Origin of the sequence: Rhizobium sp. H4 (assembly GCF_003013335.1) — a bacterium.
In the GTDB taxonomy this organism is placed as follows: domain Bacteria; phylum Pseudomonadota; class Alphaproteobacteria; order Rhizobiales; family Rhizobiaceae; genus Rhizobium; species Rhizobium sophoriradicis.
In genome coordinates this window covers 1-54,766 of sequence record NZ_PSOW01000003.1, presented here as the reverse complement: position 1 = coordinate 54,766, position 54,766 = coordinate 1, and the positions used below count along the sequence as shown (strand labels likewise).

General features: G+C 60.9%; 58 protein-coding genes and 1 tRNA gene (1 of these 59 cut by a window edge). 30 read left to right on the top strand and 29 right to left on the bottom strand.

Features of this window, described 5'->3' with window-relative positions; all coding sequences use genetic code 11:
* Window positions 1-512, bottom strand: partial view of a ChrR family anti-sigma-E factor gene (locus tag C4N04_RS05085; protein WP_199852446.1) — the 5' portion only. The gene continues 151 nt to the left of window position 1, outside the view; only the first 512 of its 663 coding nucleotides appear in the window; the start codon lies at window positions 510-512; the stop codon falls past the left edge of the window.
* Window positions 513-735: 223 nt separating this feature from the next.
* Here C4N04_RS05085 and C4N04_RS05080 point away from each other — a divergent pair, with 223 nt between their 5' ends.
* The 5 genes from C4N04_RS05080 to C4N04_RS05060 all read left to right on the top strand — a co-directional run bounded on the left by C4N04_RS05080 (window position 736) and on the right by C4N04_RS05060 (window position 5,305).
* On the top strand, window positions 736-1,773 hold the full coding sequence (locus C4N04_RS05080; protein ID WP_038688438.1) for a cysteine synthase A: 1,038 nt from the start codon (window positions 736-738) through the stop codon (window positions 1,771-1,773).
* Window positions 1,774-1,778: 5 nt separating this feature from the next.
* Window positions 1,779-2,516 (top strand): alanyl-tRNA editing protein, encoded by a 738-nt coding sequence (locus C4N04_RS05075; protein ID WP_106795552.1) that lies wholly within the window; start codon window positions 1,779-1,781, stop codon window positions 2,514-2,516.
* 14 nt (window positions 2,517-2,530) lie between these two features.
* Window positions 2,531-3,400: a 3-mercaptopyruvate sulfurtransferase gene (sseA, locus tag C4N04_RS05070; protein ID WP_106795551.1), complete on the top strand. Its 870-nt coding sequence runs from the start codon at window positions 2,531-2,533 to the stop codon at window positions 3,398-3,400.
* Between the two features lie 5 nt (window positions 3,401-3,405).
* Window positions 3,406-3,966 carry a GNAT family N-acetyltransferase gene (locus C4N04_RS05065; RefSeq protein ID WP_096764078.1) on the top strand — a complete coding sequence of 187 codons (561 nt, stop codon included), beginning with the start codon at window positions 3,406-3,408 and terminating at the stop codon, window positions 3,964-3,966.
* Between the two features lie 163 nt (window positions 3,967-4,129).
* Window positions 4,130-5,305: an MFS transporter gene (locus tag C4N04_RS05060; protein ID WP_106795550.1), complete on the top strand. Its 1,176-nt coding sequence runs from the start codon at window positions 4,130-4,132 to the stop codon at window positions 5,303-5,305.
* A 61-nt stretch (window positions 5,306-5,366) separates the two neighbouring features.
* On the opposite strand, the gene C4N04_RS31770 is transcribed toward C4N04_RS05060, so the two are convergent.
* A complete protein-coding gene (locus C4N04_RS31770; protein ID WP_348628310.1) occupies window positions 5,367-5,600 on the bottom strand; it encodes a hypothetical protein in 234 nt (77 codons plus the stop codon).
* A 28-nt stretch (window positions 5,601-5,628) separates the two neighbouring features.
* Here C4N04_RS31770 and C4N04_RS05055 point away from each other — a divergent pair, with 28 nt between their 5' ends.
* Complete coding sequence (locus C4N04_RS05055) at window positions 5,629-6,138, top strand: DUF1203 domain-containing protein (protein ID WP_010055003.1); 510 nt, start codon at window positions 5,629-5,631, stop codon at window positions 6,136-6,138.
* A gap of 16 nt (window positions 6,139-6,154) precedes the next feature.
* Here C4N04_RS05055 and ald read toward each other — a convergent pair whose 3' ends face one another.
* Window positions 6,155-7,273 carry an alanine dehydrogenase gene (gene ald / locus C4N04_RS05050; protein ID WP_106795549.1) on the bottom strand — a complete coding sequence of 373 codons (1,119 nt, stop codon included), beginning with the start codon at window positions 7,271-7,273 and terminating at the stop codon, window positions 6,155-6,157.
* Between the two features lie 157 nt (window positions 7,274-7,430).
* On the opposite strand from ald, the gene C4N04_RS05045 reads away from it, so the two are divergent.
* From C4N04_RS05045 to C4N04_RS05030, 4 genes are all read left to right on the top strand, one after another.
* Window positions 7,431-7,892, top strand: a complete 462-nt coding sequence (locus C4N04_RS05045; protein ID WP_004672173.1) for an Lrp/AsnC family transcriptional regulator — start codon at window positions 7,431-7,433, stop codon at window positions 7,890-7,892.
* A gap of 72 nt (window positions 7,893-7,964) precedes the next feature.
* On the top strand, window positions 7,965-8,846 hold the full coding sequence (locus C4N04_RS05040; protein WP_106795548.1) for a DMT family transporter: 882 nt from the start codon (window positions 7,965-7,967) through the stop codon (window positions 8,844-8,846).
* Window positions 8,847-8,929: 83 nt separating this feature from the next.
* Window positions 8,930-9,331, top strand: a complete 402-nt coding sequence (locus tag C4N04_RS05035) for a PilZ domain-containing protein (RefSeq protein WP_038688423.1) — start codon at window positions 8,930-8,932, stop codon at window positions 9,329-9,331.
* Between the two features lie 323 nt (window positions 9,332-9,654).
* Window positions 9,655-11,643: a bifunctional 2',3'-cyclic-nucleotide 2'-phosphodiesterase/3'-nucleotidase gene (locus C4N04_RS05030; protein ID WP_106795547.1), complete on the top strand. Its 1,989-nt coding sequence runs from the start codon at window positions 9,655-9,657 to the stop codon at window positions 11,641-11,643.
* A gap of 39 nt (window positions 11,644-11,682) precedes the next feature.
* Here C4N04_RS05030 and C4N04_RS05025 read toward each other — a convergent pair whose 3' ends face one another.
* On the bottom strand, window positions 11,683-12,651 hold the full coding sequence (locus C4N04_RS05025) for a LysR family transcriptional regulator (RefSeq protein ID WP_106795648.1): 969 nt from the start codon (window positions 12,649-12,651) through the stop codon (window positions 11,683-11,685).
* A gap of 139 nt (window positions 12,652-12,790) precedes the next feature.
* On the opposite strand from C4N04_RS05025, the gene C4N04_RS05020 reads away from it, so the two are divergent.
* On the top strand, window positions 12,791-13,405 hold the full coding sequence (locus tag C4N04_RS05020; protein WP_039619307.1) for an FMN-dependent NADH-azoreductase: 615 nt from the start codon (window positions 12,791-12,793) through the stop codon (window positions 13,403-13,405).
* Window positions 13,406-13,559: 154 nt separating this feature from the next.
* On the opposite strand, the gene C4N04_RS05015 is transcribed toward C4N04_RS05020, so the two are convergent.
* From C4N04_RS05015 to C4N04_RS31525, 4 genes are all read right to left on the bottom strand, one after another.
* Window positions 13,560-14,861, bottom strand: a complete 1,302-nt coding sequence (locus C4N04_RS05015) for a GGDEF domain-containing protein (RefSeq protein WP_106795546.1) — start codon at window positions 14,859-14,861, stop codon at window positions 13,560-13,562.
* 243 nt (window positions 14,862-15,104) lie between these two features.
* Window positions 15,105-15,428, bottom strand: a complete 324-nt coding sequence (locus C4N04_RS05010; protein ID WP_096770377.1) for an HlyU family transcriptional regulator — start codon at window positions 15,426-15,428, stop codon at window positions 15,105-15,107.
* Between the two features lie 37 nt (window positions 15,429-15,465).
* Window positions 15,466-16,716, bottom strand: coding sequence for a threonine ammonia-lyase (gene ilvA, locus C4N04_RS05005; protein WP_106795545.1), 1,251 nt, complete (start codon window positions 16,714-16,716; stop codon window positions 15,466-15,468).
* 22 nt (window positions 16,717-16,738) lie between these two features.
* Window positions 16,739-16,948, bottom strand: a complete 210-nt coding sequence (locus C4N04_RS31525) for a hypothetical protein (protein ID WP_158775536.1) — start codon at window positions 16,946-16,948, stop codon at window positions 16,739-16,741.
* On the opposite strand from C4N04_RS31525, the gene C4N04_RS05000 reads away from it, so the two are divergent.
* Window positions 16,935-17,309, top strand: coding sequence for a VanZ family protein (locus C4N04_RS05000; protein ID WP_106795544.1), 375 nt, complete (start codon window positions 16,935-16,937; stop codon window positions 17,307-17,309). The genes C4N04_RS31525 and C4N04_RS05000 overlap by 14 nt on opposite strands.
* Window positions 17,310-17,578: 269 nt before the next feature.
* On the opposite strand, the gene C4N04_RS04995 is transcribed toward C4N04_RS05000, so the two are convergent.
* Window positions 17,579-17,664 (bottom strand) — tRNA-Leu (locus C4N04_RS04995).
* Between the two features lie 265 nt (window positions 17,665-17,929).
* On the opposite strand from C4N04_RS04995, the gene C4N04_RS04990 reads away from it, so the two are divergent.
* From C4N04_RS04990 to C4N04_RS04960, 6 genes are all read left to right on the top strand, one after another.
* Window positions 17,930-18,706 carry a competence/damage-inducible protein A gene (locus C4N04_RS04990; RefSeq protein ID WP_106795543.1) on the top strand — a complete coding sequence of 259 codons (777 nt, stop codon included), beginning with the start codon at window positions 17,930-17,932 and terminating at the stop codon, window positions 18,704-18,706.
* 104 nt (window positions 18,707-18,810) lie between these two features.
* Window positions 18,811-19,653, top strand: coding sequence for a universal stress protein (locus C4N04_RS04985; RefSeq protein ID WP_077994023.1), 843 nt, complete (start codon window positions 18,811-18,813; stop codon window positions 19,651-19,653).
* 198 nt (window positions 19,654-19,851) lie between these two features.
* Window positions 19,852-20,346, top strand: coding sequence for a xanthine phosphoribosyltransferase (gpt, locus tag C4N04_RS04980; protein ID WP_010025058.1), 495 nt, complete (start codon window positions 19,852-19,854; stop codon window positions 20,344-20,346).
* Window positions 20,347-20,972: 626 nt separating this feature from the next.
* The gene (locus C4N04_RS04975; RefSeq protein WP_096764083.1) at window positions 20,973-24,788 is read left to right on the top strand and encodes a vitamin B12-dependent ribonucleotide reductase; all 3,816 of its coding nucleotides are present in this window, start codon (window positions 20,973-20,975) and stop codon (window positions 24,786-24,788) included.
* A gap of 647 nt (window positions 24,789-25,435) precedes the next feature.
* Window positions 25,436-25,825 (top strand): hypothetical protein, encoded by a 390-nt coding sequence (locus C4N04_RS04965; protein ID WP_077994032.1) that lies wholly within the window; start codon window positions 25,436-25,438, stop codon window positions 25,823-25,825.
* A gap of 125 nt (window positions 25,826-25,950) precedes the next feature.
* Complete coding sequence (locus C4N04_RS04960) at window positions 25,951-26,484, top strand: histidine phosphatase family protein (protein WP_077994033.1); 534 nt, start codon at window positions 25,951-25,953, stop codon at window positions 26,482-26,484.
* Window positions 26,485-26,762: 278 nt separating this feature from the next.
* Here C4N04_RS04960 and C4N04_RS04955 read toward each other — a convergent pair whose 3' ends face one another.
* Entirely contained in the window at window positions 26,763-28,031 is a 1,269-nt protein-coding gene (locus C4N04_RS04955) for a patatin-like phospholipase family protein (RefSeq protein ID WP_096764086.1), read from the bottom strand.
* A gap of 212 nt (window positions 28,032-28,243) precedes the next feature.
* On the opposite strand from C4N04_RS04955, the gene C4N04_RS04950 reads away from it, so the two are divergent.
* Window positions 28,244-29,152 (top strand): hypothetical protein, encoded by a 909-nt coding sequence (locus tag C4N04_RS04950; protein WP_077994035.1) that lies wholly within the window; start codon window positions 28,244-28,246, stop codon window positions 29,150-29,152.
* A 105-nt stretch (window positions 29,153-29,257) separates the two neighbouring features.
* The gene (locus C4N04_RS04945) at window positions 29,258-29,728 is read left to right on the top strand and encodes an MEKHLA domain-containing protein (protein WP_096764087.1); all 471 of its coding nucleotides are present in this window, start codon (window positions 29,258-29,260) and stop codon (window positions 29,726-29,728) included.
* Between the two features lie 55 nt (window positions 29,729-29,783).
* Here C4N04_RS04945 and maiA read toward each other — a convergent pair whose 3' ends face one another.
* The 4 genes from maiA to hppD form a co-directional block, all read right to left on the bottom strand.
* Complete coding sequence (gene maiA / locus C4N04_RS04940; RefSeq protein ID WP_106795541.1) at window positions 29,784-30,416, bottom strand: maleylacetoacetate isomerase; 633 nt, start codon at window positions 30,414-30,416, stop codon at window positions 29,784-29,786.
* A complete protein-coding gene (locus C4N04_RS04935) occupies window positions 30,413-31,438 on the bottom strand; it encodes a fumarylacetoacetate hydrolase family protein (RefSeq protein ID WP_096764089.1) in 1,026 nt (341 codons plus the stop codon). The genes maiA and C4N04_RS04935 overlap by 4 nt, the downstream gene beginning before the upstream one ends.
* Before the next feature lie 19 nt (window positions 31,439-31,457).
* On the bottom strand, window positions 31,458-32,819 hold the full coding sequence (gene hmgA, locus C4N04_RS04930) for a homogentisate 1,2-dioxygenase (protein WP_096764090.1): 1,362 nt from the start codon (window positions 32,817-32,819) through the stop codon (window positions 31,458-31,460).
* A 79-nt stretch (window positions 32,820-32,898) separates the two neighbouring features.
* Window positions 32,899-34,008, bottom strand: coding sequence for a 4-hydroxyphenylpyruvate dioxygenase (gene hppD, locus C4N04_RS04925; protein ID WP_009995542.1), 1,110 nt, complete (start codon window positions 34,006-34,008; stop codon window positions 32,899-32,901).
* A gap of 129 nt (window positions 34,009-34,137) precedes the next feature.
* Here hppD and C4N04_RS04920 point away from each other — a divergent pair, with 129 nt between their 5' ends.
* Window positions 34,138-34,638: an Lrp/AsnC family transcriptional regulator gene (locus C4N04_RS04920; RefSeq protein ID WP_009995541.1), complete on the top strand. Its 501-nt coding sequence runs from the start codon at window positions 34,138-34,140 to the stop codon at window positions 34,636-34,638.
* Between the two features lie 42 nt (window positions 34,639-34,680).
* Here C4N04_RS04920 and C4N04_RS04915 read toward each other — a convergent pair whose 3' ends face one another.
* Window positions 34,681-35,142, bottom strand: a complete 462-nt coding sequence (locus tag C4N04_RS04915) for an Lrp/AsnC family transcriptional regulator (RefSeq protein ID WP_010030248.1) — start codon at window positions 35,140-35,142, stop codon at window positions 34,681-34,683.
* A gap of 123 nt (window positions 35,143-35,265) precedes the next feature.
* Here C4N04_RS04915 and C4N04_RS04910 point away from each other — a divergent pair, with 123 nt between their 5' ends.
* A complete protein-coding gene (locus C4N04_RS04910) occupies window positions 35,266-36,057 on the top strand; it encodes a phenylalanine 4-monooxygenase (RefSeq protein ID WP_106795540.1) in 792 nt (263 codons plus the stop codon).
* A 43-nt stretch (window positions 36,058-36,100) separates the two neighbouring features.
* Here the strand turns inward: C4N04_RS04910 and C4N04_RS04905 are convergent, their stop codons facing one another.
* The 6 genes from C4N04_RS04905 to C4N04_RS04880 all read right to left on the bottom strand — a co-directional run bounded on the left by C4N04_RS04905 (window position 36,101) and on the right by C4N04_RS04880 (window position 39,895).
* The gene (locus C4N04_RS04905) at window positions 36,101-37,102 is read right to left on the bottom strand and encodes a L,D-transpeptidase (protein ID WP_184315771.1); all 1,002 of its coding nucleotides are present in this window, start codon (window positions 37,100-37,102) and stop codon (window positions 36,101-36,103) included.
* 87 nt (window positions 37,103-37,189) lie between these two features.
* Window positions 37,190-38,074: a hypothetical protein gene (locus C4N04_RS04900; protein ID WP_106795539.1), complete on the bottom strand. Its 885-nt coding sequence runs from the start codon at window positions 38,072-38,074 to the stop codon at window positions 37,190-37,192.
* Window positions 38,075-38,193: 119 nt separating this feature from the next.
* Window positions 38,194-38,508, bottom strand: a complete 315-nt coding sequence (locus C4N04_RS04895; RefSeq protein ID WP_106795538.1) for a hypothetical protein — start codon at window positions 38,506-38,508, stop codon at window positions 38,194-38,196.
* 114 nt (window positions 38,509-38,622) lie between these two features.
* The gene (locus C4N04_RS04890; protein WP_106795537.1) at window positions 38,623-39,204 is read right to left on the bottom strand and encodes a BA14K family protein; all 582 of its coding nucleotides are present in this window, start codon (window positions 39,202-39,204) and stop codon (window positions 38,623-38,625) included.
* Window positions 39,201-39,383 (bottom strand): hypothetical protein, encoded by a 183-nt coding sequence (locus tag C4N04_RS04885; RefSeq protein WP_039619253.1) that lies wholly within the window; start codon window positions 39,381-39,383, stop codon window positions 39,201-39,203. Before C4N04_RS04885 ends, C4N04_RS04890 begins: the two co-directional genes overlap by 4 nt.
* Window positions 39,384-39,496: 113 nt before the next feature.
* Entirely contained in the window at window positions 39,497-39,895 is a 399-nt protein-coding gene (locus tag C4N04_RS04880) for a DUF1236 domain-containing protein (RefSeq protein ID WP_096772110.1), read from the bottom strand.
* A 198-nt stretch (window positions 39,896-40,093) separates the two neighbouring features.
* On the opposite strand from C4N04_RS04880, the gene C4N04_RS04875 reads away from it, so the two are divergent.
* The gene (locus C4N04_RS04875; RefSeq protein WP_038688367.1) at window positions 40,094-40,366 is read left to right on the top strand and encodes a hypothetical protein; all 273 of its coding nucleotides are present in this window, start codon (window positions 40,094-40,096) and stop codon (window positions 40,364-40,366) included.
* Between the two features lie 34 nt (window positions 40,367-40,400).
* Here C4N04_RS04875 and C4N04_RS04870 read toward each other — a convergent pair whose 3' ends face one another.
* Window positions 40,401-41,252, bottom strand: coding sequence for a methyltransferase domain-containing protein (locus tag C4N04_RS04870; protein WP_106795536.1), 852 nt, complete (start codon window positions 41,250-41,252; stop codon window positions 40,401-40,403).
* 162 nt (window positions 41,253-41,414) lie between these two features.
* Between C4N04_RS04870 and C4N04_RS31765 the strand changes: the two genes are divergently transcribed.
* The 3 genes from C4N04_RS31765 (at window position 41,415) to C4N04_RS04860 (ending at window position 43,672) form a co-directional block, all read left to right on the top strand.
* Window positions 41,415-41,591, top strand: a complete 177-nt coding sequence (locus tag C4N04_RS31765; RefSeq protein ID WP_038688363.1) for a hypothetical protein — start codon at window positions 41,415-41,417, stop codon at window positions 41,589-41,591.
* A gap of 64 nt (window positions 41,592-41,655) precedes the next feature.
* Window positions 41,656-43,044, top strand: a complete 1,389-nt coding sequence (locus C4N04_RS04865; protein WP_077994052.1) for a sensor histidine kinase — start codon at window positions 41,656-41,658, stop codon at window positions 43,042-43,044.
* Window positions 43,045-43,048: 4 nt separating this feature from the next.
* Window positions 43,049-43,672 carry a response regulator transcription factor gene (locus C4N04_RS04860; RefSeq protein WP_038688360.1) on the top strand — a complete coding sequence of 208 codons (624 nt, stop codon included), beginning with the start codon at window positions 43,049-43,051 and terminating at the stop codon, window positions 43,670-43,672.
* A gap of 66 nt (window positions 43,673-43,738) precedes the next feature.
* On the opposite strand, the gene C4N04_RS31760 is transcribed toward C4N04_RS04860, so the two are convergent.
* On the bottom strand, window positions 43,739-44,236 hold the full coding sequence (locus C4N04_RS31760; protein ID WP_179363880.1) for a hypothetical protein: 498 nt from the start codon (window positions 44,234-44,236) through the stop codon (window positions 43,739-43,741).
* A 304-nt stretch (window positions 44,237-44,540) separates the two neighbouring features.
* On the opposite strand from C4N04_RS31760, the gene C4N04_RS04850 reads away from it, so the two are divergent.
* The 4 genes from C4N04_RS04850 to C4N04_RS04835 all read left to right on the top strand — a co-directional run bounded on the left by C4N04_RS04850 (window position 44,541) and on the right by C4N04_RS04835 (window position 46,568).
* A complete protein-coding gene (locus C4N04_RS04850; RefSeq protein WP_010060035.1) occupies window positions 44,541-45,008 on the top strand; it encodes a hypothetical protein in 468 nt (155 codons plus the stop codon).
* Window positions 45,009-45,018: 10 nt separating this feature from the next.
* Window positions 45,019-45,420: a GFA family protein gene (locus tag C4N04_RS04845; RefSeq protein ID WP_096764093.1), complete on the top strand. Its 402-nt coding sequence runs from the start codon at window positions 45,019-45,021 to the stop codon at window positions 45,418-45,420.
* A 31-nt stretch (window positions 45,421-45,451) separates the two neighbouring features.
* Window positions 45,452-46,243 (top strand): exodeoxyribonuclease III, encoded by a 792-nt coding sequence (gene xth / locus C4N04_RS04840; protein ID WP_096764094.1) that lies wholly within the window; start codon window positions 45,452-45,454, stop codon window positions 46,241-46,243.
* Window positions 46,244-46,385: 142 nt separating this feature from the next.
* Window positions 46,386-46,568, top strand: coding sequence for a hypothetical protein (locus tag C4N04_RS04835; RefSeq protein WP_038688354.1), 183 nt, complete (start codon window positions 46,386-46,388; stop codon window positions 46,566-46,568).
* 1 nt (window position 46,569) lies between these two features.
* On the opposite strand, the gene C4N04_RS04830 is transcribed toward C4N04_RS04835, so the two are convergent.
* From C4N04_RS04830 to C4N04_RS04805, 6 genes are all read right to left on the bottom strand, one after another.
* Complete coding sequence (locus C4N04_RS04830) at window positions 46,570-48,660, bottom strand: FAD-binding protein (RefSeq protein WP_106795535.1); 2,091 nt, start codon at window positions 48,658-48,660, stop codon at window positions 46,570-46,572.
* A gap of 6 nt (window positions 48,661-48,666) precedes the next feature.
* Window positions 48,667-49,836, bottom strand: coding sequence for a Gfo/Idh/MocA family oxidoreductase (locus C4N04_RS04825; RefSeq protein ID WP_077994063.1), 1,170 nt, complete (start codon window positions 49,834-49,836; stop codon window positions 48,667-48,669).
* A gap of 11 nt (window positions 49,837-49,847) precedes the next feature.
* Window positions 49,848-51,503 (bottom strand): GMC family oxidoreductase N-terminal domain-containing protein, encoded by a 1,656-nt coding sequence (locus tag C4N04_RS04820; protein ID WP_077994065.1) that lies wholly within the window; start codon window positions 51,501-51,503, stop codon window positions 49,848-49,850.
* Window positions 51,504-51,512: 9 nt separating this feature from the next.
* A complete protein-coding gene (locus C4N04_RS04815; RefSeq protein ID WP_077994066.1) occupies window positions 51,513-53,051 on the bottom strand; it encodes a GMC family oxidoreductase in 1,539 nt (512 codons plus the stop codon).
* A gap of 15 nt (window positions 53,052-53,066) precedes the next feature.
* The gene (locus C4N04_RS04810; RefSeq protein ID WP_106795534.1) at window positions 53,067-54,182 is read right to left on the bottom strand and encodes an ABC transporter ATP-binding protein; all 1,116 of its coding nucleotides are present in this window, start codon (window positions 54,180-54,182) and stop codon (window positions 53,067-53,069) included.
* Between the two features lie 3 nt (window positions 54,183-54,185).
* Window positions 54,186-54,766: carbohydrate ABC transporter permease (locus tag C4N04_RS04805; RefSeq protein WP_158775534.1), on the bottom strand; the 581-nt coding region annotated here is incomplete at its 5' end.

Sequence of the window (54,766 nt, the reverse complement as noted above, 5' to 3'; positions counted from 1 at the left end):
AAACGGCCGCGTTCATCGTTGAAGGCGCCGTCGAGGATCAGGATCAGTTCCAGGCCTTTATGGGTGTGGGCCGGTAAGGCACGGCCCGGCCGGATCCACATCAGGCTGACCTCGCAACCTTCCATGTCGAACGAATAGTCCTTGAAGCCGGGCAAGCGCCTGCGCCAGGGCACATCCTCGGCTTCGAAGCCGAGGAGATCGCGCAAAGCCTGGGGAAACGGCGCCCTTTTGGCCACCTTTTTGGAAACATGGTATTCCGAAGCAGAAGGCATAGAGGAAAATATCGCCGCAAGCCGCTGGTCGCGATCGGCTATGGCGGCTTCCGGTGTGCTTTCAAGGGCTTCCCCGGCCAAAAGCTCGAGGCTGCTCACCAGGTATCGATTGCCCGGCTTCATTTGCAGATGGGATCGAACGAGCACCCGCGCCGGCTCGGGCAAGGAGCCGGCGACGTAATGCGCCATCAATGTGTCGATCGTATCGATCTGCTCGTGAACCATGTCGGTTTTGGTCACGCCCTGTTGCTGCGCACCGCTTCGCTTTGTCATCATCCGTACGGGTAAAGTCAACCTTCGGATCACCGCGCAACCGCCGGATGGCGGGTGATGGGCCTTTTCGGGCAGGGAAAGCGAAATTTTGTCGTGGCCGACAGCGGCATGGAATAGCATTTCTTGCCAACACAGCCTTGTGAAGGGAAAAGACCGTTCTTAAAGTAAGAGTTCGAAAGAGGCAGATTCCATGACCTTCCATCCCTCCGTCCTCGAAGCCATCGGCAATACGCCCCTGATCAAACTCAAGGGCGCCTCGGCGGCAACCGGCTGCACCATTCTCGGCAAGGCGGAGTTCCTGAACCCCGGCCAGTCGGTCAAGGACCGTGCCGCGCTCTTCATCATCCGCGACGCCGAGCGGAAGGGGCTGCTTCGGCCCGGCGGCGTCATCGTCGAAGGCACGGCCGGCAATACCGGCATCGGCCTGACGCTGGTCGCCAAGGCCCTCGGCTACCGCACCGTCATCGTCATCCCGGAAACGCAGAGCCAGGAAAAGAAGGACGCGTTGAAACTGCTCGGCGCCGAACTCGTCGAAGTGCCCGCCGTTCCCTACAAGAACCCGAACAATTACGTGAAGGTGTCGGGGCGGCTTGCCGAACAAATGGCGAAGAGCGAGCCGAACGGGGCGATCTGGGCGAACCAGTTCGACAACGTCGCCAACCGGCAGGCGCATGTCGAGACGACCGCGCCGGAAATCTGGAAGGACACCGACGGCAAGGTCGACGGCTTTATCTGCTCCGTCGGCTCCGGCGGCACGCTGGCAGGTGTCGCGGCTGGCCTCAAGGCTTTCAACGCCGACGTCAAGATCGGCATCGCCGATCCCGACGGCGCCGCTCTCTATGAATTCTACCAGAACGGCACGCTGAAATCCGAAGGTTCATCGATCACGGAGGGCATCGGCCAGGGCCGCATCACCGCCAATCTCGAAGGATTCACGCCGGACTTTTCCTATCGGATCTCCGATGCCGAATCCCTTCCCTATCTTTTCGATCTCGTCGAAAATGAAGGCCTGTGCCTCGGCGGCTCGACGGCGATCAATATTGCCGGCGCCGTCAATCTCGCCCGGGATCTCGGACCCGGTCACACGGTGGTGACAATCCTCTGCGACTACGGCAACCGCTATCAGTCGAAACTCTTCAACCCGGATTTTCTGCGGTCGAAGGGGCTGCCCGTTCCCGGCTGGATGGCTAGGTCCTCCGACATACACGTTCCCTACGAACCCGTGTGATACCCATGCCCGTCAATGCCCTCTATCGTGACGACTTCTATCTCTCGACATGCGAGGCGGTCGTCACCGCCGTTCACGACGACGGGGGCATCGAACTCGACCAGACCTGCTTCTATGCGGCGTCGGGCGGCCAGCCCGGTGACACCGGACAGCTTGAACGCGCCGACGGCAGCAAGATCGTGCTCGGCCAGACGAAACATGGCGCGAGCAAGGATATCATCATCCATGTGCCGCTCGACAATGAGCCGCAGCCTGAGATCGGCGAGACACTGGTGCTGCATGTCGATTGGCCGCGCCGCTACAGGCTGATGCGCATGCACACGGCTTGCCACCTGCTGTCGGTCATCTGCTCCTATCCGATCACCGGGGCCGCTGTCGGCGAGGAAGAAAGCCGCATCGACTTCGACATGAGCGAGACGATCGATAAGGACGAGGTCACGGCGAGGCTGATGGAACTGGTAGGCCAGAACCATCCGGTCTACCTGCAATGGATCACCGACAACGAGCTTGCGGCCAATCCTGATATTGTCAAATCGAAGAATGTGCGCCCGCCGATCGGTCTCGGTCGTGTCAGCCTCGTCTGCATCGGCGAAAACTCCTCGATTGACAGCCAGCCCTGCGGCGGCACACATGTCTCGGAAACGCAGGAAGTCGGCCAGATCCATATCGCCAAGATTGAAAAGAAGGGCAAGGAGAACCGGCGCTTCCGTATCCGCTTCGGCGCGCCCGGCGAAGAAGCCTGACAGGGGAGAGCATAATGACTGAGAGCAAGAGCCGTTTCGTCGTCTCCGCCGACTGGCTGCAGGCCGAGCTCGGCAAACCGGATCTGCGTGTGCTCGACGCATCCTTCTATCTGCCGGCGCAGAAACGCGATGCCGATGCCGAATATGCTGCCGGCCATATTCCCAGCGCCATCCGTTTCGATCAGGACAAGATCGCCGACCATTCGACGTCGCTGCCGCACACGATCCCCTCGCCCGACTATTTCGCCACCGAAGCCGGCCGCCTCGGCATCAGCGAGAACGATCGCATCGTCGTCTATGACGGCATCGGCCTGTTTGCCTCGCCGCGAGTGTGGTGGCTGTTCCGGGTGATGGGGGCAAAGAACGTCTTCGTGCTCGACGGCGGTCTCGACGGCTGGAAGGCCGAGGGGCGTCCGCTCGAAACGACGACGCCCGGCCATGCGCCGGCGACGTTTACGCCAAACTTCGATGCGAGCCGCGTGGTGACGCTCGATACCATGCGCGACATCGTCTCGAGCGGCGCGATGCAGATCGCCGATGCCCGCAGCGCCGGCCGCTTCGCCGCCACCGAGCCCGAGCCGCGGGCCGGCATGCGCTCCGGCCATATGCCCGGCGCCCGCAGCCTGCCCTCCGGCGTCTTTGCCTACCAGGGCCGGTTCAAATCATTGCCCGAACTCCGCCAGACGATCGAGGATGCCGGCATCGATCTTTCGAAGCCGGTCGTCACCTCCTGCGGCTCGGGAATCACGGCGGCGATCATCACGCTGGCACTGGAATCGCTCGGCCATCAGGACAACAAGCTTTACGACGGCTCTTGGAGCGAATGGGGAAGCCGTGACGATACGCCTGTCGTCACCGGCCCGCCGACGCCGGTCAAAGCTTGACCGCCATGGGAAAGACGCCCGCTTCGCTCAAGGCGCACATCACCCGTCTCGAAATGACGGCGCCACCAAAAGCCAGCCTGCCGGTGCCGGTCAATATCCAGACGGCGATCATGCGCGCGCCCGGCATCCCACTGCCCTTCTACCGCTATCTCTACCGGCAGGTGGGCGCGCGCTGGCAGTGGGTGGACCGGCTGCGCATGAGCGACGAGCAACTGGCGGAAATGCTGAACGACAAGCGCAACAATATCAGCGTCCTCTATGTGAACGGCGCCCCGGCCGGCTTCTATGAATATTTCTGTGAGGACGAGGATACGATCGAACTCAGCCATTTCGGCCTGATCGAACATGCACTCGGCCTCGGCATCGGCAAGTGGTTTCTGCTGCAGGCGCTTTATGCCATCTGGTCGCTCAATCCGAAGCGGGTCACCACCACAACAAACAATCTCGACCATCCGCGCGCGCTGCAGCTCTACCAGATGTACGGCTTCTCCCCGGTCTCGACCGGCACCGGCATCGTCCGGCCGCTGAGTGACAAGGAGCTTCTGGAGCTGGCGCGGAAAAGTTGAGGATTATCGCGGACGGCGGACTTCATGCTGACAGTGTCTGTCAGCAGCGGTGTAGATAATCCGTAAGCCGCCGGTTTCTGAACCCGCCGCCATCTCACCGTAGAGCCCTGCTATTCTGCCGTTGGCTGGGGCTCAATCCAATCCGATCGGAGCAGGTCCCGAGATGAAGCCGCACCACCGCATTTTCTTCATCCAGTTTGCTGTCGCCCTTTCCGTGGGTGCCTTCCTATCGCGACTGCCTGATCTTCAGCGCAAGTTCGGTCTCACCGAGGGCGAACTCGGGCTTTTGCTCGCTGTCATGTCATTGGGGGTTCTTTGCGGGCTGACATTTTCGGTGAGGATAATCGAGAGGTTCGGTGCGCGCACCACAGCTTTCGTCACGGTGTTCGGTGCAACCTTGTTTTTGTCGCTGATCTCCTGGATGCCTTCAGCGCTATCGGCAATGCCTCTGTTCTTCATCGCCGGTCTTTTCACCGGGGCGTTCGAGATCAATGCCAATATCGAAACCGACCGACACGAGGCTCTGCTTGGTTACCGCATCATGAGCCGCGCTCATGGCATGTGGAGCCTCGGTTTCTGCATGACTGCCCTTATCGCCGCGGGCATGCGGCAAGCCGCCGTCTCCATCGAACTACACACCTTCCTCGTCCTCCTGACCGTCCTCATTTCAGGTTCCGTCGTTTTCTCGAAGATCGAGAACGCGCCTCCTCGGCAGGACGCGCACTCCGGAGAAATCCCGCTCATCGCTTTTCCCACAATGGGGCTGTTGTCCCTTTGCCTGATAGGCGCAGCGCCGCTTTTGGCTGAAGGCGCGAGCGTCGACTGGTCAGCGATCTATATGCGTGACGTCTTTGCGGCCGAACCCTTCATCGGCGGGCTCAGCGTGACGATATTCTCCCTGTGCATCGCCATCGGACGGCTCGCAATGGACCCTGTGATCGACCGCTTCAACCCACACCCGGTCGCAATAGTCCTTCTCGGAATCGTCGTCGTCGGGCTTGTTATGGTCGCGACGGCGGCACATCCGGCCACAGCGCTCATAGGCTTCGGCCTGACCGGCATCGGCTGCTCATCGGTCTATCCGCTTGCCATCTCGGCTGCGGCCCGCCGCACGGACCGGCCGGCTCCGGTTAACGTCGCGGCCCTTGGGCAGACGACCTTCCTCGTGTTTTTCGCCGGCCCGCCCCTGCTTGGTTTTATTGCCGAATATTTCGGCATCCGCATGTCCTACTGGGTGGTGGTCCCCGTAATCGTCACCGCGCTTCTTGTCACCAAGGCGCTCTCCGCTGCTCCGATGCCGGCCACAAGCGAGCCGCAATCTGTGCAGACCAACGGTTGATACACCGGATGTGCTGCGGTGCCGGGCTTCAGGGTCGGATCGGTCGCGCGGGCCACAGCATCTAACGCCGCGTCAGGCTGCTTGGTCGGCGTGGATCATTGCGGCGCTCGAAGTCGAGCGTACGGCCCGACAGCTCCCTAAGTTCCGCCACCTCCCGGCGCAAGGCCCTGAGTTCCTCCAATATTTCGGCGTTCTGCTGCGCCAGCAGCGCCAAATCGACTTCAGCCATGGCAACTCTCCTTTGACGATGCAGCGTGGCAAGAAACGGGTGGCTTATACAATGATACGGATGCATTTCATGGCAACCACAAAGGAGATTTGCCATGACCGCCATTCGCTTTGCCGCCATGCCGACCATCGACGCCGAGCATCTCTGGAGCGGCGGCCGCGATGCTTACGACAGACTGCCCGAGACGATCATTTCCGACGGCCCGGGTCATCCCTGCCGCCACTGCCTTGAGAATATCGATGAAGGCGAGGAACTGCTGGTTTTCGCTTATCGGCCATTCCCGGAGTTGCAGCCCTATGCCGAAACCGGCCCGATCTTCCTGCACAAGCGGCCTTGCAAACGCTATGCTGCCGAGGAGATCCTGCCGCCGGTGTTGACGACGAGTCCGGACTTTATTCTCCGCGGCTACAATGAAGACAACCGCATCGTTTATGGCACCGGCGCTGTGACCGTGATCGGCGAGATCGCAGCCTATGGCGAAAAGCTGCTGGCACGGCCGGACGTCGCCTATGTCCATGTGCGTTCGGCACGCAACAACTGCTTTCAGTGCCGGATTGACAAGATAGAGGCGCCGGCCCTTAAGGAAATCGGCGCCTTGACTTGACCTTGAGTTAGGAAGCTTACGCTACGTTCAGCACGCTCTCGGGCGCGAAGGCTTCGTAGCCGAGGGCTTCGGCGACCGGCTTGCTGGTAATGCGGCCCTTATGCACATTGAGGCCGTTTCTCAGGTGCTTGTCTTCGGCAATGGCGCGCAGGCCGCGATCGGCGAGCGCCAGGCCATGAACCAGCGTGGCGTTGTTCAGCGCGTGCGCCGAGGTGACGGGCACAGCGCCCGGCATGTTGGCGACGCAATAATGCACCACGCCGTCGACCTCATAGGTCGGATCGGAATGGGTCGTCGCATGCGAGGTCTCGAAGCAACCGCCCTGGTCGATGGCGACGTCGACGATGACGGAGCCCTTCTTCATGCCGGACAGCATTTCGCGCGTGACGAGCTTCGGGGCAGCGGCCCCGGGAATGAGCACGGCGCCGATGACGAGGTCGGCCGAGAAGACCTCCTCCTCCAGTGCCTGGATGCTGGAATAACGGGTGTGCACACGGCCCGCAAAAATGTCGTCGAGCTGGCGAAGGCGCGGCAGCGATTTGTCGAGAATGCTGACATCGGCGCCGAGGCCGGCCGCCATTCTGGCGGCGTGCAGGCCGACAACGCCGCCGCCGATGACGGCAACCTTGGCCGGCAGCACGCCGGGTACGCCGCCGAGCAGGACGCCGAGACCGCCATTGGCTTTCTGCAACGCGGTGGCTCCCGCCTGGATCGACAGGCGTCCTGCCACTTCCGACATCGGCGCCAGCAGCGGCAGGCCGCCGCGCTCGTCGGTCACCGTCTCATAGGCGATCGCGGTGACGCCGGAGGCGATCAGACCCTTGGTCTGTTCGGGGTCGGGTGCCAGATGCAGATAGGTATAGAGAAGCTGACCGTCGCGCAGCTGCGCCCATTCTGAGGGCTGCGGCTCCTTCACCTTGACGATCATGTCGCACTTTTCGAAGATATCCTTGGCGGAGGCGGCCATCTTCGCGCCAGCCGCCGCGTAGGAGGCGTCATCGGCGCCGATGCCGGCGCCCGCCTTGGTCTCTACCCAGACCTCGTGGCCATGGGCGACGTATTCGCGCACCGAGGCCGGCGTCAGGCCGACACGATATTCATGGTTCTTGATTTCCTTCGGGCAACCGACACGCATTGGCGTTCCTCTCCATTTCCTCTCCGCAGCCGCGGATCTCCTCGGACGATGAATCCAACCACCAAGGGCGTGAAATGTCCTTGCAAAGACGATTTGCGCGGAAGGGATTTTTCGGCGATTGTTGCGTGTATCTCCTTTTTCTTCGAAGGTTCTGCGAATGACTGATCTCGACACCATCGATCTTGCGATTCTCAAAGTCTTGCAGGCCAATGCCCGGATCACCAACGCCGAGCTTGCCGAAAAGATCGGGCTGTCGCCTTCGGCCTGTTCGCGCCGGCTCGACATCCTCGAAAGAAGCGGTGTCATCGGCGGCTATCATGCGCGGCTTTCGCACAAGGCGCTCGATTACAAGATGATCGCGATTGTGCATATCTCGCTGTCCGGCCAGTTCGCCAAAACGCTGGCGGAATTCGAAGCCGCTGTGAAACTCTGCCCAAACGTGCTCGTCTGCTACCTAATGTCCGGCGAATACGACTATATCCTCAGGGTCGCCGCCCGGGATCTCGAGGATTACGAGCGCATTCATCGCGACTGGCTGTCGGCGCTTCCCCATGTGGTCAAGATCAATTCGAGCTTCGCGCTTAGAGAAATCATAGACAGGCCGAATGTGGGGCTTTGAGGCCTTGCTTATTTGCCGAAACGCTGCCCACACTTTCGCGGCTCGCGGACGTTTTCTCCCCTACGGCATATCATGACATCGAAGACTCACGGTTATATTTTCGCCCTGCTGGCGACCACCATCTTCTCTCTGCAGGACGCCATCTCGAAACATCTGGCGTCGACTTACCCGCCGATCTTCGTGACGATGATCCGCTACTGGGCCTTCGCGCTGTTCACGATTGTCCTCGCTTCGAAAATGCGCGGCGGCCTCAAGGCGACGGCCCGCACAAAACGCCCGCTTCTTCAGGTGGTGCGCGGCGTGCTGCTTGCCGTCCAGGTGGTTCTGGCCATCACCTGCTTTGCCGTGATCGGCCTTGCCCGCTCACAAGCAATCTTTTCCGCGACGCCGATCCTGATCGCGCTGCTGTCGATGCCGATCCTCGGCGAGCGGGTTGGATGGCGACGGTGGACGGCGATCGGCGTCGGGCTTTGCGGGGTGCTGCTGATCCTGAAGCCGGAAGGCGAGTTTTTCGACGTAAAATTGCTTCTCGCCATTCTTTCCTGCTTCAACTTCGCCTTCTACGTCATCGCCACCCGTTTCGTCAGCCGCGACGATTCGTCGATGACCAGCTTCTTCTATACCGGCGTTATCGGCGGCATCACGATGACGCTCGTCGGCCCGTTCTACTGGAGCTGGATGTCGCCGGGCGACTGGGGCTGGATGGCGCTCGTCTGCATCACCAGCATTTCCAGCCACTATTTCCTGATCCGCGCCTACGATGTTCTCGATGCCGCCGCCGTCCAGCCGCTGACCTATCTCTCGCTGGTCTATGCCTCGATCATTGGTGTGACGATCTATGACGAAACGCTCAGTCTCAACATGATCATCGGCTCGATCATCGTCGTTGCCGCCGGCATCTTCACCATCTGGCGCGAACATGTGGTGGGGCGCAGGGCGGCGGCCGCCAATTGAAATTTCACTGCAATTTTACTCAAGCCCCTAAAACCATTTCAATTTTCCGGCGCTATGCTGCCCTCGCGATCAAGGGGAACAGTATGAGCAGCAACTTGAAAATCACGGCGCGGAAGGCCGATCGGAAGAATTGCCGCGTCTTCGGCAATGTGAAATATCTGAACAGCCAAGTGGATGTCCGAATTCTCAACCTGTCAGTGACCGGCGCCGCGCTGGAGACGAAGACGCCGCTCCATGCCGCTTCCGGCAGCAAGGTGCGCATCGAAGCCGAAAACCTCGGAATGCTCGAGGGCATCATCCGCTGGAAGCACAATGGCCGCGTCGGCATCCAGTTCGACGTGAATTCGAATGCGCGGGCGCAGGTCTCCTCCTATTTCCGCTTCTTCCATCAGGAAATACGCCCTGTGCTGGCGGTGCGCCAACTGAGAGCCGCTACCAACGTCGAGCGCCCGCCTCGTTCGGCGACGTTGACGCTGAAGTCTTAGGGCTGCACCGCTTCAGCGGCAAAGGAACGGCTGACATCGTTCCAGGAGCTACTGGTCGACGTCGAACGCAACAAGAGCCTTGCGTCCGCCGCAGGCTAAGGTCGATGGTCCCGATGTCGATGGCGCCACCCGATGACGACCCTGTTCATGATCCCGCCCTCGATGGATTTGAGCCGGAGTGCCGCACTATACATTGCATTTTCAGATCGCGCCGCCCTTGCTAGCCATTGTTTTGCCGTCCTGTCATTTTGGCAGTGTACTCCTCACCAAATCGTCCGTAATTCTGACGGGCCGGACGATGCATGATCCCATAGGAGAGTTCCATGTCTTCCATTTTTGATGTCGGTCTCATGAGCCGCCGTTCCCTGCTTGGCGGTCTCGCCGCGACTTCCGCCCTGGTGCTGCTGCACCCTTTCAGCGCCCGTGCCAACGCCAATCAGGCGCATCTGCGGCTGATGGAAACGACCGACATTCACGTCAACGTCTTCCCTTATGACTATTACGCCGACAAGCCGAACGACACGATGGGCCTGTCGCGCACCGGAACGATCATCGACAATATCCGTGCCGAGGCGGCCAACTCGCTGTTGATCGACAATGGCGACGTGCTGCAGGGCAATCCGATGGGCGACTACATGGCCTATCAGCACGGCATGAAGGACGGCGACGTCCATCCCGTGATCAAGGCGATGAACACGCTCGGCTATACGGTCGGCACGCTCGGCAATCACGAGTTCAATTACGGCCTCGACTTCATGTTCAAGGTCCTGTCCGGCGCGAACTTCCCCTTCGTCTGCGCCAACCTGACCAAGGGCCAGCTCGCCTCGGATCCCAAGCAGGACGATCTCTTCTTCAAACCTTACATCATTGTCGAAAAGCAGATCAAAGACGGTGCTGGCAAGGAGAGCCCTGTCAAGATCGGCTTCATCGGATTCGTACCGCCGCAGATCATGCTCTGGGACATCAAGAACCTCGAAGGCAAGGCGCAGACCCGCGATATCGTGGAGGCCGCCAAGACTTGGGTTCCCGCCATGAAGGAAGCCGGCGCCGATATCGTCATCGCGCTCTCCCATTCCGGCATCGACGGAGCAGCACCGTCCGAAAAGATGGAAAATGCCTCGCTGCATCTTGCCGCCGTCGAAGGCATCGACGCGATCTTCACCGGCCACCAGCATCTCGTCTTCCCCGGCCCGAAGAGCTGGGACGGCATCGCCAATGCCGATCCCGTCAAGGGCACGCTGCACGGCAAGCCCGCCGTGATGGCCGGCTTCTGGGGTTCGCATCTCGGCCTCATCGACCTGCTGCTCGAGAAGGACGGCAACAGCTGGAAGATCGTCGATTTCACCTCGGAAGCGCGGCCGATCTACCATCGCGACGACAAGAAGAAAGTGGTCGCTGACTACGCCGACAAGAAGGACGTGGTCGAAGCCGCCAAGGCCGAGCACGAGGCGACGCTCGCCTATGTCCGCACGCCAGTCGGCAAGACCTCCGCACCGCTCTATTCCTATTTCGCGCTGGTCGCCGACGATCCTTCAGTGCAGGTCGTCAGCCAGGCGCAGACCTGGTACATCAAGCAGATGCTGGCCGACACCGAGTACAAGGATCTGCCGGTGCTTTCGGCCGCAGCTCCCTTCAAGGCCGGCGGCCGCGGCGGCGCCGACTATTATACGGATGTCCCGGCCGGCGATATCGCCATCAAGAACGTCGCCGACCTCTATCTTTATCCGAACACCGTGCAGGCTGTCGCAATCACAGGCGCCCAGGTGAAGAACTGGCTGGAAATGTCGGCCGGCATGTTCAATCACATTGACGCCGGCGCGAAGGACGCGCCGCTGCTCAATACCGACTTCCCGTCTTACAATTTTGACGTGATCGACGGCGTTACATACCAGATCGACCTGTCGCAGCCGCCGAAATATGATTCGTCCGGCAAGGCGATCAATCCGGATGCCAACCGCATCCAGAACCTCGCTTTCGACGGCAAGCCGATCGATCCGGCCCAGAAGTTCGTCGTCGTCACCAACAATTACCGCGCCGGCGGCGGCGGCAGTTTCCCGGAGATCGCTGCCGACAAGGTGATCTTCCAGGCGCCGGACACCAACCGCGACGTCATCGTCCGCTACGTCCACGAGCAAGGCACTATCAATCCGTCGGCCGATGCGAACTGGACCTTCAAGCCGCTGCCGGGCACGACGGCGACCTTCGAAAGCGGCCCGAAGGCGAAGCAGTTCCTCGCTGCGGTCAAGAGCGTCAAGATCGAGGAGGCCGGCGACGGGGCCGACGGCTTCTCGAAATTCAGGCTGGTACTTTAAGCAAAAGTATACCGACGAAGGCGCGGCTCCGCGCCTTCGTCATTCGGCCGCGAGCGGTGGAGCGGTGTCCCGCAGTTCCGCCATCTCAGCATGAAAATCGGCCTGGTTCGGGCAATAGGAAAGCCGCGTGCGGAAGGCATCGATCATCCAGCTGGCGGCCGGTCCGGGCGGGTTGGCGAGCTGGCGCATCGAATAGATGCCATACTCACCCTGTTCATAGGCATCCAGGTCGAGGTGGATGAGCGCGCCGCTGCGCAGATCGTCATGGATGATGGACGCCGGAAGACCACCCCAGCCAAGGCCGGCCTTGATCAGCTGGTGCTTTGTCGCAATGTCGCTGACGCGCCACGTCTTGTAGGACAGAACGTTGAAATCCCGCCCCTTTGTTCGGCCCGACGCGTCGGTGACGACGAGCTGCACTTCCTCGCGCACGTCGCCGAGCGTGAGCGGCCGGTCGATCACGGCAAGCGGGTGGTTGGGCGCGGCAACGGGCAGCATGAAGGAATGGCCGATCCGTTCCGTGACCATCGAATCGTCCGGCTTGAGCACCGCGCCGCCGATGCCGATCGTTGCCTTGCCGCTCAGAACGAGATCCATGACCATTCCGAGTTCACCGACATTGAGGTTCAACGAAACGGTCGGGTATCTTTCGCGGAATTCGTGCAGCACGTCCACGACCGCCTGCGATGGCACCATGACGCTGATGGCGACGGAAACCTCGGCTTCGAGGCCCTCCCTCAGGCTCTTGACGCGCGCCCGCATGACCTGAAGGTCGCCGAGAATGCGACGCGCATCCTCGAGCATCGCCTTGCCCGCCTCGGTCAGCTTGGGTTGGCGCGCGCCGGACCGCTCGAAAAGCGGCATTTCAAGCTGCGCTTCCAAATTGGCGATCGTATAGCTGACGACCGACTGTGCCCGGTTCAGCGCCCGCGATGCGGCCGAAAAGCTGCCGGTTTCGGCAACGGTCAAAAACACCTGCAACTGGTCCAAAGTCGGGTTCGGAAGCATCTTCCATCCATTCCATCGATAATTTCGATCGACATTATCACCGTTTTTTCGATAGCGGGCCAGACTTATTTTCCTCCTCGACACCGCCGGCTCACCTCCCAGCAACGAGCCGTCAAATTCATTCGAAAGGAAATGCAGCATGTCGTCCATCCTTCTTCTAACGTCCAGCCCGCGCGCTGAGTCGCTCTCGACCCCGATCGCCGCTGATCTCGCCGAAAAGCTGAAGAACCAGAAGCCGGGCAGCGTCGTCGTTCGCCGCGACCTGGCAACCAACCCGCTGCCGCATATCGATGACCTCTTCACCGGCGCCATCCGCAAGCCGGCCGAGGCCCGCACGGCGGAAGAAGCCGCCGCCGTCAAAACCTCCGACGAACTCGTCAACGAACTCTTTGCCGCCGACACCATCGTCATCAGCACCGGGCTCATCAACTTCAACATCTATTCGTCGCTGAAGACCTGGATCGACAACGTCGCCCGCGCCGGCCTGACCTTCAAATACACGGAAAGCGGTCCGGTCGGCCTGCTCACCGGCAAGAAGGTCTATGTGGTTCTGGCCTCCGGCGGCGTCTATTCGCAGGGACCGGCTGCTCCCTTGAACCATGCCGTGCCGTACCTGAAGTCGGTTCTCGGCTTCCTCGGCATCACTGACATTGAGACGATCTATGTCGAGGGCCTGGCTTTCGGCCCGGAAGCTGCGGAAAAGGCCATCGACGCCGCCAAGTCGCGCGTCGAGGAAATCGCGCTCGCAGCCTGATCGGCTCTTCAATGTTCCGTGGACGGCCGGCCTTCGCCGGCCGTTCCTTATTTGTCGATGCCGACGAAATTGCGCATCATCTCGAGGATCTCGTCCGACAGCGCCTCATCAGAGGGGCACTTATTCTGGTTTACGCAACACCTCAAACCAACAATCAACCGATCGCATTGATCGGAGGATCGGCCGGCTTACCCGAGTTCACCACGCCGGAGCGGCCGACGACGCAATTGCGGCCGCTCTTCTTTGCCGCGTAAAGGCGGCCGTCGGCAGCCGACAGCACCGTGGTGAAACTGGTGCCGTCCTCGTCGGCGGTCGCAACGCCGATAGAGACGGTGACAGGACTGCCATCCGGCGTCTTGACGCTGGTCGCGATCGTCCAACGCAGACGCTCGGCTAGCAACAGTCCTTCCTCATGGTTCGTGCCCGGGCAGACGGCGACGAACTCCTCGCCGCCGAAGCGGAAGATGCGGTCGCTGGAACGCAGCGTCGTGCCGAGCCGGGCGGCGATCGACTTCAGCACCGCGTCACCCTGGAGATGACCGTAACCATCATTGACGTCCTTGAAGTGATCGGCGTCGATAATGAGAACGGTCGCAGACAGCCCCTGCCGCAGCGCCTCGCGCACCATCAGCGGCGCCTCCAGCTCCATGCGCGTGCGGTCATAGACGCCGGTCAGCATATCGCGGCCGGTGCGCTCCAGAAGATCATTGTAGCGCTCGCGGAATGTCAGATCGCCGAACACGTCGCTGATCGAGCGCGCGGCGGCGTCGGCGCCGAGGCGGCGGATACGATATTCATAGATCGCAAACATTGCCCCATAAAGGCAGACGGCGAGCATCTTCGCCTTCCAGCCGCCCCAGAACACGGCGACGGGTACATCTAGGAAATAATGCAGCGCGGCGAAGAAGCCGACCTGGTCGAAAGTCAGCAGCACGAAGCCGGAGATCATGAAACGCAGCACAGCGCGCCTGCGGAAGAAATCGCCGAGCTTTTCGTAAAGCAGGATGATGCCCAGCGAATCGACATAGAGCAGCGCCGTGCCCCAGATCATCAGCCAGCCCATCTCCTTCAGAAAATCGACGTCGGGCGTCTGGTTTGATGATAGTTGCAGCGGCTGGTGCAGCTGCAGCACCCAGGCGATGCCGACGGTAAGCAGGTTGCCGAGGAACAGACCGTAGATCGGCTGGCGCACCGCCGCGGCATCCTCCCACAGGTATAACATCAGGATCATCATCAGCTTGCCGGAGAAGAAGACGGATGAACCCGGCGACACATCCCCGAACGGCAGCGAGACGTAAAAGACCGCCGCCAGATAGGTCTCCATGAAATGCATGACGCCGAGCGCCGTCAGGAAGACCCCGAGACCGAGCCGATGGCGGAAGTGCAGCAGCGTCACCATCAGGACGAAATAGGCGACGGCTTCGACGACGAAGAGAACGAGGTTGAGCGCCTCCATTTACGACACCTCGGCTGCTGGCCGGCGCCGCGCCGATGCGGCGATCGCGGCTGCGTTTCCTTTGATCGATCGTCCGAGAAAGTCAAACACGATGGCGTCCTGCAAATCCTGCAGGCCATAGCTTTCACCGCAATCCTTTAAGATTACGTGAGCGCGTTCTCATGTTTGCGATGAACGCTCAAGTCATACGATTGAAAAGCAAGGAATTTCTGCCGGCGCCCCGAGTCGGAACAGATCGCACCTTCAGACCTGGCGAAGCTTCTCGCCGTCGCCGAAGAGCGATGGGCCATGCTGGTCGATGATCTGCTGCGCCTTGCGCACGGTGCACTCGATCGCGTCGTCGGAGGAAGAGAAAAGATCGGCGCGGATGAAATTGCGCACCAGCACCTCGTCACCGACCTTCTTTTCGATGCGGCCGGCCAGACGGTATTGGCTGCCTTCCTTGCGTGGCTCCGCATAGATCGTGCAATCGCCGTAAAGCTGCGGCTCGCCGGAGGGGCCTGTCGCCTCCGAAGCGGCCTTGCCGCCGGAGAACATCGAAAAGAGATTTGAAAGGAACGAAGCCATGATCCGTCTCTAACACGGCGGTATCGCGCTCGCCAAGTCAAATGATCAGACTGGCGAGGATCTCGTTTTCGGTAATATCCTCGTAACCCATGCCGGCGGCTTCGAAATTCGCGATCAGCCGGGCGAAATTCTCCGGCGCCTTGGTTTCGATGCCGATCAGGATCGAGCCAAAATTGCGCGCCGATTTCTTCAGATATTCGAAGCGGGCGATATCGTCGTCGGGGCCGAGCAGATTGAGGAAATCCCTGAGCGCGCCCGGGCGCTGGGCAAGCCTGAGAATGAAGTATTTCTTCAGCCCTGCGTAACGCATGGCTCTTTCCTTTACGTCAGGCAGGCGCTCGAAATCGAAATTGCCGCCGGAGACGACCGCGACGATGGTCTTGCCACGGATCGCCTGCGCATCCATCGCGGCGATCGCCGTCAGCGACAGGGCGCCCGCCGGCTCCAGCACGACGCCCTCGACATTCAGCATCTCCTGAATGGTGACGCAGATGGCGTTCTCCGGCATCAGTTGCACTTGGCTTGCCGGAAAATCGCGCAGAACCGCGAAATTCAGGTCGCCGATCCGGGCGACGGCTGCGCCGTCGACAAAGTTGTCGACCTTGGCAAGCGTCGTCACCTGACCCGCCTCGATGCTGCGCCTGAGGCTCGGCGCGCCAGCGGGCTCGGCAAAGACAAAGGCCGATTTCGGCACGACGCCTTCGAGATAACCGGTAATGCCGGCGGCAAGCCCGCCGCCGCCGACCGGCAGCACGACCATATCAGGCACCGCTCCATCAGGCAGCTGCTGCATGATTTCGGCGGCGACGGTCGCCTGCCCCTCGATGATATCGGCGTGATCGAAGGGCGGCACCATGACGCCGCCGATCGCCTCGACGTGGTCACGCGCGGCCTGGTAGCACTGGTCGAAGAAATCGCCGAACAGCCGGATGGTTATGAATTCGGCGCCGAACATGCGGGTCTTGTCGATCTTCTGCTGCGGCGTCGTCACCGGCATGAAGACGACGCCCGGCACGCCGAAATGGCGGCAGACATAGGCGAAGCCCTGGGCGTGATTGCCGGCCGAGGCACAGACGAAGGTCTTGCCTGAAGCACCCTCCCCGATCGCCTTGCGGAAGAAATTGAAGGCGCCGCGGATCTTGTAGGAGCGCACCGGCGACAGATCCTCGCGCTTCAGCCAGATATCGGCGCCGTAGCGGGCGGAGAGATGGTCATTGAGCTGCAGGGGCGTCGCCGGGAAAAGGCTGCGTATTGCCGCTTCGGCGCTTTCGACTTCAAGTCTTGTCACGGGCGTGGTCCATTCCTAAAGATTAACCGCCGCCGCTATGGCACAGGCCGGCCGGCAAAAGAAAGCCGGCTCCCGCCATTTCCGGTTCGCTGACCGAGCCGCTCATCTCCTGATGCCCGTTCCGGCCTCGGGAAGCGTTTCTTAAGCCAATCGCAAAATCGGCGGCAGATGAATTGATTTTAACTGTCAATGCAAAGGCCTGCCACTTATATGGAGCGATGATGATCGTCAAATTCACAAGACCGCTCGCGTGGCTGCTGCTCGCCTTGATCCTCTTTGTCACGGTTTCGCCGATCGGGCTGAGACCGCATACGGTCACGAGCGTCGATACGGACCGTGGCGGCGCCTATGTTCTCCTCGGCCTCGCCTTCGCGCTCGCCTATCCCAGACAGTGGAAACTGGTTGCCGTGCTGCTGATAACGGGCGCCGTCGCCATCGAATATCTGCAATACTTCACGCCGACCCGCCATCCGCGCCTGCATGACGCCGGCGTCAAGGCGATGGGCGCGGCCCTCGGGTTGCTGGCCGGCTGGGTGATCAACAGGTGGCGAGAAACCAGGGCGGCGAACACGCTTCCCTTTGCAGAACGCTGATTGGACCGGATCAGAAACCCGGCAACTCCGCTGCCCAGAAAATCAATGGTATCGCAGCCATCGCAGTTGCGAAAACAAGTGCGACGCTGGTCTTGAAGATTCGGATGCGCCGGACCTTGGTCCCGCTCCAATCGTAAACCATCGTCTTACTCCCACAAGACAACACTTACTCGCTCGTTGCGCGCAATACTTGCACCGAAAATGCCATTGTCAAGCAATAACGCGCTTTTCTGTACAAAATACAGCATTCTCATACAGGATTATGAAGGTGGTGCGGGCGACGGGGATCGAACCCGTATAGCCTAAGGCCGAGGGATTTTAAGTCCCTTGCGTCTACCAGTTTCGCCACGCCCGCTTGCGGCGTTTTCAATATCTTGCGTCATCGGCGATGGGAAGAGCCGCCGGTAAAAATCCCGCATCGATTGCGGGCCGCGTTGAGGAAGTCCGGCCGCATTCTGCAAGGGCAAGCACAAATACGCCACCGCCGCGAGGAACTCCGTGTTCAACGAGGCGAAAATTCACCTGCTGTTTCGTTCAGCAAAATTGACGCATGGGCTGGTGGTTTGCAAAGCCCCCGAAGGGCGCTACCTATTGACCAGCCTCACATCACGGAACACCCCATGAGCCATGACACCGTCGTCACCGCCGCCATGCTCGCCATCGGCGACGAACTTCTTTCCGGCCGCACCAAGGACAAGAATATCGGTCATCTCGCCGAGCTGCTCACCCTTTCCGGCATCGATCTCAAGGAGGTGCGCATCGTCGCCGACGACGAAGAGGCGATCGTCGAGGCGCTGAATGCGCTTCGCGCTCGATATGATTACGTTTTCACCTCTGGCGGCATCGGGCCGACGCATGACGACATCACCGCCGATGCCATCGCCAAGGCGTTCGGCCTGCCCTGCGAGCATGACGAGGCGGCGATGACGCTGCTGGCCGAGATGTATCGCCGCCGCGAGATGGAATTCACCGAGGCGCGCCAGCGCATGGCGCGCATGCCGCGCGGGGCGGCCCATATCGCCAATCCAGTCTCGACCGCGCCGGGCTTCATCATCGGCAATGTCTATGTCATGGCCGGCGTGCCGCAGGTTTTTCAGGCGATGGTCGACAATGTGCTGCCGACGCTTCGAACCGGCACGCCGGTGCTGTCGCTCGCGATCGCCTGCCCTTACGGCGAAGGCGATATCGGCACACCGCTTGCCGCCATCCAGAAAGCTCATCCGGACACCAGCATCGGCTCCTACCCCAGATATATCGGCCAGAAATTCTCGACCGAGATCGTCGTGCGCGGCCGCGCGCAGGCGGCAATCGATGCGGCCGGCGCCGAGGTGCATGCGATGATCGACGCCATCCGCCGGAAAAAGGAGGTCACTGAGAACCATTCCGTCGAGGCGTGAGGACAGTACGGGAACTGGCCATCCTTGATATCGGTCAAGGAACAGGAGAAAGGTCGGTGCATTCCATCGCTGGCGTCAGCCATTTCAGCGCAAGGAGAATTGATATGTCTTACAAAACCATTCTCGCCATTCTCGATACGAGAGACAATAGCGCCGCCGTTGCCGATTTCGCCTTTGCCATTGCCGCCGAAAACGGCGCTCATGTGATCGGACTGCACGCCGAAAATATCTCCGCCGTGCCGCTGGTGGCGCCGATGGAAATTCCTGATCCCGTCGCCGTGCAGGCGCTGCAGGATATGGCGCATAGCGAAACGACCGCCATCGAGGCCATATTCCGCGCCAAGGCGCACGCCGCCGGCGCCTCCTCCGAATGGCGCAGCTTCGCCACCTCGACCGGCTACGGTTCGGCGCCGCTGATCGACAGCGCGCGCAGCGCCGATCTCTTGATCGCTTCGCAGGCCGACCCGGCCAACCCGTCCGACAGCCATGTCGATCTCGACAGTTTTCTCTTCGAAACCGGCCGGCCGGTGCTGATGATCCCCTATATCATCCGCCAGCCGAAGCCGATCAAACGCGTGCTGATCGCCTGGAACGGCTCGAAGGAGGCGGCACGCGCAACCTTCGACGCGCTGCCGTTCCTGAAGGCGGCCGAGGCGGTGGAGATTTTTTCGGTCGATCCGGCCGAGACGGCGCCGCATTCATCGCTGACCCCAGGCGCCGAGATCGCCGCGGGACTTGCCCGCCACGGCGTGAAGACGACGCTTTCGACGGCCCGAAGCGTGGACAGGAACACCTCGCATGTCATCGAAAACCGGCTTTCGGACGACAGCATCGACCTCCTGGTCATGGGCGCGCATACGCATTCATGGCTGTGGCAGATGATCTTCGGCGGCACGACGAAGAGCTTGCTGCAATCGATGACGGCGCTGACGCTGTTGTCGCGATGACTGCCTGCCGCAAGGATCGGCGCTCTTGCCTTTTTCCGGCAAATCCCGCTAATTGCAGCGACCGATGAGGGCTTCGAGCCTCGGCCGATTTCGCGCAGTTCCGGCTTGCGCGATTTCTTGTTTTGCCGATCGCCGCTGCAAGCCCGTCCGGTCGCCGGCAAACGGCGTGTCATCTCTATCATGCCGCGGAGCAGCCCGATGTCCCTTCCCGATAAAGCCTTTCCCGTTTCCTGGGATCAGTTCCACCGCGATGCGCGCGCCCTTGCCTGGCGGCTTGCCGGCCTCGACCAGACGTTCAAGGCGATCGTCTGCATCACCCGCGGCGGCCTTGTTCCGGCCGCGATCATCTCGCGCGAACTGAACATCCGCCTGATCGAGACCGTCTGCATCGCCTCCTACCATGATTATGTGAACCAGGGCGACATGGTGCTGCTCAAGGGAATTGCGCCCGAGCTTGCGGAAAACGGCGGCGAAGGCGTGCTCGTCGTCGACGACCTCACCGATACCGGCAAGACCGCCGCGCAGGTGCGCACCATGCTGCCGAAAGCGCATTTCGCCTGCGTCTATGCCAAGCCGAAGGGCGTGCCGACCGTCGACACCTTCATCACCGAGGTGAGCCAGGATACCTGGATCTATTTCCCCTGGGATATGGGCTTCACCTATCAGGAGCCGATCGCCAAGGGGGCGCGCTGACCGCCACCTCTCGGAGTGCGCCGGCAGCGTCGCCGGCGCAGTTCGACAGCCCCGATATTTCCGGCGAATCGCCATGCGCATTTGCGCCGGAAATGCCATCACAAGATTTGCCGCAGGACGCTTTTTTGTGGTTCCGGCATTTTCCTTAGCCGGCAGCGCCCGCAAGCCATTGTAATTTCAGCGTTCCCCGGCTTTCCCCAATCTCCACAGGCGCATCCACAAGATGTTGTGGTTAGCAATCAATTAAAACCCAGCCCTTGACGGAATCAGCTGTTTCAAACTTTACTGTCCTTGATGTTGCGGCGGCGACAGGACCGGAGGTAACGAGCCCGGTTCCCTTTTGAAAATAGGACGCGGAATGGGGTGCTGCACCGAAAAACGGTTCAGGCCCGACAGGATTTCCGCGCGATTTTCAGCCCCCAAAAAAAGTGACATCGGGACTGGCGATAATAAGCTGTTAATACTATATTTAGTGTTTGCAGCCACCATCACCACAATATACAGGAAGCTCATCTCCGGATGACACCCCTGTCACGATACGGAAACGAGACTGGCTGCACGACTGAATGTGCCGCCGGATAGGAATTTTGCGCCCTGGGGACAGGCGCCAACGCGAGGTCAAGACTATGCGCATCGAACGTCGTTTCACGAAGGCCGGCCAAGGCGCCTATGCGGATATCGAATTCCGCAAGGCGACGAGCGAGATCAAGAACCCGGACGGTTCGATCGTGTTCCGCCTCGAGAATATCGACGTCCCCGCCCAGTTCTCCCAGGTCGCGACCGACGTTCTGGCGCAGAAGTATTTCCGCAAGGCCGGCGTTCCCACCCGGCTGAAGAAGGTCGAGGAAAACGACGTTCCTTCCTTCCTGTGGCGCTCCGTTCCCGACGATGCCGCGCTGAAGACCCTGCCGAAGGAGGAGCAGACCGGCTCCGAAATCGATGCGCGCCAGGTCTTCGACCGTCTTGCCGGCACCTGGACCTATTGGGGCTGGAAGGGCGGCTATTTCTCTTCCGAGGAAGATGCGGCGGCCTTCAAGGACGAGCTTGCCTATATGCTCGCCACCCAGCGCGTAGCGCCGAACTCGCCGCAATGGTTCAACACCGGCCTGCACTGGGCCTACGGCATCGACGGCCCCGGCCAGGGCCATTTCTACGTCGACCCCTTCACCGGCAAGCTGACCAAGTCCAAGTCGGCCTACGAACATCCGCAGCCGCATGCCTGCTTCATCCAGTCGGTCGAAGACGACCTCGTCAACGAAGGCGGCATCATGGATCTCTGGGTGCGTGAAGCGCGCCTCTTCAAATACGGTTCCGGCACCGGCTCCAACTTCTCGATGCTGCGCGGCGAAGGCGAAAAGCTTTCCGGCGGCGGCCGCTCCTCCGGCCTGATGAGCTTCCTGAAGATCGGCGACCGCGCCGCCGGCGCCATCAAATCGGGCGGCACGACGCGCCGCGCCGCCAAGATGGTGGTCGTCGATATCGACCATCCGGATATCGAGGAATACATCAACTGGAAGGTCAAGGAAGAGCAGAAGGTCGCGGCCCTCGTCACCGGCTCGAAGATCGTCGCCCGGCACCTGAAGGCGATCATGAAGGCCTGCGTCAATTGCGACGGCGGCGACAATGGCGATTGCTTCGATCCGGCCAAGAACCCTGCCCTGAAGCGCGAAATCCGCGCCGCCAAGAAGGACCAGGTCCCGGAGAATTACGTCCAGCGTGTCATCCAGTTCGCCCGCCAGGGCTACAAGGATCTTCAATTCAAGACCTACGACACGGATTGGGATTCGGAAGCCTATCTGACGGTCTCCGGCCAGAATTCCAACAACTCCGTCTCGATCAAGGACGACTTCCTGCGCGCCGTCGAAAATGACGGCGAATGGAACCTGACCGCCCGCAAGGACGGCCGGGTGATGAAGACGCTGAAGGCGCGCGATCTCTGGGAAACCATTTCCTACGCCGCCTGGGCTTCGGCCGATCCGGGTATCCACTTCAACACGACGATGAACGACTGGCACACCTCGCCGGCCGGCGGCCCGATCCGCGGCTCGAACCCGTGCTCGGAATACATGTTCCTCGACGACACCGCCTGCAACCTTGCTTCGCTGAACCTCCTGCAGTTCAAGGACAAGGCCACCAAGCGCATCAATATCGCCGATTACGAACACGCGGTTCGCCTGTGGACCGTCGTGCTCGAAGTCTCGGTGATGATGGCGCAGTTCCCGTCGAAGCGCATTGCCGAACTCTCCTACGAATACCGCACGCTCGGCCTCGGCTACGCCAATATCGGCGGCCTGCTGATGTCCTCGGGCATTCCCTATGACTCGGCCGAAGCCCGCGCCATTGCCGGCTCGCTGACCGCGATCATGACCGGCATCTGCTATGCGACCTCGGCCGAAATGGCTGCCGAACTCGGGCCGTTCCCGAATTTCGCGCCGAACCGCGAGAGCATGCTGCGGGTCATCCGCAACCATCGCCGCGCCGCTTACGGCGAAACCTCCGGCTATGAGGCGCTGTCGATCGACCCGGTCGCGCTGATTCATTCGGAAAACCCGGATCAGGATCTTGCCGCCCATGCCAAATCGGCCTGGGACAAGGCGCTCGAGCTCGGCGAACAGCATGGCTACCGCAATGCTCAGGTCTCGGTCATCGCCCCGACCGGCACGATCGGTCTCGTCATGGATTGCGACACGACAGGCATTGAGCCCGACTTCGCCCTCGTCAAGTTCAAGAAGCTCGCCGGCGGCGGCTACTTCAAGATCATCAACCGCGCCGTGCCGGAAGCGCTACGCACGCTCGGTTATTCCGAGAGCCAGATCGCCGAGATCGAAGCCTATGCCGTCGGCCACGGCAATCTGAACCAGGCGCCCGCGATCAACCCGTCGACGCTGAAGGCCAAGGGCTTGACCGACGAGAAGGTGGAAGCCGTCAACGCGGCGCTGAAGAGCGCCTTCGACATCAAGTTCGTCTTCAACCAGTGGACGCTGGGCGCCGACTTCCTGAAGGAGACGCTGAAGGTTTCCGACGAACAGCTCGCCGACATGAGCTTCAGCCTGCTCGACCATATGGGCTTCTCGAAGAAGGATATCGAAGCCGCCAACATCCATGTCTGCGGCGCGATGACGCTGGAAGGCGCGCCCTTCCTGAAGGCCGAGCACCTGCCGGTCTTCGATTGCGCCAACCCCTGCGGCAAGATCGGCAAGCGCTACCTCTCGGTCGAGAGCCACATCCGCATGATGGCGGCCGCCCAGCCCTTCATCTCCGGTGCGATTTCCAAGACGATCAACATGCCGAACGAGGCGACCGTCGAGGATTGCAAGAACGCCTATCTGCTCTCCTGGAAGCTCGGCCTTAAGGCCAACGCGCTCTATCGCGACGGCTCGAAGCTGTCGCAGCCGCTCAACGCCTCGCTGATCGAGGACGAGGACGACGAGGATGCGCTGGAGGAACTGCTGCAGGCGCCCGTCGCCGCCCAGGCCGTCACCATCACCGAGAAGATCATCGAGCGGGTGATCGAACGCGTTTCGCGCGAACGCGAGAAGCTGCCCAACCGCCGCCAGGGCTATACCCAGAAGGCCGCCGTCGGCGGACACAAGGTGTATCTGCGCACCGGCGAATTCGGCGACGGCCGCCTCGGCGAGATCTTCATCGATATGCACAAGGAAGGCGCTGCCTTCCGGGCGATGATGAACAATTTCGCCATCGCCATCTCGCTCGGCCTGCAATATGGCGTGCCGCTCGAGGAATATGTCGAGGCCTTCACCTTCACCAAGTTCGAGCCGGCCGGCATGGTCATCGGCAACGATGCGATCAAGAACGCCACGTCGATCCTCGACTACGTCTTCCGCGAGCTGGCCGTTTCCTATCTCGGCCGTCATGACCTCGCCCATGTCGATACGTCGGATTTCTCCAACACCGCACTCGGCAAGGGCATCCAGGAAGGCAAGACCAACCTGCTGTCGACCGGCTGGACCCGCGGCTACAAGCCGACGCTGGTTTCCGGCACTGGCGGCGAACGCCAGGCGGGCGAACCCAAGGGTGCGGCGACCGCTGCCCCCGCCCGCGCCGCCTCCACCGGCACTGTCACCGCCTTTGCCGGCAGTGCTGCCCGCAAGCTGGAGCCGACGGCCGCTATCTCTACCTCCGAAATTGTCGCCTTCAAGCGCGATTACGAGGAGCGCGCCAAGGAATTGGCCGAGGAGATCGCCGAAGAGGTGATGGAAGAAATCACCAGCGACGCCACCGCCCTCTTCTCCGACAAGGCGGCAGCCGATGCGGCAACGGCTAAGACCGAAGCCAAGAAGGTCGAAGCCGAACGCCGCCAGCGCTCGATCATGCAGGGCTACACCGGCAACATGTGCTCGGAGTGCCAGAACTTCACGATGGTGCGGAACGGCACTTGCGAGAAGTGCGACACGTGTGGTGCGACGAGTGGGTGCTCTTGATAGGGGACAATCGCAGTGCGGCGACCTGTGGAAAACCATAAGTTAGTCGTAATCGAAGGCGGAGGGCGCAAGCCCTCCGCCTGGATTGAAATTCCAAAGACTATAATTTGTTCGTCACCTACAAGTCGCTCAGAAGCAGCGACTTTTCGCATAACAGCCGCGGGGGTTCGGAAGGCCCTCGAGTTTGGTCATAGACAGCCATTGCTTGATTTGTGGAGCCTCGTATTGGGGCAAATACCCCCTGTTAACAACGCTCAGATAAAGTGGGGAAATGCTGACGTGCAGCAGGGCCTTTGCGGAATCGATGGCGCGCATGCCTGCTTCCGTGGTATAAAGAGACCCCTGGGTGATGACGATCAGGGATATGATGTCTACGCTTACGTTTCGAAGCCGAGCATACTTTTCAAATATGCTCCGTCTATGAGTTGCGTGGTCGAGCCAGTAGAGATACCAAACGATTTGGTTTGTGTTATCTACGTTAGGATGGATTATCCCTATGGCAGATATGCCACTTCCAAGAAGGCGACACCGATTAGCCGCGGGGTTGTCACGCATTGGGAACTCGTGGAAGCCGATGATACAGGCCAACTTCCTATTGACTATCGACAGCGTTATCGCCGCAAAATGTGGTAGAGAAGCGAGAAAATATGAAGTTTGATTTGGTAGCTTCAAAGGAGTACGAGCCAGCGGCTATCTACTATGAAGATTCAGATAGCCTGGAATATCTGCGCGCGTCCGTTCCTGCAATCTATAGGAGAATAGATACAGCTCTAACACTTGTACTTTCAATGGAAGATCGCTCGCTAATTGGTTTCAAACTCAAGGGCTTTAAGAATTTTTACAATAGAAATCTAAAAAATCGCCTGGGTGCAGATTGTCCGCAGTTCATAGAACTTGTTGACGTCCTGCAGGAACTTACGCGCACTCTCGGCCAGCAGGTATTTGAAGAAAAACAACTAAATGCCTACAAGTCAGCGCTAGAAATGGCGGCAGAAGATAAAGTTCACGTGAGCGATTTTCCGCGTATCGCCAGTTAGCTTACAAGCAACTAAGCTGTATAACCCCAACGTGATCACCTCCCGCTACAAAATGGCGGACAATTATTGAGGTTGTTCGCAGACTCTTTACGCTTCAGGAGTCAACACATCGGCCTCGCGATAAAATGACGCTCAAGCCCATGCCGAAACACCGCCTCATCCTTCTGCGCCACGCCAAATCCGCCTGGCCCAACGGTGTGGCCGACCGTGAACGGCCATTGGCCGGTCGCGGGCGCAAGGCAGCACCCGTCATCGGCACCTATATGGCGCGCGAAAAGCTGATCCCCGATCTCGCCCTCGTCTCGCCGGCCCGCCGGGCGCAGGAAACCTGGAAGCTCATCCGCCAGGCCCTTTCGAAAAAGGTCTCCGACCGCGAGGCGGCTGATATCTACGAGGTGTCGGCCGAGCGCATCCTCGATGTGATCCGGGCCGTCGAACCTGATATCCGCACGCTGCTCATTGTTGGCCACAATCCCGGCATGGAGAACGCGGCCTCGCTTATCGTGGCGGACGGCGATGCCGCTGCCGTGGGACGCATGCGGGAGAAGTTCCCGACGGCGGGACTCGCCGTCATCGACCTCGATCTCGGCGGATGGGACGAGATTGCGGCGGGCACCGGTTATCTCGAGCGGTTCGTAACCCCGAGATCCTTGGGATAGTACGACACTGTCTGGTTTTGAATTTGACGGCCAAGGTGCCCGGCGCTGATTCCACCCCGCGTGTCCGAACTGGCCATTCACGGAACAATGGTTCGACAACCCCGACTTGGCTGGAGAACCCGTTCTCGTCAACGAATTTGGATCGGTTCTACAAGGTAATCCATTGCGGGCATCTCTTCCCCTATATGGTGGCGGATTGCTACACGCTGGGCAGCCGCTTCCCTCACCCCGCCAGAGTTCCGCCTTCGGCTCTCCTTAGCCGGCACCTCCGGCCATTGTCAAAAGGGCAGAATGTCGAATAGGCGCTTGCTCGCCCTCGCCCCCCAAGACGGCTTCACGGCCCCGGCGGAGAACGGCGGCCCAGACGATGGAGCCAGCGGCGATGGGTAAAACCGGTTGAGCATCGCATCGCAGACATAGTGCCCCCAATTCGCCAGGCGCTCCGTCTCTCTCGCGCCGAGGAAATGGAGGTAGGTGCCGACCTCGGAGGGAACGACTGACGACGGCGGCAGTGTGAAGGAGGCATATGGCTTGAGTTCGACATCCCTGCTGTCGATTGACCAATAGACGCCTTGCGTTCTTGCGCGCAGAGCCGATCTTGTAAGGTCGTCGAGGCCAAGCAGATCAGCCTGTTTTGCTGCCTTGAAGCCGCCGATCAGGTCCCGCCGCCTCAGCGCCCTCACCTGATTGTCCGCCGTGTCGAGCACCCGCTTGAGCTGGCTGAAGTAGTTCCAATATCCGCGGGTGGAGGAACGCCAGGGCGCGCCGGCATCGCTGACGAGCAGGCAGTCGCAGCGTTTCAACGCCGGCTCGATGCCGTGATTGTCGTAAACGCCGCCATCGCTCAATATTGCCCTGCCCGGAGTGACAGGTTCGCCGACCGTCTCATCGAGCTTTTCTCTCTTCCATGAAAACTGCGACAGGTCCAATCGCAGCGGTGACAGCACGGGCGGGAATGCGGCCGAGGCGGCAACTGCGGTCGCAAGCGGAAGCGCCGGATGAAACGAGAGACCGATCCGATAATCCGCGATATAGCGATTGGACATGCGGAAGAGCGAACCAGTGCTGAGATTGCTGGCGCAGAAAACGAACCAGGGCGATCCCGGCAGGTCTTTCAGGCTCGGCGACGTTCCGTCGAACAGATGTCGGTCGTAGAGTTTGGCTGCTTCCTCCGCCGCACTCGAGAAGGGGTTTAACACGCCCTTCAGGAAGCTTGGCCCATCCGCAAAGACCTGGCTGAAGGCCAGGATGCGATCCAGGTATTCCGTCTTGAAGTTGACGGCGACGTCATTCTCAAAGATCAGCCGCGGCCACACATAGGCAAGCAGGCCGGAGGTGATCGATCCGCCTGAGACCGAGGAGACCATATCGAGCTTCGCCAGAAGACCGGCCTCGTTCAGCCTCGCCAGCGATCCCGCATGGAAAAGCATGGCCCGATAGCCGCCGCCCGAAAGGCAGAGGCCGAGTTGATAACGCTTCGCCGGCTTCTCGGGTTCGTCGGATCCAGACAAGACCGCGTTTTCCTCAGGATGCTCGTCGTCTGACATGCTCTGTCGTATCACGTTAACAAGGATGGCGACATTCGCTGTATATCAAATCGAGACCCGCGCGAAGGAATGTCATAGCGGATTTGCCAAGAGATTGGCGTCCGGCTTCCTTCACTTCGATCCACAGGCCGAGCCCTCTGCAGGGTTGCATGATCAGTCTTGCAAAACATCCCTTGCGATGTTCAATAACGCGAGCGAAGGCGGGGGAATCGATGCGTTACATCGTGGCTGGGTTGTTGTTTCTATGCGCATTTCCTCTGTCAGCAGCGGAGATCACGCGAGAGCCGTTGGAAGGTGACACGGACCTGATCTCGGTCACGGGCGTCTTAAACGAAGGTGACGAAATCGTTTTCAGAAACGTGGCCGCGGCCCCCAACAAGGCGCTGGTATTTCTAAACAGCGAGGGCGGGGATCTCAAAGCCGGCATTGAGATCGGACGCGCGATACGTCTTCGGAACTTTGCCACGGCCGTCCCTCCGGGGACCTTGTGCGCTTCAGCTTGCGCCCTCACCTGGCTTGCCGGTTCGCCGCGCATGCTTGAGGCCACATCCAATCTCGGCTTCCATGCTGCCTATCGCGTGATAGATGGCAAGGCCACCGAAAGCGGCGTCGCCAATGCTCTGGTTGGCGCCTATCTCAATCAGCTGGGACTGCCCGACACCGCGATCGCTTACGTGACGTCAGCGCCGCCTGAAGGCATCGAGTGGCTGACGCCCGCCAAGGCACAAGGCGTCGGCATCGCCTATGATACGGTTCAGCTGGACGCGGCGGATGCGGCGTCCGACGATGGCAAGACGTTTCCGTATGATCCGATGGGCACGGTGACGGCGTTCTACTCCGCACTCGCGGTGGCCGATGGTGAAACCGCTTCGGCTCTGGTCATTCCGGAAAAGCGCGGCAAAGGCCCCTTCAACGAAGCTTCGATCCACGCCTTCTTCGGTGCGATGTCGCAGCCGCTCAAACTCACGGGCACCGCGCTGCGCGGCGATAATGATGTGCGGGTTTCGTACGAATACGTCACCCGTGATGGACGGCGCTGTCAGGGCCGGGCCGATGTCCAGACCACTTACGCCTTTGGCAAGACGCTGGTCTCGAAGATCACGGCACTGGACGGCTGTTAAGCAATAGCTTTAGCATGACCACAGTCGCCGCAGATGATCGCCTCGGCCTGAGGCAAGCTGCCACCATGTCGCCTGCTCCGAGGCATTTGACCAGCGAAGCACTTCGTGACATCTATCTATGACAATCACGCCCTCGACCTGACGAGCGATCCAGATTTTTTCTCCCTCCTCACCGGCAGCTACATGCGCATCGTTGGCCGTCCTCTTGTCCAGGACGGACAAGGGCCGGGCTGGCTTTACAATTCTGCTCCTTTCGTGGTCCTCGCCCACAATACCGAACCCGACCCGCGCTTCATCTACGCGAATCGCACCGCGCAGACCTGTTTCGAATATAGCTGGGATGAATTCATCGCGCTGCCGTCCCGGCTTTCGGCCGAGCAGCCGGATCGCGCCGAGCGTCAGCGGCTGCTGGATAGCGTGACGCGCGACGGTTTTGTCGAGAATGGCCGCGGCCTCAGGATCGCGAAATCGGGGCGGCGTTTCTGGATCGAGAAGGTGACTGTCTGGCAGCTTATCGACGAAAGCGGCAAACGGTTGGGCCAGGCCGCGATATTCCCTTCGTGGCGGGACGCGTAGTCTCTCCGTCCAATCGCCGGGCCTCAGCCTGATGCGTTGTACCCGGGCGGTGACGTCACGGCTTTGCGTGGTCGGGATGCGCCGCCTGGAAGGGCGGCAGTTCGCCGCACCGGGCGTCGATCGCGACGATGCGCTTGAGATGCGTGAGATCAACGCCCCAGCGGCGGGCATTGTAGACCTGTGGGATGAGGCAAAGGTCGGCCATCGTCGGCGCATCGCCGAAGCTGAAGGCTCCGCCGGCTTCGGCAATCATGGCTTCCAGTTTGCCAAGTCCGTCGGCGATGAAATGCTTCATCCATTCCTCGCGGGCACCCGCCTTCTCGGTCAGGGTCATGACATGCGACACGACGTGCATGTTGCAGATCGGATGGATGTCCATGGCGACCGCATAGGCAAGCGCGCGCACATGCTGGCGATCGGCATTGTCCGAGGGCAGCAATCCGCATTCCGGCCGCAGCTCGGCCAGATATTCGATGATCGCCAGCGACTGCGTCAGGGGCCTTCCATCGATCACCAGGGTCGGCACGAGCCCCTGCGGGTTGAGTGCGAGATAGTCCGGCTTCCTGTGCGCGCCCTCCAAGAGGTTGACCGGCACCGTCCTGTAGTCGATCCCAAGCAGGTTGAGCGCGATGCGGACGCGGTAGCTCGCCGACGATCGCCAGTAGTCGTAAAGAACGACCTCGCTCATTGCGCCCCCTCTCCTCCATAGCGTTCGACGGTCTGCTCGATCGCCCCGAAGATCGAATGGCCGGCACGATCCTTCATCTCGATGCGGACCTGGTCGCCGAACTGCATGAAGGGGGTCTTCGGCGAGCCGCTTTCGATCGTCTCGATCATCCGGATTTCGGCGATGCAGGAATAGCCGTCGCCGCCGTCTTCGACCGGCCTGCCCGGGCCGCCGTCCAGCTTGTTGGACACCGTTCCCGAACCGATGATCGTTCCGGCGCTGAGATGACGGGTCTTGGCGGCATGGGCGATCAGCTGGCCGAAATCGAACGTCATATCGATGCCGGTATTGGCCTTGCCGAAAGGCTTGCCGTTCAGGCTGACGAGCAGCGGCAGATGCAGTCTGCCGCCATCCCAGGCGTCGCCAAGCTCGTCCGGCGTCACCGCGACCGGCGAAAATGCCGAGGCCGGCTTAGACTGGAAGAACCCGAACCCTTTCGCCAGCTCTTCGGGGATCAGACCGCGCAGCGACACGTCGTTGACGAGCATCACCAGGCGGATGGCGTCGCGCGCCGCCTGCGTGTCCGATCCCATGGCGACGTCGCCGGTAATGACGGCGACCTCGCCTTCCATGTCGATCCCATAAGCGGCGTCGGCCATCACGATCGGATCGCGCGGCGCAAGAAAACCGTCCGAGCCGCCTTGATAGATCAGCGGATCGGTCCAGAAGCTTGCCGGCAGTTCGGCGCCGCGCGCCTTGCGCACCAGTTCGACATGGTTGACGTAGGCGGAACCATCGGCCCATTGATAGGCCCGCGGTAGAGGTGACGCAGCGTTATGCTCGTGAAAGCGGAGCGTCGGCTGGGCGCCGGTCTCGATGCCTTCGGCAATCAGCTGAAGGCGCGGCGCGACATGCTCCCAGTCGTCGAGAGCTGCCTGCAGCGTGCGGGCGATGTGACCGACTTCCGAGCAGCGGGTCAGATCGCGGGAGACGACGACGAGGCGGCCGTCCCGGGTGGAGTCCTTTAACGTTGCAAGTTTCATGTTCTAATTTCCGATGTTATCACTTGATACCGGGGGTTCCGTCGAACTTGCGTTCCAGACCGTCCCAGCACTCGAGATAATCGTCCTGCAGCGTTTCCAGCTCGGCGGCATATTTCGTCAGTTGCTGCGGGTATCGGGTCTCGAACATGAAGGCCATGGTGTGATCGAGCTTCACCGGTTTGAGCTCGGCATTGGCTGCCTTTTCGAAGGCGACCGCATCCGGCCCATGTGGCAACATCATATTGTGCAGGCTCATGCCACCCGGCACGAAGCCTTCCTCCTTGGCGTCATACTGGCCATGGATCAGCCCCATGAACTCGCTCATGATGTTGCGGTGATACCAGGGCGGACGGAATGTGTGCTCGGCCACCAGCCAGCGCGGCGGGAAGATCACGAAATCGACATTGGCGGTGCCGGCATCCTCGGTCGGTGCGGTCAGCACCGAAAAGATCGACGGATCCGGGTGATCGAAGAGGATGGCGCCGACCGGAGAAAATGTCCTCAGGTCGTATTTGAAGGGGGCATAATTGCCGTGCCAGGCCACGACATCGAGCGGCGAATGGCCAATCTCGGTGACGTAGAATTTTCCGCACCACTTCACATGAACACGGCAGGGCTTCTCCTTGTCCTCGTAGGCGGCGACAGGCGTCTTGAAATCGCGCGGGTTCGCCAGGCAGTTGGCGCCGATCGGGCCACGCTCCGGCAGCGTGAATTTGGCGCCGTAGTTCTCGCATATATAACCGCGCCAGGCCGGCTGCTCGCCTGATGTGAGGATCTTGAACATCATGCCGCGGGGGATGAGGCATATTTCCGCGGGCTCGACATCCATGATGCCCATTTCGGTGAATACCCTGATGGCGCCGAGCTGAGGCACGATCAACAGTTCACCATCGGCATTGAAGAAGTAATCGTCTACCATGTCCTCGTTGAAGACATAGGCGTGGGCCGACATGCCCACCTGGGTCGTGGCGTCGCCGGCCGTCGTGATCGTGCGCACACCTTCCAGAAAATTCAGTCTTTCCTCGGGCGCAGGGATAGGGTCCCAACGAAGCTGGCCAAGAGGCAGCGAATGTTCGTCGAGGCAGGGCGCGGTCTTCCAGAGCGGATAGGAAGCGTTCGAGAAGCGGCGCGTGTGGCGCACGCTCGGGCGAATGCGATAGAGCCAGGACCTTTCGTTCGTCCCGCGCGGCGCGGTAAACGGCGAGCCGGAAAGCTGCTCGGCATAAAGACCGTAATTGCATTTCTGCGGGCTGTTCTGGCCCTGCGGCAAAGCGCCGGGAAGCGACTCGGTTTCGAAGTCGTTGCCGAAGCCCGGCATATATTTCACTTTGTCTGCCGCCGCAGCTTCACCGCCGGAAGCCTGGATCGATGTCTGGTCCATTGCTCAACTCCTCCCCGAAAACTCAAGGCCCGAAAACTCCGGCGCGCGCGCCCTTCAGACGCACGGGCGCCCGTAGAGTTTACTCCGCTGCGGTCCCGATGACACCACGCTTGATCTGATCGGCCTCGATCGACTCGAAAAGAGCGCGGAAGTTGCCTTCGCCGAAACCCTCGTCACCCTTGCGCTGGATGAATTCGAAGAAGATCGGGCCGATAACGGTTTTCGAGAAGATTTGCAGCAGGATTTTCGTCATGCCGCCATTCACCACACCTTCGCCGTCGATGAGGATGCCGTGCTTCTTCATGCGCTCGATGGGTTCGCTGTGGCCATTCACCCGTTCATAGGACATGTCGTAATAGGTCTCCGGCGGACCCGGCATGAAACGCAGGCCGTTGTCGGCAAGCCGGTCGGTGGCCGCGTAAATATCCTCGGTGCCGACGGCGATGTGCTGGATGCCCTCGCCCCGGTACTTCTTCAGATATTCCTCGATCTGGCTGGTGTCGTCCTTCGATTCATTCAGCGGAATGCGGATCTTGCCGCAGGGCGAGGTGATGGCCCGGCTGACCAGACCGGTGATGCGGCCGTCAATATCGAAGAAGTGGATCTGCTTGAAATTGAACAGCTCGCGGTAGAAATCCCACCACTTGTCCATGTTGCCCCGGAAGACATTATGCGTGAGGTGGTCGAGATAGTAGAAGCCGATCCCTTCAGGACGCGGGTTACGTTCGCCCAGCCAATCGAACTCGGCATCGTAGGCAGATCCCTTGGCGCCATAGGTCTCGACGAAATAAAGCAGCGAGCCGCCGATACCTTCAATCGCCGGGACGTCGAGCATCTTGTCATCGCCTTCATACGGAACGGCGCCTTTCGACACCGCATGGTCGAAGGCGTGTTTGGCGTCGACGACCCGCCATGCCATCGATGCCGCGCAGGGACCGTGCTTTTCGACGAAGCGGGCGGCGTGACTGCCGGGTTCGGCATTGACGACATAGTTGATGTCGCCCTGGCGCCAGACGGTGATGTCTTTCGTCTTATGCCTGGCGACGGCGACATAACCCATGCGCGTGAAGAGCTCACTGAGCTTCTCGGGTTCGGGATGCGCGAACTCGACGAATTCGAAACCGTCGGTGCCGGCCGGGTTGTCGGCGGTGATTTCGGATGGCGGCGCATCATGCGGGAAAGGACCCATTTTCTCCTCCTAACGAGATGGAGTTTGACTGCGCAAAGTGTGGCGCAAAACGCGTGCAAAATCCTTGCATTCTTTAGGCCGCAGGAAGATATTATGCACGGTTCGTGAGTGTTTTGGAGATTCCACGCAATGGATGAACAGATCGACAAATTGGATTTGCGCCTGCTCCAGGAACTGCAAAAAGATGGCAGGCTGACCAATAACGAGCTGGGCGATCGGATCGCGCTTTCTCCGTCGCAATGCTCGCGCCGGCGGACGCGGCTAGAGGCCGAGGGCTATATCCGCAGCTACCGGGCCTATCTCGATCGGGAAAAGCTGGGTCTGGACATGCTGGTGGTCATTTCCGTGACGCTTGCCACCCACAACAGAGACAATGCCCAGCGTTTCTCCCAACTGATCAACGGACTGCCGGAGGTTCTCGAAGCTTATGCTTTGACCGGTGAAATGGACTATCACCTGAAGGTGGCAACACGCGGGCTCGCCGATCTCTCCAAGTTCGTCAATGACGTTCTGTTGCCGCACGAGTCGGTGCAGCACGTGAAGACCTCGATCGTGCTCGATACGCTGAAGACCTTCGAGGGCTTTCCGGTGCGCATGCCCGGCAGCTCGCACGGCGACAGCGCCCGTTGATCTCCCGTTGTCACCGATCGGCGACTTGTTTGGCGACAAGCGTCAAAGCGGTAGTTCGGTCGAGAATTTCAGCTCGCGCAGCACGAAGCTCGACACGACGGTGCGTACATGCGGGTTGCGCATCAGATAACGCGTCATGAAGGCTTCGTAGCTTTCCACGTCGCTGGCGCGGATCTTCAACATATAATCGAAGGCGCCCGACAAGGCGTAACACTCCATGATCTCGGGCCGCTCCAGCACAACGGAAGCGAAGGAGGCCACCGCCTCCTCGTGGTGATCCTCCAGCGTGACATGCGCGATCACGCAGAGCTTGAGGTCGAGTTTGCCGGGATCGAGAAGTGTCACGCGCTTGCGGATAACGCCGTCGGCTTCCAGCTCCTGGATCTTCCGCCAGGCGGAGCTCTGCGACATGCCGGCCTTCTCCGCCAGGTCCGCCAGCGACAGGCTGCCATCGGCCTGGATGAGCTTCAAAAGCTTGCGGCGAAAGTTCCCGGTTTCTTTCATTTTCACTCTCTTGATGGAGAATATTTTTCATCACTATGGCGGGGAGCGGCACGAAAGAAAAGAAAATCCGCCCGGCACGGAGCATAATCGCAGCAATAGCGCCATTCCTGGGAGGATCAGCCGATGACCAAAGAAAGCAGCTACACCGCCAAACTGCCCGGCCCGGACGGCCTCTACGACTACAGCCCCGAGGAAGATGCGATCTGGGGCGAACTCTACCGGCGCCAGATGAAGATATTGGCCGACACGGCCTGCCAGGAATATCTGGATGGCGTCAAACTGCTGGGCTTGAAGCCGGAGAAAGTGCCTCAGCTTCTCGATGTGAACAGACGCCTCAACGAGACCACCGGCTTCGGCGTCGAAGGCGTGCCGGCGCTCATTCCGCCCTCGCGCTTTTACGAGCTTCTGTCACAAGACAAATTCCCGCTGGCAACCTTCCTGCGCCGCCGTGAACATATCGACTATATCGAGGAGCCGGACCTGTTCCACGAGGTCTTCGGCCACTGCCCGCTGCTGACCAACCAGAGTTATGCCAATTTCGTCCGCCATTTCGGCGAGACGGCCATGCGCCTCGGCAAGGGCTATTCCTGGCATCTGTTCCGGATTTTCTGGTTCACCGTCGAATTCGGCCTGATCAATACGCCGCAAGGCCGCCGCTGCTTCGGCGCCGGCATCGTCTCATCGCCGAGTGAAGCCAAGGTCGCTACCGAAGGCACGGCGTGCGAATTCCGGCCGTTCGATCTGCTGAGCGTTCTCAGGACTCCTTACCGCATCGATATCCTGCAACCGATCTACTATGTCATCGACAGCTTTGCCGACCTGGAAGCGATCGTGGAGCAGGATATCGGCGGCATGATCCTGAAGGCGAAAACGCTGGGCGACTTCGCCCCGGCTTTCGAGGCCAAGGCCTCGTAGCCGCTCCTCGACGGGGAAACGGCGGTGTGCGAGATGCCGCGTCTCACTTCGGAGCGGCCGGACTGCGATTGACGAAATCGACCAGGACGCCCGGCTTGACCATGCCGGCCAGTTCTTCGGCGTCCCAGTTCGTCAGCCGCACGCAACCATGCGAGCCGACCTTGTCGATTAGTTTGGGCTCGGGTGTGCCATGGATCCCATAGGTCGGCTCAGTCAGGTCGATCCAGACGGTGCCGACCGGCCCGTTCGGCCCCTTCGGAATGGTCAGGACCTTATTGTTGTTACCCTGTTTGAAGTTGCGCTTCGGGTCGTACCGGTAGACCGGCATTCTCGCGACGCCTTTAACTTTGTGCTTTCCCGAGGGTGACGGATTGTCTTTGCTGCCGATCGTCGCCGGATAGACCGCAAGTAAATACCCGTCTTCGCCGTAGGCCAGTACCTGCCCCGTCTTCTTGTCGGCCTCGATCCGCTTGACCCTGCCCTCCCTTGGCGGACCGGGGCTCACGACCCATACAGTGTCTCCGGCTGCGAATTGCGAACCCGGATTGAGCGCCTTCAAGAGATCGAGATCCATATGGAAGCGTTCCGACAGCTTTTCCGCGACACTGGTATAGCCGAGGCTCTGCATCTTGGCCTTCTCGCCGTAATCCTCGGGAATGCTGTCAACAAGATCGGCGGCATCCTCCGGCGAGACGACATAAGTCTCGACGATCGGGGCATTGTCTTCCAAACGGGAGACGAGATCTGGATCCGGCCGGCCATCCACCGGAAGCTTGTTCATAGCCTCGAAGCCTGCCACCGCCTTGTCGACGTTCTCTCCGGGGAGGCCGTCGATAACGCCGGGAGACGACCCGGCGCGGTCGAGAAGAACCTGAAGGCGGACGATCGCGGGGTCCGGATCGGCGGTTGATGGCTTTGCCGTCTCAATGTCGGTAAGCGACGCAGCATTAATCGCGTCGGGTCGGAGCTCCCGCGCATCGGCGCCGCCAACGAAGATGGCCAAAGCGAGCAGCGACATCGGCAGGGCAGTTTTCATGGATGACAAATGGCCGACGTGGGAATTTGTTCCCACGCGGACTGCGCAGGCCCGGGACTGCCTCTGCGACAGGTCCGCCCCTTGCGACAGCTGCCGTCACGGCGTCTTCGCGCGTTTTCTGGCGTCGCGTGATCTTGCCGCGCGGCGGGCGGGCCTCAATTCTTCGATCGTCGGCAGCCACCATCTGGCACCTTGAGGGGGCGGTGTTTTTGCCGGCCACGTACGGACAAGCTCTTCCAATACCGGCACCCGCCAATATCCCCAGAGATCATCCTTGTCGACGCCGGGATAGAAGTCCTCAACGAGGTGGGGATCGACCAGTTCGCCGGTAATATCAGTAAAGACAACGATCCCATAGGCGGTAGACACGGGACGTCCTATCGGCGGCAGGTCGTCGGCAGGAAGCGGGTAACGACGGCGCTTTCGTTCCGCCGAGCGAAGCCTGCTGCGCATATCCTGTTCGGTTCCCTTACGCTCCTCCGCGCGCCGTCGTCTCTCCTCCGGCTCGTTTCTGCGAGCCGCCGCTTCGATGTCGGACCATCTGCGTCTTAAATCTTCATAGGACTGGAAGGGGACGTGCCATAAACGGAGGTCGCTATCCCATCGCGAGAACGGCACTTCGCGCAGTTCGTCGACGACGGTCTTCGAATAGGGTGTACGGATTCGAAAGCCTGCCTTGCCGAGTTCAAGATATGGGCTGTCGATAGGATCGAAGGCGAAGGCATCGCGCCCCTTCGCATCCGCATGCGCGTCGGCCTCGGCCTCCAGCTCGGCCAGCCATCGTCCGATGCGGCGGGATGCCGTCCTGCCGGGAACGAACCAGGCCTTGCGATCATCGCTCCAGCGGGCGCGGGGGAAGCGTCTTCGGAATTGCTCGACGGTCATCCTGTCGTAAGGAAAGGAAACGTCAGCGCCCGGCTTTCGATCATCCTCGCCGGACGGCGCCTTATCTTCACCAGCGGGAGCTTTTGTGTCGATCATACCAGGAGAACGCTTGCGCGCTGGGATCGGTTTCCAGCGCAGCGGGCCGCCGTAAGGTTCATCCTTGACAGGGTGACCAGTCGGGTCACTATCGGCCGCCGCATTAAGCGAGGGCCGAACTAGTGAATCGTCTTCGACTGCTTTTGCGGGCGCGAAATACTATGCAGCGTCGCCATCAGCTTTTCGAATTCGTTCAGAACCCGGTTGAACTCGGCGTCCTGCATGTTGACGATTTCGGATATCGTCGAGGAGACCGAGGCAATAAGCTTGTCGATCCAGACACAGCGATCGGCCGGCACGTTTCCGAGAACCTCCTGACGCAGCGTCTTCAGCTCACGAAGGATGCGCATGATCAGGGCTCCCCGCTCCGCTCTGCTCAGGAACGGAAGCCTTGTCTGGGCCTGGTGTATTTCTGCTATCAGCGTCGTCGCCATCCCCGCTCTCCGCCCTCAAATACAACCGGATATCACAACCGCTGCGATCACAACACGGACTTTAGTCTGGCCTCTCCCATTGGCGCGATTTCGTACGCCCCGCGCCGGCCGCGGTTAATTGCTGATCGCGACCAGATCGGACATGTCGCAGCTTCGCCGCGGTCCGTCCCAGGGTTGATAGCTATTGTCTTCCGCCCGATACGATCGGTAGCGGGCGGCGCATCGGGCAGCAGCCTGCGCATTCACTCTCGTGCCGCCGACTTCATCGCTTTCGGCGATATTCTGCTGAAACGGCGAAGAGCATTCGCGGGTTTCGCCGCTATAGGATCGGTAGCTATTGGTCGCCGGATCGAAGGAGCGGTAACGCTGCGCGCACCAGGCGAGATGCTGGGCAGACAATTTTGGCTGCGGCGTCTGCAGTTCGCGCGAGCGACGAGCGGGCTGCGTCGTCGTCCTCGACGCCACGGTGGCCGGCGCTTCGGTGACATAGCTGGAATAGAGCGGGGCAATTCGTTCATAATGCTGTTGGTGAGGATCGATTTTCACCGGGTGCGTCGTCCATAGATCGCGCGCGGCCAGTTCCGGGAAAGCGTGCGGCTCGGAGTTCGCCACGACGTGCGAGGCAACCGATGCCGCGGCCACACAGGCGCCGACCGAGCTGACGATGCCGAAGGCGACGGAGGCAATACCGTTCATTGGCCCGCCCCCTGCTGTTGTGCCTGGGGAACCCACACGCGCGCGCCGGCACTGCTATCGCCGCCGGTGGCGACAAGCACGGCGAGAATGCCGGCGATTGCGAGCAGGATCGCGATCAGCGGCACGGCGAAGCCAGTGGATTTTTCTTCGGAATAGACGGCAAATGTCTTGGTCTTCATAACGATCTCTCTGCTTTTTCGACCGCGCGACGGCGTTCCCGACTGTCGCGCGGATGATTTTGAAAGATGATTTTCCAAGGCAAGACGCGGCAGGGGTCGCGTGTACGATCAGATCACTTGATAATCTGGATCACCTTGCGAGACGACGGTTCGACTATGACACGCTCGTCATTGACCACCGCGTAAGCATATGTCGGATCGTCCGGGATGGGCGTCACAACGACCGTCTCCGGCAACGGCTGGCCGACGACAACCTTCTCCTTCACGACCACGCGCGTTGATGGGGCCGGAGCTTCGCGGACGTAGGTGACGACCTTTTGCGGCGGCGGATCAATCGCCGTGCCGACAACTGCGCCGGCAACGCCGCCGATGGCAGCGCCGGCGGGACCACCGACGATCGCTCCGGTGATCGCGCCGCCGGCCGCACCGTTGACAGTTGAGGACTGGGCGAATGCGATACCCGACATCAGGGACACGGCGGCTGCCGCCCCGGCAATAAGCTTCAAGTGCATGTTTTCCTCCTTCTCTTTCAAGACGGTCTTCGCGACCGCTGGCAGAGCAACTATCTGCGCAGCGGGTCGTTCCAGGTCTCGGACCTCAGTCTGAGAGGTCCCGGTCCTTGGTCCGAAACCCATGTCAATAATCGGTGCCGGCGCTATCTGAGAATCGCAGGGGCACCGCGTTGCGGACATGGCAGGAGACTGAGGGAGATGACACGATCCAACCGCCGGGAAGCTGGACGCAGGCGCTTGGCGATGCGCCTGCCGCAAATGCGGACGCTGATCATGGCGGCGCGCGAGCCGTGGCAACTCGAGCTCTTCGAGGCCTATCAGATGGCGGTTGAAGCACGCGATCGTCTTCGAAAGCGAGGGTTCAATCTGAAGCTGGTGCGGGAATATGACGAGACCTGTATCGAGATCGAACAGCACGTGATCGACGCGATGCACGAACCCTCCCGTGCAAACTACTGGATGATCCCTTGATCAAGACTCCGCGCCGATCAGGCGTCCGCTCTAGTTACCGAACGCGGCCGGTGACGATGAACGCGCTCATGCCTCCGCTAGGGCTCGCGCCGTAGCGCGACGCTACCTGCTCCGCCACCTCATCGACGATCTCGGACATGCGCTCCGGCGCCCGCAATTCGATCTCTCCTTTGAGCGGCGAACCCTTGCAGAATGCCGCCGCAACGTGGTGGGCGGTAGCCGCGCTCGAGGTCAACGTCACCCGATCGCAGGAAACCTCCTCGAATCCCGCCGAAGAAACCTGTGCTTTGATCGTATCGGGATCAAAGTAGGAGTATGGCAAACGTTCCAGGAAGTCCGGGGGATCCGACGGAAAGAGCCGTGTCAGACATTCGTTCACACATCTTGCGAAGTCGTTGGCCGCAAGCGAATCCCATGTCGAAAACAGGAAATGGCCCCCGCTGCGCAAAACTCTTTTTGCTTCGCCATAGGCCTTGAGCTTGTCCGGAAAGAACATGACGCCGAACTGACAGATGACGAGATCGAACATTGCGTGGGCGAAGGGCAAATCTTGTGCGTCCGCATGCATCCAATGGGTCCGCGACAGCGTCAAGGACGGGGCACCGACGTCGATCATTGCCTGGCTGAGATCGGTGGCGACGATCTCAGCCGCCGGATCGAGCCTCGCGCGCAGAGCGCGTGTCAAGGCGCCGGTCCCCGCCGCGACTTCGAGCACGCTGACGGGTTTAAACCGTTCGGCGACAATCACCATCTCCGACGCATAGGGTTCGAAGAGGAGCGGCACGAGAAGCGTTTGGTAAACCTCGGCGACGTCCTCCCCGAACGACGTCAGAGGGGTGACCCATGCGGCGTCTGCGCCGTCTTCTATGTCCGCAGAAATTGTCACTCACACGTCTCCAACACCAACTCCGCTAAAGGGAAAATATGGCTGAATCGGCCATTGTCCACGGTGGTCGGACCATAGTCCCAAGCCTCTTCGACCGAAGTCCCCGGCGTGGAACGGGTGCCTCATGGCGTCGTTCGCAAGACACGAAAGGAGATCCCGCACATGAACCGCAGTAACAGATCCCATGTGAATGAGGCCTGGAGCGTCTCCGTCATCGCTCTTGTCGTCGTTCTGGCCGGCCTCCTCTATGTCTTCGGCGCAGCCATGTCGGGCGATAGCGTCCCGTTGACCGAGAGCGTCAGGGGCGCCGAGGTCTTCGATACCAGGAATCTGCCCTGATCCTGTCTGGAAAAACTCTGAAGACGCTGTAGGTTAGTCGGCAAAGTCACTTTCAGGTATCAAAATGAATTGGCTTCGCCGCTGGAATGCCCGCTCACTCGCCTCCCAATTTTTCATCGCGGGTGGCCTGGTCTCGATCGCCGTCATGTTTCTGGTGGGTATTCTCGTCACCCATCTGATCGAGGAGGCCGTCATTCACAATTCCGGCGCGGCAACGGCGCTCTACGTCGACAGCGTAGTCGCGCCGCTGCTTCCCGACATGCAAACGGAATCGCTGCTCGACGAAGGCAGCGCCCAGGCTCTGGACGAAACGCTCGGCCAGGGCGCGCTGGGCCGGCGGCTTGTGTCGTTCAAGCTGTGGCGAGCCGACGGCACCGTTCTTTATTCGAACGAGAAGGAGCTGGTGGGCCAGAAGTTTCCGGTAAGCGACAAACTTCAGAAGGCATTCGCAGGGTCGCTCGTCGCGCGTTATGAGATCGCCGGCGATCCGGAAAGCGGCAAGGAGCGCGCGCTCGGCAGACCGCTGATGGAAATCTACAACCCGGTCCTCCAGCCCTGGTCCGGCCAGGCGGTCGCCGTTCTCGAATTCTACGAGAGCGCGGAAGGACTTGCCGATAGCCTGGCAAATGCCAGGCTGCGGAGCTGGGGGGCGGTCGCCGCCCTCACAGCGATCTTCTTCCTCGTTCTCTCCGCTCTGGTGTTTCGCGGCAGCCGAACGATCGAAGCGCAGCGCAAGGATCTCAAGGAACGGGTTACGGAATTGTCGGCGTTGCTCTCCGAAAACCGCGGGCTGCAGCGGCGGCTGCAGCGCGCCTCGCAACGGGTGGCGGCGCTGAATGAAACATATCTGCGCAGCATCGGCGCCGATCTGCACGACGGTCCGGCACAGCACATCGCCTATGCTTCATTGCGACTGGACAGCGACCTCTTGATCAACGCGTCTACCCAACCCGAAGCCCGGGAAAAGGAACTTGCCTGGATCCGCTCGAGCCTGGCCGAGGCGATGGCGGAGATTCGCAATATCTGCAGCGGACTGGTGCTCCCGCAGATCGAAAAATCCACGATCAGCGAGATCGTGCTGCGGGTCGTCGAAGCGCATCAGCAAAAGACTGGGACCATTGTCGAAACGATCATCGACGAGGATGGACCCGAACTCGCGACTGCCGTAAAGATCTGTATTTATCGCTTCATCCAGGAAGCTCTGAACAATGCCTATCGCCACGGCGGCGGCGTTCAGCAAACCGTCAAAGCTGTGTCGCACAACGGTCACGTTCGTGTTGAGGTCAGCGATCGTGGCAATGGTTTCGACCCGGCGGACGTGAGGCCGACAAGCCTCGGGCTGGTGGGGCTTCGCGAACGCATCGACAGCCTGGGGGGATCCTTCGATATCAAGACAGGCGAAGAAGGAACGATGGTGACCATGACCTTCGAGCCTATGGAAGTTGGAGACTAGAGAGATGACAGCAATCACCGTCGGCGTCGTGGACGACCACCCGCTTTTTCGCGAGGGCGTAACGCGCAGCTTGTCGGAGATGAGCGACTTCGTGGTCATTGGCGAAGGCGCCAGCAGCGAAGACGCCGCCATGATCGCTTCGAACAACCGCCCCGACGTCATGCTTCTCGATGTCTCGATGCCGGGCGGCGGATTGGCTGCCATCGGCGACGTCCTGGCGCGCAGCCCGACGACGAAAGTGCTGATGTTGACGGTATCGGAGGAGGTGGACACGCTGCTTGGAGCCCTGCAACAAGGCGCGATGGGCTATGTCCTCAAGGGTGTCGGCTCCCGTGGTCTTGCCGAAGCGATCCAGACCGTCCTCAGCGGATCACGGTATATCTCGCCGACGATGTCGACAAAGGTCATGGAAAATTCGCTGCATGACTCAGCCTCCGACAAGAACAGCCTTACGCCACGGGAACGCGAGGTGATGGATCTCGTCGCTCAAGGTCTCTCCAACAAGCATATCGGCTTGCGGCTCAACCTGCAGGAAAAGACCGTGAAGCACCATATGACCCAGATTCTGAGCAAACTCGGCGTCTCAAACAGGACCGAAGCGGCCCTGCAATGGCGCGAACGTCGGTAGCGCCGCGCCGACCGGCCCTAAAACAGGATGTCGTCCGAAAACCGCTCACACTGTTCGGCATCAGCTCTAGCGAAAGAAGCGGCTCAGACGGCGTGCATCGTTGGCCGTTGCCTGACGGCTTATGATCGTCCTGCCTTTCGGGTCCTTCATGACATAGCGGCCGCTGCGCAGGCTTTCGGTGATGCCGTTTGCGTGGCGAACGTTGATCGACCCGTCGGAATCTTCAGTCGCCCTCGCCCCCACTTCTGTCCGCGAGGTGGCTGAAGAGGATCTGCCGGAGTTTCCACCCGCACTGTTGCCGGAACCATTATTGCTGCTTCCGCCCCCATTGCCGTTCCCTCCACCATTGCCTCCACCACTGCCACCGCCGTTGCCGCCGCCGCCGCCGCTGCCGCCGCCGTTTCCGCCCCCATTGCCGTTATTGCCGTCCTTTGCCTGCGCATGCTCGACCGCCAGCGTCGGCAGCGAGCCGTCCAAACTAAGCGTCAAAGGTGATGCGGCAGCAACCAGCGCGACGGCCGCACAACCACCCAATCTCAAAAAATGACGCTTGGAGATTGTCATGCCGTCGCCTCGTTCATCCGTTCTTCCCAATTCTACGCTTGCTGGACGCGCCGCGAATTTTCGCTTTTCCGAAGGTTAAATGCAACCGGACCAAAGGTACTAAAACGGGCAGGACTTTGGTCCGGCCAACCGGCCTACAGTTGAATGGGCTCATGTGCGGGCGATGTCATCGCAAACGGGTGCCGGGGCGAATAATTCCACCTTCCCTTGCCGAGACGTTGCGGCTTGAGGCGCTGACGCATTTTTCTGGAACTTCTTTCTTTGTCATCGCTTTGATTGTCAAAGTGCAACAGAGGAAGCCCCCATGCCAAATCCCAACGAATCCCCGGCGGTCCAGTCCCTGCGCAAAGAGCAGGCAGAGCAGCGAAGCAAGGCCCGAAAGGGCGAGCTCGACAAGGCGATCGAAGACACGTTTCCGGCGTCCGATCCGGTTTCGATTACCCATACCTCGATACCCGCCGGTCGTAGCGACGTCGAAGCGGCTGAGCGCGTAAAGCGTGAGCCTGATCCGACAGCGATGGACCAAGAATATCCGTTGGTCGACCAGGTCCTGCGCTCGAGCGGCCGCGACCACGAGGAACTGCGTGCACTTCAGAAAGAAGCCGGCCGCATCGCGGAGTCCGCTTCGGAGCTCGCTTCCGGCACGGCACGCCTGGCAAAAGCGGAAGCGAAGAGTTTCGTCCAGGAGATCGAGGAGCGGATAAGGCGGCAGCCGTTAACGGCCGCAGCGATCGTCGCCGGCATCGCTTTCGTCTTCGGCGCGACGCGTTAAGGTGTAGGCCATGGCGACGCGATGGACCGGCGGCTGCCTCTGCGGATCCTGCCGGTATGAATTCACCGGCGACACGCCACATTCGGGTTACTGCCATTGCGACATGTGCAAGAAGGCGACCGGTGGTCCTTTCGCGGTTCTTGTCCAGGCCAAAGTCGAGAAACTCGTGTGGACGGATGCTGCTCCCGCCGTTTACCGATCCTCGCCTATTGCGACACGCGGCTTTTGCAGGACGTGCGGGACGCCACTTTACCTCCAGTACGACGGTGATGAGCTGATCCGCGTGACGGCCGGCTCGCTCGATCACCCCGAGCGGATTCAACCGGCGGGGCACTATGGCGTGGAGAGCCGCCTTGCATGGGCCGATTGCGGGCGCCGGCTTCCGGAGGAAGTGTCACAGGAGCGATTCTAGATTATGGTCGCGTCGCCTCGACAACAGATCCATGAAAATCGCGACCTATAACGTCAACGGAATAAACGGGCGGCTGGACATCCTGCTGCGCTGGCTGTCGGAGGATGTCCCCGATGTGGCCTGCCTCCAGGAGCTGAAAACCGACGACGCCAGGTTTCCGCGAAGGGAGATAGAACGGGCCGGCTACGGCGCCGTCTGGCACGGACAGAGATCCTGGAACGGTGTCGCCATCCTGGCGAAAGGCAAGACACCGATCCTGACACGCCGCGGCCTTCCCGGCGATCCAGACGATACGCACAGCCGGTATATCGAAGCCGCCGTCGACGGCATGCTGATCGGATGCCTGTATCTGCCGAACGGCAACCCCTTTCCCAGCGCCAAGTTCGATTACAAGCTCCGTTGGTTCCGCCGCCTGCACGCCTATGCCGCCGAACTCCTCGAGATCGAAGTGCCGTCGATCCTGGCCGGCGATTTCAACGTCATGCCGACGGAGATCGATGTCTACAAGCCGGAGCGCTGGCTGGACGACGCGCTTTTCAGGCCGGAAGTCCGCAAGGCCTATGCTCAACTTGTCGCCCAGGGCTGGACGGATGCCGTCAGGCATCTGCATCCGGACGAGCGCATCTACACTTTCTGGAAATACTGGCGCAACAGTTTCGAACGCGATGCCGGGCTGCGGATCGACCACTTTCTGCTCAGCCCGACGGTGGCGCCGTGGCTTCGATCGGCAAGTGTCCGGCGAAAACCGAGGGGCTGGGAACATACAAGCGACCATGCGCCGGTCATGATCGAGCTCGACACTCCCGAAGCTGGAGGCGCCTGACCCGGAATATCGCGCAGAGAGGCCAGGGAACCTGATGATGCCAGCCGGAGTTAGCCTGTGAAAGGAGATCGCCCCGTGGCTAGCGCACCGATCAGAAGGACCGGATTCCCGCCCCACAATTCTCCAACCGGAAGTGACCGTCATGGACGAAGCCAAGAACTACCTGAACACTGACGAGATCCAGGCCGACGACCAGCTGTCACCGAAGCCGGTCGAGGGAAAAGATCCGCCGCGGCAGGTTCGCAAAAGCGAGGAAGCCGTTGCCGAAGGCTCCGACGATACCGAGCGCGTCCGGGTTCCGCCGCCAGTTGCCAATCCTGATTGAATTATGCCTGTTCCTTCGTGTCGCGATCATAAATTCCACCTGTCAACCAGGCGGGCCAATCCCGCTCGAAAAAGGATTTTTCGTTTTCATCCAGCTTGCGGTTCGGCCGGGTTGAAAGCCTGATCTCATCGGCTTCGAGGCGAACGACGATCTGCTCGTTGCGATCGGTTTCGCGCTCCCTTCGGAAGCGATAATCCTCCAACGGACCAGAGCTTGCCAACGGAAGGGATTCGCCGTCGGCATCGCAGATCGCGCGTGCCCCGCGGCTGCCGCCGCCATTGCGAATGAAGAAATCGAGCGCACTGAGCACGGCTTCGGAGGCGAGCGCCATGTGCCGCCATTGCACGCCTCGCACCGCTTCTGCGGCACGCCCGTAGGCGACGCCGCTGGCGCGAATTTCCGCGTTCAGTTTGCGGGCCTCGATCAACGCCTGGGCGACGCTCTCTTGATCGCAGATGATGCCCGCTTTCTCGCTCATTCGCGCCTGTACTGCTGAGCGGATCGCTTTGACAGTCAGCGCGCTTTCAGCGCGCAGGGCGGTAAGGAGGTCGGCAATGCCCGCCTCTGCGGCCGCCGGTATACTCACTGAGGCGGCCCGTTTCGCCCTGCCGCTGGCGCCGATGTGTTCGGCCACCCTGGTGCCGAAGACCTGCCCGGCATTCAGCGCCGCTCCACCGGGCCTTGTTACACCATGCGTGCCCGCCGCTTCGCCGACTGCATAACAGCCTGCAAGATTGCTGCGGCCCCAGGTGTCGACCATGATGCCGCCGTTCATGTGCTGATTGTTGACCGCGAATTCCAGCGGCTCTGCGGCGATGTCGATCTTGTAGCGGCGATAGAGCTCGATCGCGAGCGGGTTCATGTGCTTCAACCGGTCGATCGGCATTTGCTGATCGGCTCCGGCCTTGCCGAGATACAGGCGAACGTCCTCACCAAGTCGCTCCAGGCTGAACGGCAGGTCGCCGGGAACAGGCAACGGATTGCGGTTGAAGTCCATAAACACGCGCCGACCGGCGGCGGTTTCCCTAGAGATGGCAAGATCGACCAGGCTCGAGCCGAAATCGAGCATGCGCGTCGCGTGAAAAGGCCATTGATAGCCCTTGCGGAAGATGTTCGACGCCAGTTCCTGCGTGCTGCGATAATAGCCTGCCAGGAAATGGTGTTCGACGCCTTCCCCATCGACCGAATAGATATGTGGGACTGCCTGGACATAAGTGCCGGAGAGATTCCACGGAAATCCCTCCCGGCGCGTTCCGATACCGAACTGGCTTTCGGTCAGATTGACGAGCTCGACGCCTGCTTCGAGCGCCAGCCCGAGAGAGCCGAAGCAGCCATTGGGGTAAACGCTGTCGCGATAGAGCTCGCCAGGCCCGCCGGCCGCAAGCACGATTACGCCGCTGACGAACAGCGCGATGCCCAGCGGATTCTCCTGCGTACGGTCGCCGGCGCGCATGGCCAATATGCCGGCGATGCGGTGATCCCCTCCCTCGCCCTCGGTGAGGATTTTGACCGCGGTGGTCTGATTGTAGAACGGCACATCGAGACGGAGCGCCTCCTCTGCCAGCACTTTGACCATCAGGCGCGAAGTGCGCGGGCCGCAGCTGGTGGCGCGGCCGACCTCGTCATGGTCGGTCTGATATCGCAGCGTTCCACCAAGCGGATCCTGCGGCAGCGGCAGGCCAAGGAACTGCAGCGACGCCATCATCCGCGACGAGCCCACCGCCTCGACATAGGCCGTGTCCTCGTCCATGGCGCCGCCGCTGCGGATGGCGCGGCCCATCGCTCTGTAGTTGTCGCCCTGATCGGCCGTGTTAGCCGTGTGCAGGGTTTGCTTGTCCGAACCGGAGCAGGCCGAGGTTCCGCCCCAGGCGCTTTGGCTGACGATGACGACATCGTCGCCGCGCCGCTTCAGTTCCACGGCCGCGCGCAGGCCTGCAGCGCCGGATCCAACGATCACACAGCCGGCTCGATAGATCGGCACCTCGACACCAGCGAGCCGAGCCGTTGCCGAGGGACCGGCTTCAGGCGGAAGCCTCGGCATATCGACATCGGTCAGCGCGTCGAGAATTTCCTGCGGGACGTCTATGGTCATCAGCGTTTATCCGAGCGGGATGTCAACCCAGCGCTTTTGCCGGGAAGACTCCATGCATGCGTCGACGATTTGGCAAATGTGGTGACCGGTATCGAATGTCGGCCACATCGGTCTGTTGGAGACGATCGAGCGGATCACTTCAGCGACCTCGATGATCTTGCTTTCGTTGTAGCCGATGCCGAAGTTCGGCAGAGGCAGGAAAGCTCGGAAGGTGGGGTTCTCCGGCCCCACGTCGATCTCGCGAAACCCCCGCCGTCCCGTCCGGTCGTCGTTGGAATAAAAGCGCAAGCGGTTTATCTCGTCATAGGTATAGGCGATGCTGCCTTTCGTTCCGTAGATTTCGTAGGTCTGCATGAATTTGCGCCCAGTCGCGACACGGCTGAAATCGACGATGCCGCCGGCGCCGTTGGCAAACCGGCACAACAGGTTCGTCGCGTCCGGATTGGTGATATCGGCCCAGGATTCGTCGCCTGTCAGTTTCACCTGCTCGCCATAGGCAAGGCCCTCGACGACCGGCCGTCGCGGCGTGACGATCAGATTGTCGGCGATCAGGGAGCTGACGCGGCCGACCAGAAAATCCATGAAGCTGAAGATATGCGAGCCCGTGTCCCCGACGATCCCCGTCGGCGCAAGCTTGCCATCGGCGCGCCACATGAAGGGCGCTGTCGGATCGCCGTACATGTCGACGTGCTGGCAGCCGCGGAACAGCTTGATCTCGCCGATTTCGCCCGAATCGATGATGTCTTTCGCGAGATCATGGACGGGGTTTCGGGGGAAGGCGTGACCGACACGGGTGATCACACCCTTCTCTCTGGCGATCTCGGCCAGTTCCCGCGCTTCATCGGCGGTGTTTGCCAGTGGCTTCTCGCAATAGACGTGTTTGCCGGCCAGCAAGGCCGCCTTGGCCACAGGATAGTGAAGATGGTCGGGCAGGCAGATATCGATGAGATCGACCTCGGGATCGGCGACCGCCAGCTTCCAGTCCTGATAGATCCTGGCGCCCGGCGCCCTGTTGCTGATATCCGCGACGGCCTCAGGATTGCCTTCGACAAGCGCCACGATCCGCGCCGTTCCGTCCGAGACGCCGAAGAAATGCGGAAAGGTCTGATAGGCCATGGTGTGGACCTTGCCCATCCAGCCCGAGGCGCCAAGCACTGCCACTCTCACTTCAGACATCGTCGTTCTCCTTAGCGGATTTCTGCGCGGGCTCGAGGCCGGGTGTCGTTGCGCTCATAGGCGAAAATGGCGGAGGGCAGCACAGGTAACCCCCGAATAAGGTCCGAGCCCTTTTCGCCGACCATGATCGTCGGCGCGTTGGTATTGCAGGACGGCACGCGCGGCATGACGGAGGAATCGCAGACCCTGAGGCCTTCGAGGCCATGGACCTTGAGATCCAGCCCGACCACCGCCTCCGGCCCCGTTCCCATCTTGCAGGTGCCGACAGGATGATGATCGGTCTTGGCGTTGGCGCAGCCATAATCGAAGAGCTGCTCGTCGGTCACGACCTTCGGCCCGGGAAGCCTTTCAGCCATGACATAGGGCTTCAGCGCCGCCTGCTGCATGATCTCGCGGGCAATCTTGAGCCCCTCCAGCGACATCTTCCTGTCGTGCGGATCGGACCAGTAGTTGGGATCGATCAAGGGTGCTGCACCCGGGTCGGCGGATGACAGACGCACCGTCCCTCGCGAGCGCGGATGCAGATAGGCGGAGTTGAGCGTCACGCCCGCATTCTTGAGCCGCTCGACGCCGGCTTCGATGCCTGATCCCAAGCCGAGGTGGAACTGGATATCGGGAGACCGCGCTTCGGGATCGGCATACCAGAAGCCGCCGGTCTCGAAGAGCGACGAGGCCACCGGACCGGTGCGGAACAGGACATATTGAACCCCAGCCCATAGCGTGCGGTGCAGCTTCGCGGCGCCGTCATAGGTGTGATCGCCGGTGCATTCGGCGATGACGAAAAGATCCAGGTGATCCTGCAAGTTGCCGCCGACACCGGGCAAATCGTGGTGCACCTTGACGCCCACCGATTTGAGGTGATCGGCCGGCCCGATGCCCGACTGCAAAAGCAACTTCGGCGATCCGATTGCGCCTGACGACACCAGGATCTCACGTTCGGCGCGCACGATCTCCAAGCCGCGCGCGGTGGCGATCTCGACCCCTGTCGCTCGACCTGCTTCGACGATGATCCGCGCGACGCGCGCGCCCGTCCGCACCGTCAGGTTCTTCCGGTCCTTGATCGGCGAGAGATAGGCGAGCGATGCCGAGGACCGGCGGCGGTTGCGCTGCGTCAGCTGGTAAAATCCGACGCCGGCCTGCTGGCGGCCGTTGAAATCGTGGTTATAGGGAATGCCGAGCTCCTGGCCTGCGCGGATATAGGCGTCGCAGATCGGCAGCGCTGCCGCCGGCATCGAAACACCCAGCGGACCGCCATAGGCGTGGTAGTCGTCGGCGAAGCGCTGATTGTCCTCGGCCCGTTTGAAATAGGGAAGGATCGAGCGATAGTCCCAACCCTCGCAGCCGTCTTCGCTGGCCCAGAGATCGTAGTCGGCCGCGTTTCCGCGCGTGTAGAGCTGGGCGTTGATGGAGGAGCCGCCGCCGATGACCTTCGCCTGGGTATAGCGAAGCACCCTGCCCTTCATGTGCTTCTGGGGAACGGTCTGCCAGCCCCAGCTGGCCACGCCCTTGGTCATCTTGGCGAAGCCGGCAGGCATGTGAAAAAGCGGGTTCCAGTCGCCGCCGCCCGCTTCGAGAAGCAGTACTTTGACATCGGCATCTTCGCTGAGCCGGCTTGCCAGGACGCAGCCTGCAGGGCCGGCACCGGTGATGATATAATCGAATGCCATTTCACTATCCTATTCGAGGCCGGCGCGCGCCAATGGGTCTGCTCGTGTCTGCAAGTCTTTCGACGCGATGTGATCTGCAACTCTGAGCGCCTGGCTGGCGACGGTGAGCGCCGGATTGACCGCAGCCGACGTGGGTAAGAAGCCGGCGTCGACGACGAAGAGATTTTCGTGGTCGTAGGATCGGCAATAGGGGTCCAGCGGCGCCGTCGCGGGGTTGTTGCCGATGCGGATTGTTCCGCACTGATGGGAGGGCGTGCGCTTGTCGAAGGGTCTCGACAACACGATGGGAAATCCGATCGACTTCAGGATCGCCTTCAGCTTGGCGACAAGCGCCAGATGCGCGTCCCAATTGGTTCTCTGCCATTGGAGAATGATCCGATCGCCATCGACCATGACGCGGCTTTCGGGATTGGGGACGTCCTCGCTCATGGCATAGAAGTCGATGGCATGGTCCGTCATGAAACGCAGAAGCCATTCCGGAGCCTGCGGCAGAGAGCCCTTAAGAACTCTTTCGGAGATACGCCCCAGCAATTGCACATTGCCGAGCGGCGGGCCGCCCTCCCCGTCCGAGAGATAGAAGTCGTTGAAGGCAAAGGTCTTCTGGTAGACGGCGGTGTTCCTGAAAGGCGGCGAAACGCCGATCACGGCGGAAGCGTTGTGGTTCATGAAGTTGCGGCCCACCTGGTCGGAAGAGTTGGCGAGGCCTCTGGGGAAGCGATCATTTTTCGAGCGCAGCAAAAGCACGGACGATTGAACCGCCCCGGCCGACAGGATCACGATGTCAGGCGAGACAGTCAGCGTCTGCCCGTCCTTGACATAGGTGATGCGGTGGATCCGATCGCCGGCTCCCGTATCGAGCCGCGTCACGCGCGCATTGATTTCGAGCCGCACGTTCTTGTGTCTCAGCGCCACCGCAAGCGCTGCGGTCTCGGCATCCATCTTACCGTCTCGCGCGTTCGGATGTGCGTCCCAGGGCGTGCGCGCCTTGGAGAGCCAGGCGTCAAGGTCGAGGCCGAGCGGCAGGGAAAACGGATGCAGGCCTTTCGCCCGCAGGCGCGCCCTGACATCGGCGATCGGCGCCTCGTCGGGCACGGGCGGGAACGCGTAGGCGGCGGAGTGATACGGTTCCGTGGGATCGTCACCGAGACTGCCGCGGACCTGATACATGAGTTCCGCCTTCGAATACCACGGCTCCAGCTCCTCGTAGGGAAACGGCCAGGCCGGTGATACGCCCTCGCGGTGCTCGATGACCTCGAAATCTTCCTTGCGATAGCGCGAAAGGACGGCGCCGTAGAATTTCGAATTGCCGCCGACATTGTAATAATTGCCGGGATTGAAGCCCTTGCCGTTGGCCTCGTACCAGATTTCCCTCGGTCGGAAATGCCCTCGCTGGAAGATGGCGCGCTGGTCACGATTGACCGGAAGATCGGCAATGTGACCACCGGCTTCGAGGACCAATATCTCGGCGCCGGTCGCGGCCAGGCCCGCGGCGACTGTGGAGCCGCCGACGCCTGAGCCGATGATGACGATGTCTGGTGAACTGCTCATCTTAGCCCCTGGAGATCACCCGATCCGCATCTGGCTGTCAGGATCGAAGAACACGGCCTTGTCGAGATTGAAGGCAAGGCGGGTGTTTTGTCCCGGCGCGATGCCGGCATCGGCGCGCAAGCGGGCGACGACGGATTTGCCGCCGAGCTTGGTGACGGCGAAGGTGTCGGAGCCTGCCGGTTCGACGACTTCGATCAGGCAGTCATCCTCGGTCAGCGAGCGCGCCTTGCGGTCGGCGCCGTCAGGGTCGGTCAAGGCCTCCGGGCGAATGCCGAAGATCACCTGCCGGCCGGCATAGGCGGAGAGACCGTTGGCGCCGGCGACCACAGGCAGCCTCAGCGGCGCGCCGTTCGGCCGTTCGAGTGCGACGGCGATCCCGGACGCACCGGCCTCGACGGTGGCGTTGAGCAGGTTCATCGCCGGCGACCCCATGAAGTCGGCGACGAAGAGATTGGCCGGGCTGTTATAGATCTCGGCCGGCGTGCCGAACTGCTGCAGCACCCCGTCCTTGAGCACGGCGATCTTGGTCGCCAGCGTCATCGCCTCGATCTGGTCGTGGGTGACATAGACGAAGGTGGTGCCCATGCGCTGGTGCAGCCGCTTGATCTCGGTGCGCATGTCGACGCGCAGCTTGGCGTCGAGATTGGACAAGGGCTCGTCGAACAGGAAGACCTGCGGATTGCGCACCAGCGCCCGGCCCATGGCGACGCGCTGGCGCTGGCCGCCGGACAGCTGGCTCGGCTTGCGGTCGAGCAGATGACCGATCTGCAGCATGTCGGAGACCTGCTTGATCGCCTTGGCCCGCTCCTCCTTCGGCACGCCGCGGATCTCCATGCCGAAGGCGATATTTCCAGCCACCGTCATGTTCGGATAAAGCGCATAGGACTGGAACACCATGGCGATGTCGCGCTTGGAGGGATGCAGACCGCTGATGTCGCGCCCGTCGATCCTGATATCGCCTGAGGTGATCGTCTCCAGCCCGGCAATGGTGTTGAGCAGGGTCGACTTGCCGCAACCGGACGGGCCGACCAGCACCAGGAAGCCGCCCTTTTCGAGCTCGAGATCGATGCCCTTGAGAATGTCGACGGCGCCGAAGCGTTTTCTGAGACCGGAGATTTCCAGGAAGGCCATGACTTACCCTTTGACTGCGCCCGCCATCAGACCGCGCACGAAGTAGCGGCCGGCGAGGATATAGACGATGAGCGTCGGAACGGCCGCGATCATCGCCGCCGCCATGTTGACATTGTATTCGACCACCCCGGTCGAGGTGTTGACGACATTGTTGAGCGCCACCGTCATCGGCATGGCGTCACCGGTGCCGGCGTAAGCCGAGGCAAACAGGAAGTCGTTCCAGATATTGGTGAACTGGTAGATGACGGTGACGACGATGATCGGCAGCGAGTTCGGCAGCATGATGCGGCGGAAGATCTGGAAAAAGCTGGCGCCGTCGACCTGGGCGGCCCTGACCAGTTCGGTCGGAAAGGCCTCGTAGAAATTGCGGAAGAACAGCGTGGTGAAGCCGAGGCCGTAGACGACATGGACGAAGACCAGATTGATCGTGGGATTACCGAAGCCGAAGGAAAAGCCCGTGGCGTTCTGCAGCGTCATGCCGAAGCGGCCGAGCGAGCCGAGGATCGTCGCCATCGGCAACAGCACCGACTGGAACGGGATGAAGCAGGCAAACAGCATCAACCCGAACACCAGCGTATGGCCGG

Bases quoted from the DNA above. Each gene is read 5' to 3' on its own strand.
- C4N04_RS05080 (WP_038688438.1), top strand. From the start codon at position 736: ATGACCTTCCATCCCTCCGTCCTCGAAGCCATCGGCAATACGCCCCTG.
- C4N04_RS05075 (WP_106795552.1), top strand. From the start codon at position 1,779: ATGCCCGTCAATGCCCTCTATCGTGACGACTTCTATCTCTCGACATGC.
- sseA (WP_106795551.1), top strand. From the start codon at position 2,531: ATGACTGAGAGCAAGAGCCGTTTCGTCGTCTCCGCCGACTGGCTGCAG.
- C4N04_RS05065 (WP_096764078.1), top strand. From the start codon at position 3,406: ATGGGAAAGACGCCCGCTTCGCTCAAGGCGCACATCACCCGTCTCGAA.
- C4N04_RS05060 (WP_106795550.1), top strand. From the start codon at position 4,130: ATGAAGCCGCACCACCGCATTTTCTTCATCCAGTTTGCTGTCGCCCTT.
- C4N04_RS31770 (WP_348628310.1), bottom strand. From the start codon at position 5,600: ATGCATCCGTATCATTGTATAAGCCACCCGTTTCTTGCCACGCTGCAT.
- C4N04_RS05055 (WP_010055003.1), top strand. From the start codon at position 5,629: ATGACCGCCATTCGCTTTGCCGCCATGCCGACCATCGACGCCGAGCAT.
- ald (WP_106795549.1), bottom strand. From the start codon at position 7,273: ATGCGTGTCGGTTGCCCGAAGGAAATCAAGAACCATGAATATCGTGTC.
- C4N04_RS05045 (WP_004672173.1), top strand. From the start codon at position 7,431: ATGACTGATCTCGACACCATCGATCTTGCGATTCTCAAAGTCTTGCAG.
- C4N04_RS05040 (WP_106795548.1), top strand. From the start codon at position 7,965: ATGACATCGAAGACTCACGGTTATATTTTCGCCCTGCTGGCGACCACC.
- C4N04_RS05035 (WP_038688423.1), top strand. From the start codon at position 8,930: ATGAGCAGCAACTTGAAAATCACGGCGCGGAAGGCCGATCGGAAGAAT.
- C4N04_RS05030 (WP_106795547.1), top strand. From the start codon at position 9,655: ATGTCTTCCATTTTTGATGTCGGTCTCATGAGCCGCCGTTCCCTGCTT.
- C4N04_RS05025 (WP_106795648.1), bottom strand. From the start codon at position 12,651: ATGCTTCCGAACCCGACTTTGGACCAGTTGCAGGTGTTTTTGACCGTT.
- C4N04_RS05020 (WP_039619307.1), top strand. From the start codon at position 12,791: ATGTCGTCCATCCTTCTTCTAACGTCCAGCCCGCGCGCTGAGTCGCTC.
- C4N04_RS05015 (WP_106795546.1), bottom strand. From the start codon at position 14,861: ATGGAGGCGCTCAACCTCGTTCTCTTCGTCGTCGAAGCCGTCGCCTAT.
- C4N04_RS05010 (WP_096770377.1), bottom strand. From the start codon at position 15,428: ATGGCTTCGTTCCTTTCAAATCTCTTTTCGATGTTCTCCGGCGGCAAG.
- C4N04_RS05000 (WP_106795544.1), top strand. From the start codon at position 16,935: ATGATGATCGTCAAATTCACAAGACCGCTCGCGTGGCTGCTGCTCGCC.
- C4N04_RS04990 (WP_106795543.1), top strand. From the start codon at position 17,930: ATGAGCCATGACACCGTCGTCACCGCCGCCATGCTCGCCATCGGCGAC.
- C4N04_RS04985 (WP_077994023.1), top strand. From the start codon at position 18,811: ATGTCTTACAAAACCATTCTCGCCATTCTCGATACGAGAGACAATAGC.
- gpt (WP_010025058.1), top strand. From the start codon at position 19,852: ATGTCCCTTCCCGATAAAGCCTTTCCCGTTTCCTGGGATCAGTTCCAC.
- C4N04_RS04975 (WP_096764083.1), top strand. From the start codon at position 20,973: ATGCGCATCGAACGTCGTTTCACGAAGGCCGGCCAAGGCGCCTATGCG.
- C4N04_RS04965 (WP_077994032.1), top strand. From the start codon at position 25,436: ATGAAGTTTGATTTGGTAGCTTCAAAGGAGTACGAGCCAGCGGCTATC.
- C4N04_RS04960 (WP_077994033.1), top strand. From the start codon at position 25,951: ATGACGCTCAAGCCCATGCCGAAACACCGCCTCATCCTTCTGCGCCAC.
- C4N04_RS04955 (WP_096764086.1), bottom strand. From the start codon at position 28,031: ATGTCAGACGACGAGCATCCTGAGGAAAACGCGGTCTTGTCTGGATCC.
- C4N04_RS04950 (WP_077994035.1), top strand. From the start codon at position 28,244: ATGCGTTACATCGTGGCTGGGTTGTTGTTTCTATGCGCATTTCCTCTG.
- maiA (WP_106795541.1), bottom strand. From the start codon at position 30,416: ATGAGCGAGGTCGTTCTTTACGACTACTGGCGATCGTCGGCGAGCTAC.
- C4N04_RS04935 (WP_096764089.1), bottom strand. From the start codon at position 31,438: ATGAAACTTGCAACGTTAAAGGACTCCACCCGGGACGGCCGCCTCGTC.
- hmgA (WP_096764090.1), bottom strand. From the start codon at position 32,819: ATGGACCAGACATCGATCCAGGCTTCCGGCGGTGAAGCTGCGGCGGCA.
- hppD (WP_009995542.1), bottom strand. From the start codon at position 34,008: ATGGGTCCTTTCCCGCATGATGCGCCGCCATCCGAAATCACCGCCGAC.
- C4N04_RS04920 (WP_009995541.1), top strand. From the start codon at position 34,138: ATGGATGAACAGATCGACAAATTGGATTTGCGCCTGCTCCAGGAACTG.
- C4N04_RS04915 (WP_010030248.1), bottom strand. From the start codon at position 35,142: ATGAAAGAAACCGGGAACTTTCGCCGCAAGCTTTTGAAGCTCATCCAG.
- C4N04_RS04910 (WP_106795540.1), top strand. From the start codon at position 35,266: ATGACCAAAGAAAGCAGCTACACCGCCAAACTGCCCGGCCCGGACGGC.
- C4N04_RS04900 (WP_106795539.1), bottom strand. From the start codon at position 38,074: ATGATCGACACAAAAGCTCCCGCTGGTGAAGATAAGGCGCCGTCCGGC.
- C4N04_RS04895 (WP_106795538.1), bottom strand. From the start codon at position 38,508: ATGGCGACGACGCTGATAGCAGAAATACACCAGGCCCAGACAAGGCTT.
- C4N04_RS04890 (WP_106795537.1), bottom strand. From the start codon at position 39,204: ATGAACGGTATTGCCTCCGTCGCCTTCGGCATCGTCAGCTCGGTCGGC.
- C4N04_RS04885 (WP_039619253.1), bottom strand. From the start codon at position 39,383: ATGAAGACCAAGACATTTGCCGTCTATTCCGAAGAAAAATCCACTGGC.
- C4N04_RS04880 (WP_096772110.1), bottom strand. From the start codon at position 39,895: ATGCACTTGAAGCTTATTGCCGGGGCGGCAGCCGCCGTGTCCCTGATG.
- C4N04_RS04875 (WP_038688367.1), top strand. From the start codon at position 40,094: ATGACACGATCCAACCGCCGGGAAGCTGGACGCAGGCGCTTGGCGATG.
- C4N04_RS31765 (WP_038688363.1), top strand. From the start codon at position 41,415: ATGAACCGCAGTAACAGATCCCATGTGAATGAGGCCTGGAGCGTCTCC.
- C4N04_RS04865 (WP_077994052.1), top strand. From the start codon at position 41,656: ATGAATTGGCTTCGCCGCTGGAATGCCCGCTCACTCGCCTCCCAATTT.
- C4N04_RS04860 (WP_038688360.1), top strand. From the start codon at position 43,049: ATGACAGCAATCACCGTCGGCGTCGTGGACGACCACCCGCTTTTTCGC.
- C4N04_RS31760 (WP_179363880.1), bottom strand. From the start codon at position 44,236: ATGACAATCTCCAAGCGTCATTTTTTGAGATTGGGTGGTTGTGCGGCC.
- C4N04_RS04850 (WP_010060035.1), top strand. From the start codon at position 44,541: ATGCCAAATCCCAACGAATCCCCGGCGGTCCAGTCCCTGCGCAAAGAG.
- C4N04_RS04845 (WP_096764093.1), top strand. From the start codon at position 45,019: ATGGCGACGCGATGGACCGGCGGCTGCCTCTGCGGATCCTGCCGGTAT.
- xth (WP_096764094.1), top strand. From the start codon at position 45,452: ATGAAAATCGCGACCTATAACGTCAACGGAATAAACGGGCGGCTGGAC.
- C4N04_RS04835 (WP_038688354.1), top strand. From the start codon at position 46,386: ATGGACGAAGCCAAGAACTACCTGAACACTGACGAGATCCAGGCCGAC.
- C4N04_RS04830 (WP_106795535.1), bottom strand. From the start codon at position 48,660: ATGACCATAGACGTCCCGCAGGAAATTCTCGACGCGCTGACCGATGTC.
- C4N04_RS04825 (WP_077994063.1), bottom strand. From the start codon at position 49,836: ATGTCTGAAGTGAGAGTGGCAGTGCTTGGCGCCTCGGGCTGGATGGGC.
- C4N04_RS04820 (WP_077994065.1), bottom strand. From the start codon at position 51,503: ATGGCATTCGATTATATCATCACCGGTGCCGGCCCTGCAGGCTGCGTC.
- C4N04_RS04815 (WP_077994066.1), bottom strand. From the start codon at position 53,051: ATGAGCAGTTCACCAGACATCGTCATCATCGGCTCAGGCGTCGGCGGC.
- C4N04_RS04810 (WP_106795534.1), bottom strand. From the start codon at position 54,182: ATGGCCTTCCTGGAAATCTCCGGTCTCAGAAAACGCTTCGGCGCCGTC.